This window comes from Bradyrhizobium canariense (genome assembly GCF_019402665.1).
GTDB classification, from domain to species: Bacteria; Pseudomonadota; Alphaproteobacteria; order Rhizobiales; family Xanthobacteraceae; genus Bradyrhizobium; species Bradyrhizobium canariense.
Genome location: NZ_VSST01000081.1, coordinates 1 through 54,198, shown reverse-complemented (window position 1 = coordinate 54,198; position 54,198 = coordinate 1). Strand labels below are relative to the sequence as shown.

Annotated in this window: 59 protein-coding genes (1 of these 59 only partly in view); 27 read left to right on the top strand and 32 right to left on the bottom strand. The window is 64.5% G+C overall.

Annotated features, from left to right (window positions below; translation table 11 throughout):
• From FXB41_RS34330 to FXB41_RS34320, 3 genes are all read left to right on the top strand, one after another.
• Positions 1-587, top strand: the 3' portion of a protein-coding gene (locus FXB41_RS34330; RefSeq protein WP_007593580.1) for a hypothetical protein. Its footprint begins 109 nt before the window's first position; the window shows 587 of its 696 coding nt (coding positions 110-696); the start codon falls outside the window, past its left edge; it ends in the stop codon at positions 585-587.
• 15 nt (positions 588-602) lie between these two features.
• A complete protein-coding gene (locus FXB41_RS34325) occupies positions 603-2,309 on the top strand; it encodes a S8 family serine peptidase (RefSeq protein WP_219684882.1) in 1,707 nt (568 codons plus the stop codon).
• 508 nt (positions 2,310-2,817) lie between these two features.
• On the top strand, positions 2,818-3,459 hold the full coding sequence (locus FXB41_RS34320) for a TIGR03809 family protein (protein WP_219684900.1): 642 nt from the start codon (positions 2,818-2,820) through the stop codon (positions 3,457-3,459).
• Between the two features lie 30 nt (positions 3,460-3,489).
• On the opposite strand, the gene FXB41_RS34315 is transcribed toward FXB41_RS34320, so the two are convergent.
• The 17 genes from FXB41_RS34315 to FXB41_RS34235 all read right to left on the bottom strand — a co-directional run bounded on the left by FXB41_RS34315 (position 3,490) and on the right by FXB41_RS34235 (position 18,996).
• A complete protein-coding gene (locus FXB41_RS34315; RefSeq protein ID WP_219684881.1) occupies positions 3,490-4,860 on the bottom strand; it encodes a TIGR03808 family TAT-translocated repetitive protein in 1,371 nt (456 codons plus the stop codon).
• Positions 4,861-5,060: 200 nt separating this feature from the next.
• Entirely contained in the window at positions 5,061-5,717 is a 657-nt protein-coding gene (locus FXB41_RS34310) for a pyroglutamyl-peptidase I (RefSeq protein WP_007593573.1), read from the bottom strand.
• Positions 5,714-6,700 carry a methylmalonyl Co-A mutase-associated GTPase MeaB gene (gene meaB / locus FXB41_RS34305; protein WP_007593571.1) on the bottom strand — a complete coding sequence of 329 codons (987 nt, stop codon included), beginning with the start codon at positions 6,698-6,700 and terminating at the stop codon, positions 5,714-5,716. The genes FXB41_RS34310 and meaB overlap by 4 nt, the downstream gene beginning before the upstream one ends.
• Positions 6,701-6,721: 21 nt before the next feature.
• On the bottom strand, positions 6,722-7,066 hold the full coding sequence (locus FXB41_RS34300) for a HepT-like ribonuclease domain-containing protein (RefSeq protein WP_219684880.1): 345 nt from the start codon (positions 7,064-7,066) through the stop codon (positions 6,722-6,724).
• Entirely contained in the window at positions 7,067-7,381 is a 315-nt protein-coding gene (locus FXB41_RS34295; RefSeq protein WP_219684879.1) for a nucleotidyltransferase family protein, read from the bottom strand.
• Positions 7,382-7,474: 93 nt separating this feature from the next.
• Positions 7,475-8,989, bottom strand: a complete 1,515-nt coding sequence (locus tag FXB41_RS34290) for a tripartite tricarboxylate transporter permease (RefSeq protein ID WP_219684878.1) — start codon at positions 8,987-8,989, stop codon at positions 7,475-7,477.
• A gap of 4 nt (positions 8,990-8,993) precedes the next feature.
• Complete coding sequence (locus tag FXB41_RS34285) at positions 8,994-9,488, bottom strand: tripartite tricarboxylate transporter TctB family protein (RefSeq protein ID WP_007593565.1); 495 nt, start codon at positions 9,486-9,488, stop codon at positions 8,994-8,996.
• Positions 9,489-9,662: 174 nt separating this feature from the next.
• Positions 9,663-10,655 carry a tripartite tricarboxylate transporter substrate binding protein gene (locus FXB41_RS34280; protein WP_007593564.1) on the bottom strand — a complete coding sequence of 331 codons (993 nt, stop codon included), beginning with the start codon at positions 10,653-10,655 and terminating at the stop codon, positions 9,663-9,665.
• A gap of 131 nt (positions 10,656-10,786) precedes the next feature.
• Positions 10,787-11,557 (bottom strand): RsiV family protein, encoded by a 771-nt coding sequence (locus FXB41_RS34275; RefSeq protein ID WP_219684899.1) that lies wholly within the window; start codon positions 11,555-11,557, stop codon positions 10,787-10,789.
• 53 nt (positions 11,558-11,610) lie between these two features.
• Complete coding sequence (gene scpA, locus FXB41_RS34270) at positions 11,611-13,767, bottom strand: methylmalonyl-CoA mutase (RefSeq protein WP_219684877.1); 2,157 nt, start codon at positions 13,765-13,767, stop codon at positions 11,611-11,613.
• Positions 13,768-13,790: 23 nt separating this feature from the next.
• Positions 13,791-14,255, bottom strand: a complete 465-nt coding sequence (locus FXB41_RS34265; protein ID WP_007593552.1) for a GFA family protein — start codon at positions 14,253-14,255, stop codon at positions 13,791-13,793.
• Positions 14,252-16,123, bottom strand: a complete 1,872-nt coding sequence (locus FXB41_RS34260; RefSeq protein WP_219684876.1) for a methylmalonyl-CoA mutase family protein — start codon at positions 16,121-16,123, stop codon at positions 14,252-14,254. The genes FXB41_RS34265 and FXB41_RS34260 overlap by 4 nt, the downstream gene beginning before the upstream one ends.
• 81 nt (positions 16,124-16,204) lie before the next feature.
• Complete coding sequence (gene folK, locus FXB41_RS34255) at positions 16,205-16,696, bottom strand: 2-amino-4-hydroxy-6-hydroxymethyldihydropteridine diphosphokinase (protein WP_007593548.1); 492 nt, start codon at positions 16,694-16,696, stop codon at positions 16,205-16,207.
• Position 16,697: 1 nt separating this feature from the next.
• Positions 16,698-17,066, bottom strand: a complete 369-nt coding sequence (gene folB / locus FXB41_RS34250) for a dihydroneopterin aldolase (protein WP_007593547.1) — start codon at positions 17,064-17,066, stop codon at positions 16,698-16,700.
• Positions 17,063-17,923 (bottom strand): dihydropteroate synthase, encoded by an 861-nt coding sequence (folP, locus tag FXB41_RS34245; RefSeq protein WP_007593545.1) that lies wholly within the window; start codon positions 17,921-17,923, stop codon positions 17,063-17,065. The genes folB and folP overlap by 4 nt, the downstream gene beginning before the upstream one ends.
• 273 nt (positions 17,924-18,196) lie before the next feature.
• The gene (locus FXB41_RS34240; protein ID WP_007593543.1) at positions 18,197-18,604 is read right to left on the bottom strand and encodes a DUF4332 domain-containing protein; all 408 of its coding nucleotides are present in this window, start codon (positions 18,602-18,604) and stop codon (positions 18,197-18,199) included.
• A gap of 26 nt (positions 18,605-18,630) precedes the next feature.
• On the bottom strand, positions 18,631-18,996 hold the full coding sequence (locus FXB41_RS34235; protein WP_219684875.1) for a DUF2267 domain-containing protein: 366 nt from the start codon (positions 18,994-18,996) through the stop codon (positions 18,631-18,633).
• 347 nt (positions 18,997-19,343) lie between these two features.
• On the opposite strand from FXB41_RS34235, the gene FXB41_RS34230 reads away from it, so the two are divergent.
• The 3 genes from FXB41_RS34230 (at position 19,344) to FXB41_RS34220 (ending at position 23,877) form a co-directional block, all read left to right on the top strand.
• Positions 19,344-20,966, top strand: coding sequence for a helicase HerA-like domain-containing protein (locus FXB41_RS34230; protein ID WP_219684874.1), 1,623 nt, complete (start codon positions 19,344-19,346; stop codon positions 20,964-20,966).
• A 133-nt stretch (positions 20,967-21,099) separates the two neighbouring features.
• On the top strand, positions 21,100-22,428 hold the full coding sequence (locus tag FXB41_RS34225) for a glycosyltransferase family 87 protein (protein WP_219684873.1): 1,329 nt from the start codon (positions 21,100-21,102) through the stop codon (positions 22,426-22,428).
• Positions 22,429-22,482: 54 nt separating this feature from the next.
• On the top strand, positions 22,483-23,877 hold the full coding sequence (locus tag FXB41_RS34220; protein ID WP_219684872.1) for a M20/M25/M40 family metallo-hydrolase: 1,395 nt from the start codon (positions 22,483-22,485) through the stop codon (positions 23,875-23,877).
• Positions 23,878-24,100: 223 nt separating this feature from the next.
• Here FXB41_RS34220 and FXB41_RS34215 read toward each other — a convergent pair whose 3' ends face one another.
• Positions 24,101-24,880, bottom strand: a complete 780-nt coding sequence (locus FXB41_RS34215; protein ID WP_007593534.1) for a class II aldolase/adducin family protein — start codon at positions 24,878-24,880, stop codon at positions 24,101-24,103.
• 180 nt (positions 24,881-25,060) lie between these two features.
• Positions 25,061-26,710, bottom strand: coding sequence for a glycosyltransferase family 39 protein (locus FXB41_RS34210; protein ID WP_219684871.1), 1,650 nt, complete (start codon positions 26,708-26,710; stop codon positions 25,061-25,063).
• Positions 26,711-27,022: 312 nt separating this feature from the next.
• Here FXB41_RS34210 and FXB41_RS34205 point away from each other — a divergent pair, with 312 nt between their 5' ends.
• The gene (locus tag FXB41_RS34205) at positions 27,023-27,895 is read left to right on the top strand and encodes a DUF308 domain-containing protein (protein WP_219684870.1); all 873 of its coding nucleotides are present in this window, start codon (positions 27,023-27,025) and stop codon (positions 27,893-27,895) included.
• A 160-nt stretch (positions 27,896-28,055) separates the two neighbouring features.
• On the top strand, positions 28,056-28,472 hold the full coding sequence (locus FXB41_RS34200; RefSeq protein WP_007593528.1) for a Ros/MucR family transcriptional regulator: 417 nt from the start codon (positions 28,056-28,058) through the stop codon (positions 28,470-28,472).
• Between the two features lie 5 nt (positions 28,473-28,477).
• On the opposite strand, the gene FXB41_RS34195 is transcribed toward FXB41_RS34200, so the two are convergent.
• Positions 28,478-28,909: a SufE family protein gene (locus FXB41_RS34195; protein ID WP_007593527.1), complete on the bottom strand. Its 432-nt coding sequence runs from the start codon at positions 28,907-28,909 to the stop codon at positions 28,478-28,480.
• A gap of 66 nt (positions 28,910-28,975) precedes the next feature.
• Positions 28,976-29,401: a DUF5330 domain-containing protein gene (locus tag FXB41_RS34190; protein ID WP_219684869.1), complete on the bottom strand. Its 426-nt coding sequence runs from the start codon at positions 29,399-29,401 to the stop codon at positions 28,976-28,978.
• 385 nt (positions 29,402-29,786) lie between these two features.
• Here FXB41_RS34190 and FXB41_RS34185 point away from each other — a divergent pair, with 385 nt between their 5' ends.
• Genes FXB41_RS34185 through FXB41_RS34175 form a run of 3 tightly spaced genes read left to right on the top strand, consistent with a single transcriptional unit; the run spans position 29,787 to position 32,838 of the window.
• Positions 29,787-31,733, top strand: coding sequence for a PAS domain-containing sensor histidine kinase (locus tag FXB41_RS34185; protein WP_219684868.1), 1,947 nt, complete (start codon positions 29,787-29,789; stop codon positions 31,731-31,733).
• The gene (locus FXB41_RS34180; RefSeq protein ID WP_219684867.1) at positions 31,726-32,436 is read left to right on the top strand and encodes a peptidoglycan-binding domain-containing protein; all 711 of its coding nucleotides are present in this window, start codon (positions 31,726-31,728) and stop codon (positions 32,434-32,436) included. Before FXB41_RS34185 ends, FXB41_RS34180 begins: the two co-directional genes overlap by 8 nt.
• A gap of 57 nt (positions 32,437-32,493) precedes the next feature.
• Complete coding sequence (locus FXB41_RS34175; protein WP_007593522.1) at positions 32,494-32,838, top strand: DUF1491 family protein; 345 nt, start codon at positions 32,494-32,496, stop codon at positions 32,836-32,838.
• On the opposite strand, the gene FXB41_RS34170 is transcribed toward FXB41_RS34175, so the two are convergent.
• A complete protein-coding gene (locus FXB41_RS34170; RefSeq protein ID WP_219684866.1) occupies positions 32,835-33,821 on the bottom strand; it encodes a DUF2336 domain-containing protein in 987 nt (328 codons plus the stop codon). The two genes, FXB41_RS34175 and FXB41_RS34170, sit on opposite strands and share 4 nt — an antisense overlap.
• A 253-nt stretch (positions 33,822-34,074) precedes the next feature.
• On the opposite strand from FXB41_RS34170, the gene FXB41_RS34165 reads away from it, so the two are divergent.
• On the top strand, positions 34,075-34,263 hold the full coding sequence (locus tag FXB41_RS34165; RefSeq protein ID WP_007593508.1) for a hypothetical protein: 189 nt from the start codon (positions 34,075-34,077) through the stop codon (positions 34,261-34,263).
• 15 nt (positions 34,264-34,278) lie between these two features.
• Positions 34,279-35,040 carry a hypothetical protein gene (locus FXB41_RS34160; protein ID WP_219684865.1) on the top strand — a complete coding sequence of 254 codons (762 nt, stop codon included), beginning with the start codon at positions 34,279-34,281 and terminating at the stop codon, positions 35,038-35,040.
• A 111-nt stretch (positions 35,041-35,151) separates the two neighbouring features.
• Here FXB41_RS34160 and FXB41_RS34155 read toward each other — a convergent pair whose 3' ends face one another.
• From FXB41_RS34155 to FXB41_RS34145, 3 genes are all read right to left on the bottom strand, one after another.
• A complete protein-coding gene (locus tag FXB41_RS34155) occupies positions 35,152-35,772 on the bottom strand; it encodes an amino acid synthesis family protein (protein WP_246649425.1) in 621 nt (206 codons plus the stop codon).
• A gap of 9 nt (positions 35,773-35,781) precedes the next feature.
• Positions 35,782-36,645 carry a fumarylacetoacetate hydrolase family protein gene (locus FXB41_RS34150; RefSeq protein WP_219684864.1) on the bottom strand — a complete coding sequence of 288 codons (864 nt, stop codon included), beginning with the start codon at positions 36,643-36,645 and terminating at the stop codon, positions 35,782-35,784.
• A gap of 94 nt (positions 36,646-36,739) precedes the next feature.
• The gene (locus tag FXB41_RS34145; RefSeq protein WP_219684863.1) at positions 36,740-37,441 is read right to left on the bottom strand and encodes a GntR family transcriptional regulator; all 702 of its coding nucleotides are present in this window, start codon (positions 37,439-37,441) and stop codon (positions 36,740-36,742) included.
• A 108-nt stretch (positions 37,442-37,549) separates the two neighbouring features.
• Here FXB41_RS34145 and FXB41_RS34140 point away from each other — a divergent pair, with 108 nt between their 5' ends.
• The 4 genes from FXB41_RS34140 to FXB41_RS34125 all read left to right on the top strand — a co-directional run bounded on the left by FXB41_RS34140 (position 37,550) and on the right by FXB41_RS34125 (position 42,052).
• Complete coding sequence (locus tag FXB41_RS34140; protein ID WP_219684862.1) at positions 37,550-38,542, top strand: zinc-dependent alcohol dehydrogenase family protein; 993 nt, start codon at positions 37,550-37,552, stop codon at positions 38,540-38,542.
• A gap of 15 nt (positions 38,543-38,557) precedes the next feature.
• Positions 38,558-39,463: a VOC family protein gene (locus FXB41_RS34135; protein WP_219684861.1), complete on the top strand. Its 906-nt coding sequence runs from the start codon at positions 38,558-38,560 to the stop codon at positions 39,461-39,463.
• Between the two features lie 75 nt (positions 39,464-39,538).
• On the top strand, positions 39,539-40,516 hold the full coding sequence (locus FXB41_RS34130; protein ID WP_219684860.1) for a tripartite tricarboxylate transporter substrate binding protein: 978 nt from the start codon (positions 39,539-39,541) through the stop codon (positions 40,514-40,516).
• A gap of 129 nt (positions 40,517-40,645) precedes the next feature.
• Positions 40,646-42,052: a carbohydrate porin gene (locus tag FXB41_RS34125; RefSeq protein WP_376707532.1), complete on the top strand. Its 1,407-nt coding sequence runs from the start codon at positions 40,646-40,648 to the stop codon at positions 42,050-42,052.
• 34 nt (positions 42,053-42,086) lie between these two features.
• On the opposite strand, the gene arsC is transcribed toward FXB41_RS34125, so the two are convergent.
• The 3 genes from arsC to FXB41_RS34110 are packed head-to-tail and all read right to left on the bottom strand — an operon-like array spanning position 42,087 to position 43,544.
• Positions 42,087-42,488, bottom strand: a complete 402-nt coding sequence (gene arsC, locus FXB41_RS34120) for an arsenate reductase (glutaredoxin) (RefSeq protein ID WP_007593493.1) — start codon at positions 42,486-42,488, stop codon at positions 42,087-42,089.
• Complete coding sequence (locus FXB41_RS34115; protein ID WP_219684859.1) at positions 42,485-43,189, bottom strand: aquaporin; 705 nt, start codon at positions 43,187-43,189, stop codon at positions 42,485-42,487. Before FXB41_RS34115 ends, arsC begins: the two co-directional genes overlap by 4 nt.
• Complete coding sequence (locus FXB41_RS34110) at positions 43,182-43,544, bottom strand: ArsR/SmtB family transcription factor (protein WP_219684896.1); 363 nt, start codon at positions 43,542-43,544, stop codon at positions 43,182-43,184. The genes FXB41_RS34115 and FXB41_RS34110 overlap by 8 nt, the downstream gene beginning before the upstream one ends.
• A 130-nt stretch (positions 43,545-43,674) precedes the next feature.
• On the opposite strand from FXB41_RS34110, the gene FXB41_RS34105 reads away from it, so the two are divergent.
• The 3 genes from FXB41_RS34105 to FXB41_RS34095 all read left to right on the top strand — a co-directional run bounded on the left by FXB41_RS34105 (position 43,675) and on the right by FXB41_RS34095 (position 46,705).
• Positions 43,675-43,992 carry an ArsR/SmtB family transcription factor gene (locus FXB41_RS34105; protein WP_007593490.1) on the top strand — a complete coding sequence of 106 codons (318 nt, stop codon included), beginning with the start codon at positions 43,675-43,677 and terminating at the stop codon, positions 43,990-43,992.
• A 51-nt stretch (positions 43,993-44,043) separates the two neighbouring features.
• Positions 44,044-45,411 (top strand): NAD(P)-binding domain-containing protein, encoded by a 1,368-nt coding sequence (locus FXB41_RS34100; protein WP_219684858.1) that lies wholly within the window; start codon positions 44,044-44,046, stop codon positions 45,409-45,411.
• A 112-nt stretch (positions 45,412-45,523) separates the two neighbouring features.
• Positions 45,524-46,705, top strand: coding sequence for an MFS transporter (locus tag FXB41_RS34095; RefSeq protein WP_219684895.1), 1,182 nt, complete (start codon positions 45,524-45,526; stop codon positions 46,703-46,705).
• Between the two features lie 12 nt (positions 46,706-46,717).
• Here the strand turns inward: FXB41_RS34095 and FXB41_RS34090 are convergent, their stop codons facing one another.
• The 3 genes from FXB41_RS34090 to FXB41_RS34080 are packed head-to-tail and all read right to left on the bottom strand — an operon-like array spanning position 46,718 to position 49,149.
• Positions 46,718-47,518 (bottom strand): ABC transporter permease, encoded by an 801-nt coding sequence (locus FXB41_RS34090; protein WP_007593487.1) that lies wholly within the window; start codon positions 47,516-47,518, stop codon positions 46,718-46,720.
• A complete protein-coding gene (locus FXB41_RS34085; RefSeq protein ID WP_007593478.1) occupies positions 47,515-48,111 on the bottom strand; it encodes an ABC transporter ATP-binding protein in 597 nt (198 codons plus the stop codon). The genes FXB41_RS34090 and FXB41_RS34085 overlap by 4 nt, the downstream gene beginning before the upstream one ends.
• 3 nt (positions 48,112-48,114) lie before the next feature.
• Positions 48,115-49,149 carry a Cj0069 family protein gene (locus FXB41_RS34080; RefSeq protein ID WP_219684857.1) on the bottom strand — a complete coding sequence of 345 codons (1,035 nt, stop codon included), beginning with the start codon at positions 49,147-49,149 and terminating at the stop codon, positions 48,115-48,117.
• Positions 49,150-49,628: 479 nt separating this feature from the next.
• Between FXB41_RS34080 and FXB41_RS34075 the strand changes: the two genes are divergently transcribed.
• From FXB41_RS34075 to FXB41_RS34060, 4 genes are read left to right on the top strand one after another with little or no spacing between them, the layout of a single operon-like run.
• Entirely contained in the window at positions 49,629-49,862 is a 234-nt protein-coding gene (locus FXB41_RS34075) for a hypothetical protein (protein WP_007593473.1), read from the top strand.
• A 17-nt stretch (positions 49,863-49,879) separates the two neighbouring features.
• The gene (locus tag FXB41_RS34070) at positions 49,880-50,788 is read left to right on the top strand and encodes a DUF1259 domain-containing protein (RefSeq protein ID WP_007593472.1); all 909 of its coding nucleotides are present in this window, start codon (positions 49,880-49,882) and stop codon (positions 50,786-50,788) included.
• Between the two features lie 15 nt (positions 50,789-50,803).
• Positions 50,804-51,463 (top strand): hypothetical protein, encoded by a 660-nt coding sequence (locus FXB41_RS34065; protein ID WP_157158569.1) that lies wholly within the window; start codon positions 50,804-50,806, stop codon positions 51,461-51,463.
• A 29-nt stretch (positions 51,464-51,492) separates the two neighbouring features.
• Complete coding sequence (locus FXB41_RS34060) at positions 51,493-51,993, top strand: GlcG/HbpS family heme-binding protein (RefSeq protein ID WP_007593468.1); 501 nt, start codon at positions 51,493-51,495, stop codon at positions 51,991-51,993.
• Between the two features lie 130 nt (positions 51,994-52,123).
• On the opposite strand, the gene FXB41_RS34055 is transcribed toward FXB41_RS34060, so the two are convergent.
• The gene (locus FXB41_RS34055; protein ID WP_219684855.1) at positions 52,124-52,363 is read right to left on the bottom strand and encodes a YjiS-like domain-containing protein; all 240 of its coding nucleotides are present in this window, start codon (positions 52,361-52,363) and stop codon (positions 52,124-52,126) included.
• On the opposite strand from FXB41_RS34055, the gene FXB41_RS34050 reads away from it, so the two are divergent.
• The 3 genes from FXB41_RS34050 to FXB41_RS34040 all read left to right on the top strand — a co-directional run bounded on the left by FXB41_RS34050 (position 52,275) and on the right by FXB41_RS34040 (position 54,080).
• Positions 52,275-52,562 (top strand): hypothetical protein, encoded by a 288-nt coding sequence (locus FXB41_RS34050; protein ID WP_219684902.1) that lies wholly within the window; start codon positions 52,275-52,277, stop codon positions 52,560-52,562. The genes FXB41_RS34055 and FXB41_RS34050 overlap by 89 nt on opposite strands.
• Positions 52,549-52,935 (top strand): hypothetical protein, encoded by a 387-nt coding sequence (locus FXB41_RS41220; RefSeq protein WP_245285890.1) that lies wholly within the window; start codon positions 52,549-52,551, stop codon positions 52,933-52,935. Before FXB41_RS34050 ends, FXB41_RS41220 begins: the two co-directional genes overlap by 14 nt.
• 248 nt (positions 52,936-53,183) lie before the next feature.
• Complete coding sequence (locus tag FXB41_RS34040) at positions 53,184-54,080, top strand: dienelactone hydrolase family protein (protein WP_246649424.1); 897 nt, start codon at positions 53,184-53,186, stop codon at positions 54,078-54,080.
• Positions 54,081-54,198 lie beyond the last annotated feature (118 nt).

The following is a 54,198-nucleotide window of genomic DNA, read 5'->3' as shown; positions in this document are numbered from 1 at the left end:
ACGAGGCGCTGGCGCGCGATCCCGAGCTCGCGAAGCAATATGCCGCGATCCGCGGCGAGTATGAAGAGACCATCCATCTGAACGAGAGCCTGGGTGCTCCGTCGGCGCGCGCGATGCAGAAGCTGTTCGCCGCGATCGACGCCGAACCTGCGCGGGCGGCCGGTTCGCTGCCGCTGTCGGCGCGCATCGCAACCTTCTTTGCGAGCCTGTCGCCGCGCACGCTGGCCTGGTCGGCGAGCCTTGGCGCCATGGCGCTCGTGCTGCAAGCCGGAATCATCGGCGCGGTGTTGACGAAGACCCAGACTGCGACCTTCCAGACTGCTTCGCTCTCGACCAGCGCTCCGCTTACACGCGACCTCGGCACGACCGTCCCGCCGGCGCGCGCGCTGGTGCGCTTCACGCCCGAGGCGCGCGTCGCCGACATCACCGCATTGCTCGACGGCTACCAGGCTTCGATCATCGGTGATGCCAAGGGCGGCATGTTCCGCCTCCAGTTCGACAAGGCGATGAGCCAGGACGAACTCGCCTCGCTGCTCGGCAAGATGCAGCGCGAGAAGTTCGTCAACCTCGCCGTCGCGGCGCCGTAAGGCGCTTCCAAGCCGATGATGCGCAAGTCCGAAAGTGGAGTGAGAGCCGGGGCCTGCGCTTCGTCGGTCGGAGCCGCGCTTTTGCTCGCCGCCTGTCTCGGCGTCGAGGTTGCGCAGGCGCAGGCGATCATGCGCACGCCGACGATTAGCGTCCCCTCCCGAATGCCCACGATTTCTCCCGGCGTCGCCGCACGCGTCAGTCCCGGTGTTGCCGCCAGAGCGGTGGCCGTCGGCCGCGGTCCGGGTCCGACCGTGACGACCAGGATTTCGGCGCGGATGGGGCCGACGCCGGTGCTGCCTTATGCGCGCTACTCCCCGAACCTCTATCCCGCCTGTACCGCGCCCGATCGCGACGCCGCCGGCGAATGCCTGGCGCAGCAGAACGCAGGCGGCAATGGCTCGGGCAAATCGGGCAACAAGACCGCCGGAAAGGGGCGCGGCAACAACACGCCGGTCGCTGCGGATCTGCGCATCTTCGCCGGCGAATTCGTCGCCGAGATCGACGGCGGGCTGTCGTTGACCCAGGCCGACGAGCTTGCGCGCCGCCATGGGCTGACCCGCGTTTCTTCCGAGAACTTTCCGCTGATCGGGTCGACGTTCGGACTGTTCCGCATCACCGACGGCCGGCCCTCCGCGACGGTGCGGCGTGAATTCGCGGCGGACGGTAGCGTGCGCTCGGTCCAGCCGAACTTCCGCTATCTGCTCCAGGATCAGAAATCGTCGGTGCCGACCGAGGGAGATCCCGCGCAATATGCGCTGGCCAAGCTCCGCCTGCCGCAGGCACATACGCTGGCGCATGGTGCCAATGTGACGGTAGCCGTGATCGACTCCGGCATCGACGCCCAGCATCCGGAACTTGCCAATTCCATTGCCGACAATTTCGATGCGCTCGGCAGCGCCGAAGGCCCGCACATTCATGGCACCGGCATTGCCGGCGCTATCGTGGCGCATGGCAAGCTGATGGGCAGCGCGCCCGAGGCGCGCCTCATCGCCATCCGCGCCTTCGGCGGCACCACCGGCGGGGCCGAGAGCTCATCCTACATCATCCTGCGCTCGCTGAACTATGCCGCCGAGCATGGGGCGCAGATCGTCAACATGAGCTTTGCCGGTCCGAAGGATGCGGTGATCGAGCGGGCCATCGCCGCGACCGCCGCGCGCGGCCTGGTGCTGATCGCGGCCGCCGGCAACGCCGGCGCGAAGTCGCCGCCGCTCTATCCGGCCGCCAATCCCAACGTGATCGCGGTCAGCGCGACCGACCAGCAGGACAGGCTGTTCACCGCCTCCAATCGTGGCAACTACATCGCGGTCGCGGCCCCCGGCGTCGATATCTTCCTGCCGGCGCCTGACGGCAAATATCAGATGACGTCGGGCACCTCGTTCTCTGCCGCCTATGTCTCCGGCGTCGCGGCGCTGCTGCTCGAGCGCAACTACGCCTTGAAGCCGGAAGCACTGCGCACGACGCTGGCGAAGACGGCGCGCGACCTCGGTTCACCGGGCCGTGATGATCTGTTCGGCGACGGCGAGGCCGACGCGTTTGCCGCGGTCATGGCCGTTCCCGCCGCCGGCGCGACGCCGGTCGCGGCCGCGTCCGGTACAACAAAACGTGAAGATATCGAGAAGCGTCGCGACGAGCCTGGCATCCGCGCATTAGAGCAACCTTCGTTGTCGAGCACTGAGGATAAAGCCACGGTTTCTCAGGCGGATAAGCCGACGACGCGATAGCGGCTGCGACAACTTTGCGCGCAGCGCGAAGGTCGAAAAATCAAACGCTGCATTGAACGTTCGGCCCGCTGCCACGACCAAATTATGTGGGAGCGGTTATCCCTCCCCATAAGTCATATTAGGCGCGAGCGCCCATCCACCCCAAGCGCCCATATGGCTCGACCCGTCCGGTTGTCCCCCCGGACGGGTCTTTTCTTTTTGGACGTCCCATTCCTCGAAGCCCTGCGCGAGATCAGCTTCCGGTTGGAGATCGTGGTTCACCCATCGCCACCGCTCCGCCGGCACGCCGCAAGCGCGCTATGCTTGTGCGAAGCTTGACTCCAAAACGCCTTGAATCTCCGCACGACTACGGAGTTTGGCGACGAAAACATCGTCGTTGCTGGACAAGTCAAAACTTTTCCACAAAATATTCACGTCGCGTCTAAATTGATTCGTGTGCGTTGCGTCGCGTCCGTATTTTCTCCTGACGGGCTGATTTATGACACATCGCCAAGAGGCTATTCGCGACGTGGCTATTGGCCGCGACGTTGCGGCACGCTGGTGCGCTCTCGCCGAGCAGCGGCTGGTGCATCTCTCCGAGATGTTCGAGACCGGACGCTGGCGCCGCTATCACTCCGAGATCGCATTTCTCGAAAACATCCAGGAAGCCAAGCTCGCCGTCCAGACCTGGCGCGCGCTTGCCACCGGCGCCGACGTCGCCACGGCGGCCGCGAGCGTGTCGCCCGCATTCGGCTGGTCGCCGGCGACGATGCCCCGCATGTTTCCGCGCGAGCAGCAGGCGCAGACCGTGCAACCGAAGGCCGTGCACATCGCCCCGGAGAGCGCCGTGCCGGTCAGGCTTGATCCGAAGCCGGGCGTTCTCGCCGAAATCTCCGAAGCCACGGCCGCGCAGGTCGCCGCGCCTGCCCCGATGGCACCGCTCAGAGTGCCGGCTGCCATGGCGCCGCCCACCGCGCCCGTCGCGATGACGGGGCCCAAGGTGCCGGCCGCGACGGCAGCGCCCAAGGCGCTGGCTGCGATGGCAGCGCTTCTGCCGCAGTTCTCTCCGCCGGCAGCCGAAATTGTCGCAGCCCCCGAGCGCTTGGTTGAGTTCACCTTTAACCTCGACGGCCTCGAAGCCAAGTACCCGCTGCTGCGGAACGCGTTCTAGCTTTCGGAAGCCAGAGGCGAGGAACGGCAGCTACCGCCGCACCGCATTCCCGCCGACCATCAATTGCGCAAAGCGCTGGGCGCCGTCCACCGACAGATCGGACGTCACGGCGCGCGCGTGATCGAGCCCGACCACGGCGCCACGCGGGGTTTCCGAGATCATGTTGTTGTTGACGAGCGCGGTGCCTGCGCCGGGCACGACGGACACCCCGACGCCGGCCAGTGCCTTGCGGATCACGTTGCCCGTGATCGCGACGTCGCGGAGATATTTGCCCCAGCCGGCGACGATGCCGTAGGACGGCGCATTCTCGATGACGTTGCCGATGACCGATGAATCCGCCTCGATGTAGATGCCGATGCCGGCATCGTCATCCGGTGCGGTGCCGATCGGCCGCTTCGGGATCAGATTGCGGATGATGTTGCCCTGGACCACGGCGATGCGGCCGCCTTCGTTGAAATTGCAGACGGAGACGCCGACGGCGGCGCCGTCCACAATATTATTGGCGATCACCGCGGCCTCGAACGCGAACTCCGAATACAGCGCGACCTCGCGCACGTCGCTGACGCTGTTGCCGGTGATGTGGATGTTCGAGGCCGAGTTGCCGCGCACGGCGGAGTAATCGCAGTTCTTGATGCGATTGCCGCGCACGATGACGTTGCCGGCGCGGAACGCGTTGATGGCGTTGCCGTACTGGCCGGAGCCGCCGGGGCCGGCCTTGATGTCCTCGATGCGGTTATCAGTGACTAGCGTGCCGTCATCGCCGATAGCCGCGCGCAGGATCTCGATGCCGTTGTCGTTGGTGCCGGTGATGGTGTTGTGGGAGACGCTGAGTCCCCTGGCGTCGAACGACACCACCGCCGTCACCGCGATGTTGGTAAAGATGTTGCCCGAGATGTCGCCGGAGACCTGCTCGAGCCAGATACCGCTGCCGCCGGACCCCGTGATCTCGCAACCGGTGATGCGGACGTCGCGTCCGCCGAGGATCTGGATCAGCCCGCGCCGCGTCGGCAGCGGAATGCCGCCGCCGTCGAAGGTGATGCCGGAAAGGCCGATTGCATCGGAGCCGTCGCTCTGGATCGCCGAGGCTCCGCCGGTGAAGACGAATTTGGTCGCGCCGCGCACGCCGATCAGTTGCGCGCCATTTGGCAAGCGCAGCAGTCCGGTGTGGTAGATGCCGGGTGGCAGCGCCAGCGGCATCTGCGCGCGCGCGGCCTCGTCGATCGCACGCTGGAGCGCGCGGGTCTGATCCTCGCTGCTACCGGGTCGCACGCCATATTGCGTGGCGTCGCGGCCGAGCAGCGACGTCAGCGGCGCCGCACGCGCGGCGTCGGCCGATATCGCGAGCGCGCCGGCGATGCCTGCGGTCGAAGCTCCGATGAGATTGCGGCGATTGAGGTCCATGGATGCGTCCTCCGGCGGACGCGGGGGTCCGCAGCGGTTAGGTAGCGCAGGGCCGCTGGTTGCGTGAGGATTGTTCGCGGTAGGGTTAAATGTTTACCGGAGAGACGGTCCGTAGGGTGGGCAAAGCGAAAGCGTGCCCACCATTCAGCGGCAGATCGGAACAAGTTGGTGGGCACGGCGCAAGCGCGCCTTTGCCCACCCTACGAAGTCGGTGTGTTGCGCCCCTTCCGTGCCAACTGCACCATCTCCATCAGCATCGCTTCCCCGGCGTCCACCAGTTCCTCGAGCGTGATCCGCGGCGCGCCCTTGCGGCGCACGGCGCCACTGCGCGCGAGCAGGGGAATATGGATGAACGCGGCGAGCTTTGGCCCGCCGGCCCTGACGTTTTCGATCGCGCGCCAGCTCAGGTAATTGCAGAGATAGGCGCCGGCGTCGCGCGAGGGGCGCGCGTCGATGCCGGTGAGGCGGGCGGCGCGCAGCAGCCTTGCGGTGTGCGGGCCGAAAATCATCGCGTCCGCATTGCCGGCGATGCCGCGCTTGCTCGAGCGGGTCTTGGCGGCATCAGGCCAGAGCATGGTGACGGCGTTGCGCGCGCGGCTCTCGATGCGCAGATAGGGCGTGCGTGCGGCGAGGCCGAACATCAGCAGCGCATCGGGCTTCTCTTTCGCAAGCACCTCCGGCAATTGCCGGTCCACCGCGGCATAGGTGACCGGGAAGATGTGGCTGGAGATCGCGGCATCGTCGAGTGCGGGACGGCGCAATTGCGCCAGCCGGGCGACCAGCGGCTGGGTCGGATTGTAGGGCGCGCCGGGAAACGGGCCGAAGCCGGTGAGGAGAATGCGGAGCTTGTCGCTCATTGCAGCAACTCCAGGATCTTTTCGGCGGCGAGCGCCGGCGTGAGATGGCCGTCGGCGACCTCAGTCTCGATCTTCCGGACCTTGGTCCGCACCGACGCCTCGCTGCGCAACCGCGCCAGCATGCGCTGCTCCAGCATCGACCACATCCATTTCACCTGCTGCTCGCGCCGCCGTGCGGCGAAGTCGCCGGATGCAATCATCGCCTTGCGGTGATCGAGGACTTTCTGCCAGATCTTCGCGATACCGTCACCAGTCAGCGCCGAATAGGTCTCGACCGGCGGATGCCAGTGCTCGGAGCGCGGCGTCAGGATATGCAGCGCGCCGCGATAATCGGCGGCAGTGATGTTGGCGCGCTTGAGATTGTCGCCGTCGGCCTTGTTGATCGCGATCATGTCGGCGAGCTCGACCAGGCCCTTCTTGATGCCCTGCAATTCGTCGCCGCCGCCCGGCAGCATCAGGGCCAGGAAGAAATCGGTCATGTCGCAGACCGCGGTTTCGGACTGGCCGATGCCGACGGTCTCGACCAGCACGACGTCGAAGCCGGCCGCCTCGCACAGCAGCATCGCCTCGCGTGTCTTGGCCGCGACGCCGCCGAGCGTGCCGGAGGACGGCGAGGGGCGGATGAAGGCGTCGTCAGAGGCCGCGAGCCGGGCCATCCGCGTCTTGTCGCCGAGGATCGAGCCGCCGCTACGCGCCGAGGACGGATCGACCGCGAGCACCGCGACCTTGTGGCCTTGCTCGATGAGATGCGTTCCGAGCGCGTCGATGGTGGTGGATTTGCCGACGCCGGGCGAGCCGGTGATACCGACGCGCACTGCCCTGCCGGTATCGGGCAAGAGCATCTGCACCAGCTCGCGCGCCAGCGCCTGATGGTCGCTGCGCCGGCTCTCGACCAGCGTGATGGCCCGCGCCAGCGCCGCGCGGCTGCCGGCGCGGAGGTCATGGGCGAGGGATTTGATGTCGATGGATTTGCTACTGGTCATGATTGTCTTCGCGTCCGGCCGCTACCGACCCGACCCGCGAATGTGTCCCTCAGCACAGGATTTTAGCGGTGGAAGATGGATTTGGATAATGTCCCAAACGATCTCGGCTTTCGTCATATGGTAGGCGTGGCGCAGCAGATTTCCGAAATCGATCATTTTGCGCCAGTCGATCCCTGGCTCGGCTCGCTTTACGTCATCTGGAATGGATCTCGAAGCCTCACATACGATCTCGAGAAGACGTTCGATTGCCAGGCGAGCGGTTTTTTCAGAGACGAATTGCTCAAATGTGGACCCCTTCACGACACTTTCGATGTCGGTGATGGCTTCCAGGATATCTCGCAGTCGGTCTTCCACGGTCGGCGGCATTCAGAAGACCTCGATCAGATCATCTGCGATGCGTTCGGCGATGCGCGGCTTCAGCAGGTCCCGCATCGATATCTGGGCCTGAAGGCCAAGATGGTCTTCGATCAAGTGCAGGACCTTAAAGTAATCGAACCGTGGCGCTTCCTCACGCGAGGTCGTCTCGACCAGGACGTCGAGATCGCTGTCGGGGCGGGCGTCGCCTCGCGCGCGCGATCCAAACAAGTAAAGGTGCGTGATTCCGGCAGCTCTCAGATCGGGAGCGAGCTCCCTGAGCTTCCCTATGAGTGTCTGGACTGGAATATCTGCGACCTCGGTCATGACCAGATGTTAGCACAGAGCAGCCGCCCGTCCCAGTATCGGGCGGGTCGGCTCAGCCCTCGGTGGGGCAGGCGAGGGCCCGCCCGCCCGATATCACCGGGATGTCGCCGCCACCCCGGTCCGTACCGGTTTCACCTTGCGCCACGCCCAGACCAGCACCGGCCACAGCAGCGCCCCGATCGCCATGGCGGCGAGGATCGCGGCCACGGGGCGCTCGAAAAACGGCAGGATGCTGCCGTCCGACTTGATCAACGAGGTCACAAAAGCCTGCTCGACCATGGTGCCCATGACGATGCCGAGCACCATCGCGGCGACGGGATAGCCGTTGGCTTCCATGACATAGCCGATCACGCCGAAGGCGGCGACGGTGACGATGCCGAACATGTTGTTGCCGATCGCGAACGAGCCGACCGCGCAGCACAGCATGATGATCGGCATGATGGCGGAGCGCGGTGCCAGCAGGATGTAGGCGGCAACCCGGATCATGGCGATGCCGAGCGGGATCATCAGGATGTTCGCGATGATGAACATCAGATAGATCGCGTACATGCTCGACGCTTTCTCGGTGAACAGCGTCGGCCCGGGGTTCAGCCCCTTCATGTAGAGCACGCCGATCGCGATCGCGGCGATGGTGTCGCCGGGGATGCCGAACAGCAGCGACGGCACCCAGCCCGAGGCGATGCTGGCATTGTTGCTGGCGCCGGCCTCGACCAGGCCTTCGACATGGCCGGTGCCGAATTTCTCCGGTTCCTTGGAGAAGCGCTTCGACATTGCATAGGAAACCCAGGCGGCCATGTCGGCGCCGGCCCCGGGCAGCACGCCGATGATGATCCCGACGATGTTTCCGCGCGTCATCTGCCAATGGTATTTCTTGGTCAGCTTCCACTGGCCGGCCATGATGCTCCCGAATTTGCGCCGCGGCAGCGGCGGCGGCTCGGGAGTCAGCATCGCGCGCATGACCTGGGCCACTGCGAATACGCCGACCAGCGCGGGGATCGGCTCGATGCCGCCGAACAGATCGGTGAGGCCGAAGGTGAAGCGCGGCACGCCGCCGGGATTCTCGATGCCGACGCAGGAGACCAGCAGGCCGAGGAACATGCCGGCGATCGCCTTCACCGGCGAGGAGCGCGCCACCAGCGTCGCGCACATCAGGCCGAGCAGCGCCAGCCAGAAATACTCGAAGGTCGAGAACGACAGCGCGATCTCGGCCAGCGGCGGCGCCAGGATCATCAGCGACAGCACGCCGGCGATGCCGCCGACGGCCGAGAACCACACGCCGGCCCCGAGCGCCAGCTCGGCCTGTCCCTTGCGGGTCATGGCGTAAGCCTCGTCGGCATAGGCGGCGGACGCTGGCGTGCCGGGGATGCGCAGCAGCGCCCCGGGGATGTCGCCGGAGAAGATCGCCATCGAGGACGCGGCGACGATGGTCGCGATCGCCGCGATCGGCGAGAGATAGAAGGTGACGGGGACGAGCAAGGCGGTTGCCATCGTCGCCGACAAGCCCGGCAGCGAGCCGATCACGAGCCCGTACACCGAGGCTGCGAACATCGCGATGATGACCTCCCAGGTGGAGATCAGTGCGAACGCTTCAATCAGGGTTTTCAGCATGGGATCACCAAGGCGTCGGCAACAGGCCGGCGGGAAGCGGCACGCGCAGCAGCTTGCCGAAGATCAGGTGGATAGCGAACGGCGACAGCGCTGCGAGCGGCAGCGCCAGCTTCCACTTCGCCCCCAACGCGGTCGAGGTGACGTAGACCATGATCGCCGCGGTTATGATGAAGCCGAGCCGGTCGGCCGCCACCACGTAGAACAGCAGCAGCGCCGGCGGCAGCAGCGCGCGCAGGCCGTACAACTTTCCCTGCGGCGGCGGGGCAGCCGCTAGCTGGCCATCCTCGAGCGGGATCAGCTCTTCCGCGTCCTCGAAGGTGTGGCCGATCCCGAACACGATCGCGAGCCCGCACAGCGCCAGCCCAATGCCGATCACGAGCGGAAATACGTTGGGGCCGACCGGCTGCCCGGGCACCGGCGGCAGCAGCCAGCCGCCATAGGCGGCTGCTGTGCCGAGCACGACGAGAAACGATCCCGTGACGGAGTCGGGAAGGCGCATGGGAGAATCCTATGAGATTTCTTCTCCCTCGCCCCGTTCTTACGGGGAGAGGGGTGGGGTGAGGGGCTGCGTCCACGATGGAGGTGAAAGCCGGACTCGCGGAGCCGCGTCCTCACCCGAATTTGCGCTGCGCTCAAATCGACCTCTCCCCCGCAAGCGGGGAGAGGTGACAAATCACGCCTTGCTCAGACCCGCCGCCTTCATCGCTTCGCCCATCTGGGCGTCGCCCTTGTCCATGAAGCTTGCGAACTGGCCGGCATCGCCCCACACGGTGCCGAAGCCCCGATTGCCCATGAAGTCCTTGAACTCGGCGGAGTCATAAACCTTCTGCAGCGCCGCGGTGAGCTTCGTTGCGATCTCCGGCGGCAGGCTCTTCGGCGCGCCGATGCCGCGCCAGGCGCCGGTCGCGTAGTCGATGCCCATCGCCTCCTTCAGCGTCGGCACGTCCTTGAAGATTGGATTGCGCGCCGGCGCCATGATGGCAAGGCTCCTGGCCTTGCCGGCCTCGATGATGGCGCGGGCTTCCGGCACCGAGCAGGTGGTGAGGTCGAGGCCGCCGGCGGCGAGGTCCTGCATCGCGGGTGCGGCGCCGTTCGACGGAACCCAGGCGACCTGGTTGGCGGGCAGGCCCATCGCCTGCATCCAGCCGACCAGCGCGAGATGCCAGATGCCGCCCTGGCCGGTGCCGGAGGCCTTGAACTTGCCGGGAGGGGCCGCCTTGATGGCTTCCGCGAGTTCCTTCACCGTCTTGTAAGGCGAGGAGGAGGAGACCTGGATGCCCGGGGGATCTTCGTTCATCAGCGCGAGCGGGGTGTAGCTCTTCGGCGCCAGCTCGGTCAGCCCTTGCCAGTGCATCATCGAGATTTCGACCGTGAGCATGCCGATGGTGTAGCCGTCGGGCTGCGCGGTCGCGATCGCGGTATGGCCGACGACGCCGGAGCCGCCGGTGCGATTGACCACGTTGAAGGGCTGGCCGAGATCCTTCTCCAGCAGCGCTGCGACAATGCGCGCAGTCGCGTCGGTGCCGCCGCCCGCGCCCCAGGGCACGATCACGGTGACGGGCCGCGCCGGATAGGCTTGTGCAAGTGCGGGTGTGAGGCCGAATGCGGCGGATGCCGCAACCGCAGCGGAAGAGGCCGCAAAGGTGCGGCGCGTAATCTTGGACATCAATGCCTCCCAGCGGCGCCCATGACGTCAGGCGCTCTTGCCAATGGCGACATTCTAGTCGGCTTTGCAGCGCGGCTGCAAGGCAACGCGACCAGCGCTTAGAGAGCTACGCGGCGTTGCTCACGACGGGATCACTGCGGCTCGTCCGCGTCGCCCTTTGGCCGTGCGCCACCGAAGATGCGGGTGCCTTCCGCGCTGAGATAGGGCTTCAGCGTTTCCCACGGCACGAATGCGACATATTCGCCCTCGGCGTAAGGGCCGACTGCGTAGGGCGGGTAGTGGAAAGTGAGGCCGGAACTCTTGCCCGCGTCGGTTGAAGGCGCGAGCGTCACCGCGCCGATCTTGAGCAGGCTCGGCTCCACGCTCTTGAACCATTCGTCGGTCGCGGTCTCGCTGGTATCGCGCTTCTTCTTCTCGATCTTCAACGATGCGATCACCGCCTTCACCATTGCCTTCATGGCCGCGCCGTTGTCGGCGGTCTCGGCGAAGAACGGGCGGATGGAGATGCGCTTGTTCTCCGCCTTGTCCCACAGGACCGTGTTCACATCGGAATTGGGATGGGCACCGTGGGTGTCCATATAGTCGTTGCGCAGGATGCTGACATAGCGGTCGGCAACGACGGAGCGGACCGCATATTTGCGCTCGAAGTCCCAGCCGCCATCCCTGAAGAATTGCGGATCCTCTTTGCGCGAGGCGGCGGCTTCTGCCGCGTTCTTGTCGATCCACTTCTTGCCTTCAATCAGGCAGTCGGCCGCCAGCGCCGCATCGACCTTGACCTTGTCGTCGAGGAAGACGCGGGCTTCGATGCTCTTGGTCTTGATGACCGCGTCGGGCTTGCGATCGGCGGCATGCGCGGTAGCCAACAACGCGCTGCAGGCTGCGACCAAAGTTAGCGCGCGCATCAACGCTGGCGCGGAAAATATCACGCACTGTCCTTTCGAAGGTCGATAGCGACCTACTCCGCCGCCTCGCTATGCCCGAGCCGGGCGTTCAGCTTGCGGATCAGCTCCTCGGCCGCGTCCGCGATCACGGTGCCCGGCGGGAAGATGGCTTCCGCGCCGGCCGCGTAGAGTGCATCGTAATCCTGTGGCGGCACTACGCCGCCGACAATGATCATGATGTCGTCGCGGCCCTGCTTCTTCAGCGCGGCCTTCAATTCCGGCACCGCGGTGAGGTGGGCGGCGGCAAGCGAGGAGACGCCGAGGATGTGGACGTCGTTCTCGACAGCTTGCCGCGCGGCTTCGTCGGCAGTCGCGAACAGCGGCCCGATGTCGACGTCGAAGCCGATATCGGCGAATGCCGACGCGATCACCTTCTGGCCGCGGTCGTGACCGTCCTGGCCGATCTTTGCGACCAGGATGCGCGGGCGGCGGCCTTCCGCCTCCTCGAAGGCGTCGATCAGTGCCTGAACCTTCTCGACCCGGTTACCCATGCTGGACGCCTCCCGCTTGTAGACGCCGGTGATGGATTTGATCTCGGCGCGGTGCCGGCCGAACACCTTCTCCATCGCGTCCGAGATCTCCCCGACGGTTGCCTTCGCGCGCGCGGCGTCGATCGCCAGCGCCAACAGATTGCCGTTGCCTTCGCCGGCCGAGCGCGTCAGCGCGGCGAGCGCGGCCTCGACGTCCTTCTGGTTGCGTTCGGATTTCAGCCGCGTCAGCTTGTCGATCTGGAGCCGGCGGACATTGGTATTGTCGACCTTGAGAATATCGATCGGAGCTTCGTCGGTCGGCTTGTATTTGTTGACCCCGATCACCGCCTGCTTGCCGGCATCGATGCGGGCCTGGGTCTTGGCCGAGGCTTCCTCGATGCGCAGCTTCGGTACGCCGGCCTCGATCGCCTTGGCCATGCCGCCGAGCTCCTCGACCTCCTGGATGTGGCTCCAGGCCTTGGCGGCGAGGTCGCGCGTGAGACGCTCGACGTAATACGAACCGCCCCAGGGATCGATGATGCGGGTGGTGCCGCTCTCCTGCTGCAGGAAGAGCTGGGTGTTGCGGGCGATACGCGCGGAGAAATCGGTCGGCAGCGCCAGCGCCTCGTCGAGCGCGTTGGTGTGCAGCGACTGGGTGTGACCCTGCGTCGCCGCCATCGCTTCCACCGTCGTGCGCATCACGTTGTTGAAGACGTCCTGCGCGGTCAGCGACCAGCCGGATGTCTGGCAATGCGTGCGCAGTGACAGCGAGCGCGGATCCTTCGGATTGAAAGGCTTGAGCAGTTTCGCCCAGAGCAGCCGCGCGGCGCGCATCTTGGCCACTTCCATGAAGAAGTTCATCCCGGTCGCCCAGAAGAACGACAGCCGCGGCGCGAAGCGGTCGACATCGAGGCCCGCGGCAAGGCCGGCACGAAGATATTCGACGCCGTCAGCCAGCGTATAGGCGAGCTCGAGGTCCTGCGTCGCCCCGGCCTCCTGCATGTGATAGCCGGAGATCGAGATCGAATTGTATTTCGGCATTTTTTGCGAGGTGTACGCGAAAATGTCCGAGATGATCCGCATCGAAGGCGCGGGCGGATAGATGTAGGTATTGCGCACCATGAACTCTTTCAGAATGTCGTTCTGAATGGTCCCTGAGAGCTTCTCCGGCGGCACGCCCTGTTCCTCGGCGGCCGCAACGTAGAGCGCGAGGATCGGCAGCACCGCGCCGTTCATGGTCATGGACACGCTCATCTGGTCGAGCGGAATCCCGGCGAACAGCGTGCGCATGTCGTAGATGGAATCGATGGCAACGCCGGCCATGCCGACGTCGCCGCCGACGCGTGGATGGTCGCTGTCATAGCCGCGATGGGTGGCGAGGTCGAAGGCGACCGAAAGGCCCTTTTGTCCGGCCGCGAGGTTGCGGCGGTAGAACGCGTTGGAGTCCTCCGCCGTGGAGAAGCCGGCATATTGCCGCACAGTCCAGGGCTGGTTGACATACATGGTCGGGTAGGGGCCGCGCAGATAAGGCGCGATACCCGGATAGGTCTCGAGGAAATCGAGCCCGGCCAGATCGGCCTCGCTATAAGCGGGCTTCACCAGAATGCCCTCGGGCGTCAGCCACGGCTCGGCGCTGCCGGTCGGGGCGCCGGTGGCGGCTCGCTCGAAGGCGACGTCGGCGAAATTGGGAATGCGGCTCATGCTTTCAACCATATCATAGGCGCTTAATCATGATCCGGATGCTGATGGCTGACGATGGTCGCCATCTTCTCCGGTCCGTAATTCTGCTGCGTGGTCTGGCTTGGTAGATTGGCGATCCCGACCACCCAGCCGAGACGGGACTCGGTGCCGAACTGCCGCGTCGGCACCACGTGGTCGGGGCGGTCGAACGCGCCGGTCATGATCTCGATGCGGTCGCCGTCGATGCGGCCAAAGCTCAGCGGCGTGCCGCAGGCGGCGCAAAAGCCGCGCTCGGCGATCGAGGAGGAGCGGAAGAACGAGGGCTGCCCCTTGGTCCAGGCAAAGTCCGTCTTGTTGACGTCGGCAAAAGAGGCGAACGGCGCGCCGCTGGCCTTCTGGCACATCCGGCAGTGGCAGATCGAAACCCTGTTCGGCGCCGTCATGACTCCGAAGCGCACTGCCCCGCATTGGCAGCCGCCGGTGAGAACGGGTTTGCCTGCTTCCGTCATGGCTGCTCCATCCGTCGATACGTGTCTTGCAGCGTCGCAAGCGCATCGCCACCGGCAAAGACGAAGCCGGTGACGCCGGCTGCACGCAGCGCCGCCTCGGCATCAGTCGGGCGGCCTGCCAGATAGATAAGTCGGGCCCCGGCGGTTTGCAGGGCCTTCGCCGCGGCTTCGGCGTGTTCCGCATACACCTTGTCGCTGGAACAAAGACAGGCGAGCCCGGCACCGGAGGCTTTAAAGGCTGCAGCTAACTGGGCCGGATCGGCGAAGCCCTCGCTGTCGACGGCCTGGATGCCGCCGGTCTCGAACAAGCTCTTGGCAAAGGTCGCGCGAGCCGTGAAATCGGCGGGCGTGCCGAGATTGGCCAAGAACACTTTCGGCCGCGCGCCGCGGGCCTTCAAGGCCGCATCGGATTTGTCCCGCAGCGCCTCGAACGGTTCCGCTAGCCGGATCGGCGGCAGCGCGTCGAACTTGTATTTTTGCTCGCCATAAGGCGGCAGCGCGATCGGTGTCGCCTTCAACACCGCAGTCTCGTTCTCGTGCAGGTTCGGAAACTCGCTGGCGCCGGTCAGCACGTCGCGGCGTTTTGCGATGTTGGCGTCGCGGGCTTTTCGCGCGGCTGCGACCTTGCTCTGGAACAGGCCCTGCTGAAGCGCAGCGAAGGCGCCGCCGGCTTTCTCGCTCTCCTGGAACAGCGCCCAGGCCGCATCGCAGAGCTGGCCCGTCAGCGTCTCGATGCCGCCTGCGCCTGCCGCGGGATCGCTGACCTTGGCGAGATTGCTCTCTTCCAGCAGCACGGCTTGCGTATTGCGCGCCACGCGCCGCGCGAACGGATCGGGCAGGCCGAGCGCCAGCGTATGCGGCAGCACGGTGATCGCGTTGGCGCCGGCGAGTCCGGCCGCAAACGTCGCCATGGTCGCGCGCAGCATGTTCACATAGGGATCGCGCTGCGTCAGCATGCGCCAGGCGGTATCGGCGACGATGAACAGCGGTTTTGGCGCGAGCCCGCACGCCGTCTCGATACGCGCCCACAGCAGTCGCAAGGCGCGGAATTTTGCCATGGTGAGGAACTGATCTGCATCCGCGGCAAGCCGCGCATAGACCATGCCCTGCGCCTGCTCCAGCGGAACGCCGGCGCCTTCGATCGCGCGCAAATAGGCGATGCCGCAGGCAAGCACGAAGGCGAGCTCCTGCGCCTCCGAGCCGCCGGCATCGTGGATCACGCGTCCGTCGGCCGAAGCGAACGGACCCTTGAAGCCGAGCGCGGCCAGGCCCTTGATGCCGCCGGTGACGGCCGGAACGATCTCATCCCAGGTATAGGGGCTGTGGCCCCACACCGCGGCGGCCGCGAGCGGGTCGAGGCCGAAGCGGATGTCGCAGGCGGCGGGATCGATGCCATTGCTCTTCACATATTCCGCGACGTGGATCGCCGCCATCCGCGATTGCGGACCGATCTCGAGCTCCAGCCCGATGCCGGCATCGAGATGGATGTCCTTCAAGATCTTTGCGACTGCGTCCGCGGTCGGTTCCAGCCCGAAACCGTGAGCGGCATTGCCGCCGGCGAACACCAGCGCAAGCCCTGTCGCGCCATTTTCGAGATCGGTCAGTGCCTGCTCATTCGCCGCACTTGCATCGGGATGGTCGATCCGCTGCATGATCTGCCAGGGCGCCGCCGCCGGCCGCCCCACCACGGGCGCAACACCTTTGGCGCGCGGATAGAGCGGCTCGATCTTGAGTCCGTCATAGGTCTTGCCGACCAGCTTCTCGAACGGCGCGCCCTTCAGCACGCCATCGACCAGCTTGCGCCAGTCTTCGACGGTCGCCTTGGGAAAATCCGCCGCCAGCGGCAGGTCGTCAGTCGCGGAGGTCATGCGGCGAGGGGCTCCCGAAAATCTTGTTGTTCGCAGGCGAAATTGCCACGGCCGGCCGTCCCTGCAAACGGTTGTTTTTGGTTAACCGGTATCCGGAAGCCGCTCAATGCCTTGTGTCGAGACGCTGGCGAGACCGTCATGGACACGAATGCCTGCGATCACGCGGTCGGGCGCGATCTCGGCCAGCGGCACCAGCACAAAGGCGCGCTCGAACAGGCGCGGATGCGGCAGGGTCAGATCGGGTTTCTGCATCGAGACGTCGTCATACGCGATCATGTCGAGATCGAGCGTGCGCGGGCCCCAGCGCCGCTCCTTATCGCGCATGCGGCCGAATTTCTGCTCGACCTTCTGCATCACGAACAGCAGCGCATGCGGATCGAGATCGGTCTCGATCTCAACGCAGGCGTTGATGAAGGGAGCCTGGTCCTCGTCGCCCCAGGGCGGCGTCGCATAGTCCGACGAGCGCGCGATCAACGCCGCCTGCGCCATGCCGCAGATATGGGCGATCGCCTTCTGGAAGGTCGCGCGGACATCGCCGACATTGCCGCCGAGCGCGATCAGGACGCTTGCCATGTCAGGGGTGCCGCGAGCGCGTCAGCATGACGCCGACGTCGTCGAAGATCGCGGCGATCGGCGCATGCGGCTTGTGCACGGTGATCTTGACCGCACGGATGCGCGGAAAGTGCGACAGGATGGCGTCGGCGACCGCGCCGGCCGCGCGCTCCAGCAGCTTGTAGTTGGTGTTCTTGAAGGCCGCGGTGGTGGTCGCCACGACGTCGGCGTAGGACACGGTGTCGGCGAGCCGGTCGCTGCGGGAAGGCTCCGACAGGTCGGTATAGAGCTCGAGGTCGATGACGAAGCGCTGGCCGACTTCCGTTTCGTGCTCCATCACGCCGTGGCGGGCATGGATCGACAGGCCGCTCACGAAGATCGTATCGGTCATGGCTTGCTCTCGATTGCGTGCGCCACTCGCAGGGCCTGCAAGGTCTCGGCGACGTCGTGGGTGCGGATGATTTTCGCGCCGCGCTGCGCGGCGATCAGATGCGCGGCGATCGAGCCGGCGAGCCGCTCTGTCGGCTCCGACGGCGACACCGAGGCGATGAAGCGTTTTCGCGAGGCACCAACGAGGATCGGCAGGCCGAACATGTCGAATTCACGCAGCCGCGCTAGCGCGGTCATGCTCTGTTCGGCCGTCTTGCCGAAGCCGATGCCGGGATCGAGCACGATCTTGTCGCGGGCGATGCCGGCTTGCGTCGCGATATCCAGCGAGCGCTGAAAGAACGCCTTCATATCCGCAATGATGTCGATGGCGGGATCGACGCTGTCGCGGTTGTGCATGACGATGACGGGGACGCCCTTCGCGGCCACCGTCGGCGCCATGCCGGCATCGCGCTGCAGGCCCCAGACGTCGTTGGCGATCGCCGCGCCCTGGGCGAGCGCGAAGGCCACGACTTCCGCCTTCATGCTGTCGATCGAGACCGGCACGCCGAGCGCCACGATGTCCGATAGCACCGGCCTCAGCCGCGCCAGTTCGTCTTCCGCCGTGACCGGCCGGGCGCCCTTGTAGGGCCGGGTGGACTCGGCACCGATATCGATGATGTCGACCCCGGCCTCGATCATCGCCCGTGCCCGCGCGAGCGCCTGCTCGGGCGCGATGAATTCGCCGCCGTCGGAGAATGAATCCGGGGTGACGTTGAGCACGCCCATCACCGCCGGGATCGGCCGCTCCAGCAGCGTCCGCAGCACGTCAGGCCCGACTGAACCGGCCGCCGGGACGGATGGGGAGGGCGAGGCATTCATGCGGCCCGCTTTAGCGGTCGGGGAGGGGGAGTCAAGACGGGAAGGCGTGGGTTGCCAGCGTTGGGCAGGGCGTCGCACACCCTCGCTGTCATTGCCCGCGAAGGCGGGCAATCCAGTATTCCAGTGACAGCACCGCGATACGGAGGAGCCGCGGCGTACTGGATACCCCGCTTTTGCGGGGTATGACGGCGGAGTTGGGGGATGCATTGTTGCCCATCGGGCAAAACGATGCCGAGAGAGTAGCGCCCACTCCGTATGCGGAGAGGGGCAACCCTAATACGAAATCTTAGGCGGCAGCTTCTTCGCTTTGGCGATGATGTCGCCGACCGACTTCTCCGAGGGCAGGATGCGGAGCAGCTTTTTCTTCTCGTTGGCGTCCCGCATGCTCTGGGCGAGCCTTGCCGGATTTCGGTAGGCGAGCTCGCGCACGGTGGTGACGCCGGCGGCGCGGACCAGGCCGACCTTGGCCCTGCCCATGCCGGGAATGCGCATGTAGTCGGAGACGTTGGCCCATTCCAGCAGCAACTGCTCGCTGATGCCGGTCTTGGCGGAGAGCGCCTTGCGGCCCTTTACGGTCGAGGCCGCCTCGAGCAGCGCATCGGTGGTGCGGATACCGTGCGCCTTCAACTTGTTGGCGGCAAAGGCCGACAGGCCCTCAATCTCGGAGATCGGATATGTCATGATACTCGATGTGAAATGCGCAGGCGTCAGGCGAACTGGCTGAGGCCCGGGGTCCCCGCGATGATCTTGCCCATCTGATCCGCTCCGATTTTGTCTCGGCCGAAGCGAAAAAGTTCACGGGCGACGTTCTGAATCTCGGACATGCCGAGTCCCATGCCCATCAGGCGCGTGCTGACCGCCATCAGGCCGCCGCCCATCAGCCGCGACAGTCCTCCGCCGCTGCGGGATGCCTCGATTGCCGCTTCTGCACCTGGAATCTGGTCGATGAGTACCTGGACGCTGTCGGAAGGACCCTCGTTGCGGAGGAAGCCCAGGATAATGCCGACGGTCTTTTCAGCGACAGCACTATCTATGCTGGCGTTTGTCGCCAGCCGCCCGATTAGCTCGTCCATATGGCCGCCCCTCAGCCGGTTCACATGCCGGAGTATTGCTTTCGAAAATGATCTTGAGCCGGTGTGATGTGAAATACAAGCGATGAACGCCACCAACGTTCCGATTCAGTCTCGAACGCGCGAGAAGTGTTGCAGCGATGCAAGAGCGGAGATGAAATCGGCAAAAAAATGCCGCGGTGCGAATGCGTCGTTCCTACTTTCGGCGGGATGTCACCCACATGTTTCCGACGATGTCGCATGCCCGGAGCGCGTTGAATGGTTTCAATCAGCGCGCGATATGCGTTAAACTACGGAACTGGTGCATTCGAGTTTCGATATGCGAAACAGGGCAGAGAGATCAGGGAATAATGACCGCACAGGACAGCAAGCTCGGTGATACCGACGACAAGATCTTCGTCGGTAAAGGAAACGAGCAGGCATGGCTGACGTTGGCATTCGCCAATCGCCATGGCCTCGTCACGGGTGCAACCGGAACCGGCAAGACGGTCTCGCTGCAAGTGATGGCGGAAGGATTTGCGCGCGCCGGTGTTCCGGTCTTCGCGGCCGATATCAAGGGCGACCTCTCGGGCATCTCGGAGGTCGGCGAAGCCAAAGATTTCATCGTCAAGCGCGCCACCGAGATGGGACTGACGTTCGAGCCCGACCAGTTCTCGACGGTGTTCTGGGACGTGTTCGGCGAGCAGGGCCACCCGGTGCGGGCGACCGTCACTGAAATGGGCCCGCTGCTGCTCGCACGTATGCTCGACCTGAACGACGTGCAGGAAGGCGTGCTCAACGTCGCCTTCCGCGTCGCCGACGACAACGGGCTGACGCTGATCGACATGAAGGATCTGCGCGCGCTGCTCGATGCCATCGTGCCCGATGCCGGCAAGAAGGGGGCGGATGCCGAGGAGAGTCCGCTTGCCGAGATCAAGAAGGCGGCGCAGGGTTTTGGCAACGTCACCAGGGCCACGGTCGGCACCATCCAGCGCCAGCTTCTGGTGCTGGAGAACCAGGGCGCCACCAAATTCTTCGGCGAACCGGCGCTGACGCTGAAAGATTTCATGAAGACCGACCGCGACGGCCGCGGCATGGTCAACATCCTCGTCGCCGACAAGCTGCTGCAGAGCCCACGGCTTTACGCGACATTCCTGCTGTGGATGCTGTCGGAATTGTTCGAGGAGCTGCCCGAGGCCGGTGACCTGCCCAAGCCGAAGCTGGTCTTCTTCTTTGACGAGGCGCATCTGTTGTTCAACGACGCGCCCAAGGCGCTGATGGACAAGATCGAGCAGGTGGTGCGCCTGATCCGCTCCAAAGGCGTCGGCGTCTATTTCGTGACGCAAAACCCGGTCGACGTCCCCGACCGCGTGCTCGGACAATTGGGCAACCGGGTGCAGCACGCGCTCCGCGCCTTCACTCCGCGCGACCAGAAGGCGGTCGCCGCCGCGGCCCAGACCTTCCGTCCCAACCCGAAGCTCGACACCGCCCAGGTGATCATGGAGCTCGGCAAGGGCGAGGCGCTGGTGTCCTTTCTCGAAGGCAACGGCACGCCGGCGATGGTCGAGCGGGTGATGATCCGGCCGCCATCGGCCCGGATCGGACCGATCACGTCCGAAGAGCGCAAGGCGATCATGGATGCAAGCCCGGTGAAGGGCAAATACGACACCGCCGTCGATGCAGAGTCCGCCTACGAGATGATCCAGAAGCGCATTGCCGGCACGGCTGCGACTGCGGATGCTTCGGCGGGCGGCGGAGGCGGCGGCATCCTCGGCCAGATCGGCTCGATCGTCGGCACCATCTTTGGCACCAACGTCAAGCGCGGCCGCCTGTCGACGGGCCAGGTCATCGCGCGCGACATGACCCGATCGGTCACCAATCAGGTGATCGGGGGGATGGCCGCCAATATCGGCAAGTCGGTCGCCGGCCAGCTTGGTGGCTCGATCGGCCGCACGCTGGTCCGCGGCGCGCTCGGCGGCTTGCTGCGCAGGTAGGCAGAAAGCCTCGTTTGAGGCAATTCCTCCGCAAACCCGCCGCTTGTGCGCGGTGGGTACAAATTCGGGTGATCAGGACTCTCCAAGCGTCCGTCGGTCTGCTAGGTGCTATGGCCCCTGACTGGACCACACCGTGACCTCACCTGAATCTTTCGTTCGACCCGGCACATTCCGAAGACTGTCGCTACGTGCGCCGCTCGACCTGCTCTTCCTGCTCTGCTGCTTCATCCTGGCTGCCGATGTCCTTGGTCCCGAGATCTTCGGGCACGGCAAAACCAAGGACTACGGCCTGTGGTACTGGGCCGGGCAGCAGGTCTTGAAGGGTGGGCCGCTCTATCCCGGCGACATCCACCAGTACTTCGAGTTCATCTACCCACCGCTGCCGGCGATCCTGCTGGCAGTCCCGAGCTGGTTCGGCAAGATCGCGCTCTACAGCGTGCTGTCGGTCCTGAATATTGCGGCGTGGTGGTACACCGGGATGCTCTCCAATGCCATGACCGGTTCGGGCCGCACGCCTGGCCCCTGGCTGGAGGCACTACCAGCTGCCGTGACCGTGACCTTCGTGTTTGACATGTTCGATCTTGGACAGCCGAACCTCGTCCTGCTGGCGATCATGCTCTACGGCTTCTGGAGCTTGCAGCATCAGCGCTCCTGGCTCGCAGGCTTCATGTTCGCGCTCGCCACCGCGATCAAGGTGTTTCCCATTGCGGTGCTGCCCTATCTGGTCTGGCGGCGAAAGTGGGGAGCCGCCGTCGCTACGGTCGCCTTCACCGGCATACTTCTCTACATCGTGCCGGCTCCCATTCGCGGCTTCGAGCGCAACGCCGCCGAGGTCAAGACCTGGTATCAGGGCATGGTCGGGTCGAGCTCGGAAAAAGGATTTGGCCAACGCGACGAGCAGAACTGGTCGTGGGTGAACCAGTCACTCATTGCTGTCACGCACCGGCTGGTCCGGCCAATCAACTACAATCAGGAGGATCCCAACAAGCCGCCGCGCACGATGAATGTCATCGACGTCGATTACAGGACGGCGAACTGGATCGTGCTGGCGCTGTCGGCGTTGCTCGGACTCGGCTTCGTCGCGGTCATGCCAGGGCGAGCGCGGCGTACGGCGCGCTCGGACGCCGAGGAACTCGGCATCCTGTTCTGCCTGATGACGGTGGCATCGCCGCTGGCGCGACAATACTATTTCATGTGGCTGTTCTTCCCGATGACGGTGCTGATGCATCGTGCCGCCTTCGACGAGCGGGCGAACGTACGCCTGGGAACCTGGCTCGCCCTTGGCGCCGCCGGCATCCTCATGCTGCTGGCGCTGCCGTGGTTTCCCAATGTCTTCCAGGCCTGGGGCAATAACCTCGTCGCCACGGCGATCCTCACAGCTAGTCTCGCATGGCACATCCGGCATCCGCCGGTTGCGGCTGGCCCCGACGCCGCGGCAGCGCTAAAAGCCGATAGTTCTTGAGAAGACATCTTTGAGTCCCGACGTCTTGGGATTCGAACGCAGGGAATACGACCAATGGCAAATGCGCAGCTTCAATCCGTGCTCGACCACATCGACAAGGAGTTCGACAACAGCCTGGAGCGTCTGTTCTCGCTGTTGCGGATCAAGTCGATCTCCGCCGATCCGGCCTTCGCGGCCGATTGCAAGGCGGCGGCCGAGCATCTTGCCAGGGACATCGCGAGCCTCGGCGTTGCGACTGAAGTGAGGCCGACCGCCGGCCATCCCGCGGTCGTCGGCAAGAGCGTCGCGGGCGGCCGGCCGCATGTGCTGTTCTACGGCCACTATGATGTGCAGCCGGTCGATCCGCTCGAACTCTGGCACCGTCCGCCATTCGAGCCTGTTGTCACCGACCATGCCGACGGCCGCAAGATCATCGTGGCGCGCGGCGCCGAGGACGACAAGGGCCAGGTCATGACCTTCGTCGAGGCCTGCCGCGCCTGGAAGAAAGTGACGGGGTCACTGCCGATCGACGTCACGTTCCTGATCGAAGGCGAGGAAGAAGTCGGCTCGAAGAACTTCGTGCCCTTCATCGAAGCCAACAAGGACGAGTTTAGGGCGGACTACGTGCTGGTCTGCGACACGGGCATGTGGGACCGCAACACGCCGGCGATCACGACCTCGCTACGCGGTCTGCTCTATGAGGAGCTCAAGATCACCGCCGCCAATCGCGACCTGCATTCCGGCGTGTTCGGCGGCAGCGCGATGAACCCGATCCGGGTGCTGACCAAAATTCTCGGCGGGCTGTTCGACGATGACAACCGTATCACCATTCCCGGCTTCTATGACGGGGTGAAGGATACGCCGCCGGACATTCTCGCGCAGTGGAAGAAGCTCGACTTCACGCCAGACACGTTCCTCAAGCCGGTTGGGCTATCGATACCGGCCGGCGAGAAGGGCAGGCTCCTGGTCGAGCAGGCTTCCACGCGTCCGACCTGCGACGTCAACGGCATCTGGGGCGGCTATATCGGCGAAGGCTCAAAGACGGTGATCCCGTCGCATGCATCGGCCAAGGTCTCGTTCCGGCTGGTCGAAGGGCAGGATCCGCAAAAGATCCGCAAGGCTTTCCGTGAGTACGTGACGGCGCGCATTCCGGGAGACTGCAAGGTCGAGTTCGGCGATCACTCTGCCGGGCCTGCGATTGCGCTCGACTGGAACATGAAGCCGCTCGCCGCGGCCAAAACCGCGCTGACCGAGGAATGGGGCAAGGAGACCGTGCTGATGGGCTCGGGCGCCTCGATCCCGATCGTCGCCGACTTCAAGCGCGCGCTGGGGCTGGATTCGCTGCTCGTCGGTTTTGGCCTCGACGACGACAACATCCACTCGCCGAACGAGAAGTACGACCTCCGCAGCTTCCAGAAAGGCATCCGTTCCTGGGCGCGCATCCTCGCGGCGCTGGCGGAGGTGAAGTAGGGCGCTCTTTATCCTCGTCGTTGCGAGTGCGTAGGGTGGGCAAAGGCGCAAAGCGCCGTGCCCACCATCTGTCCCGGATCGCGATCGGCAATGGTGGGCACGCTTCGCTTTGCCCACCCTACGAGACCTTACAAATAAAAACGCCGCCCGGAATTGGGCGGCGTTTCATTCCAAAAGGCGTAGAGGTTCGTTAAACGCTACCCTACACCAAATCTCGAAAATTTCAAGACCGGTAGCCCGGCAGCTCGCGGTCCAGCTTGCGCAGCAATGGCGGCCACACCAGGTTGGTGGCGCGCAACTCGGCGCGGTCGCGGTTGGCGAGCAGCTCGGTATTCTTGTCGATCGCGACATCGTCGACCGGATAGACCGGCGTGCCCAGCGCGCGCGTACGTACCTGCATCGAGCAGGCGCGCTCAAGGTGATACATGCGCTCGAAGGCCGAAGCCACCGAACGGCCGACCGTCATCGTGCCGTGGTTGCGCAGCAGCATGTGGTTATGGTCGCCGAGGTCCTTCTGCAGCCGCGGCCGCTCGTCGTGGTCGAGCGCGATGCCTTCGTAGTCGTGATAGGCGAGGTCGTGGGTGACGAGCTGGGCGGTCTGGTTCAGCGGCAGCAGGCCTTCGGCGCTGCTCGAGACCGCGGTGCCGTCGAGGGTGTGGAGATGCAGCACGCAGATGGCGTCCTCGCGCACCTCGTGGATCGCCGAGTGGATGGTGAAGCCGGCGGGGTTGATGCTGTACTCGCTCTCGGAGAGCTGGTTGCCGTGCAGATCGACCTTGACCAGGCTCGACGCCGTGATCTCGTCGAACATCAGCCCGTAGGGGTTGATGAGGAAATGATGGTCAGGGCCGGGCACGCGCGCGGAGATATGGGTGTCGACCAAATCGTCCCAGCCGTAGAGCGAGACGAGACGATAGCATGCGGCGAGATTGACCCGTTGCTGCCACTCGGCCTCCGTCATGTTCGACGGCACTTCCTTCAGGCGCGCTTCCGCTGGCGACATGGTTGATCTCTCCGAACATCGTTGTTGCGGGGAGGGAGCGTAGTCCTGCCGCGAGCTGCCAGCAAGGCACACAAAGCGCGGCAGTCCAGCGTAGCCCGCATGAGCGAAGCGACATGCGGGGCTGCCTGATAGGCCCCGGATGTCGCTGCGCTCATCCGGGCTACGGTCCGGAGGAATTTATTACGGCGCCGGGATCGAGAGCAGGCTCGAAATGCTGCTGCCGCGGATGTCGTAGACGCGGGCGAACACCACGTCGTCGCGCTTGATCTCGACCAGCACGGGCGCGGTGAGGCCCTTGCAGTAGAACTCGCCGAGAGTCATGGCGAAATCGGCGGCATTGGAATCCCAGCCGATGGTGAAGTCGGGCCCGAGCGCGACCTGGGCGGGGCGCTGCGGACCGCACACCGCGACCTTCCATTTGCGGTTTCGCGGCGGCACTTCCTGGCGTTCCACCAGCTGTTCGCGCAATTCGTCCGAGGCCTGCTTCAGCGCCAGACCCCAATAATCCAGCATGAAGCGGTCGTCGGCGCCGCGCACGGTGCCGGCGATGTGGTTGAAGTGGGTGTATTGATAGGGATGCAGGCGGATCATCTCGGCGAGCGAGAGCGCCAAGCCAAAGCAGAAGGTGGCGAGCACGACCGGCTGCCAGGTGCGGTGATTGGCGCGCAGGCGCTCCATGGCCCAGCCAAAGGCGACGCCGCCGAGCACCGCCATCGGCGGGATCACGAAGACGAAATGGCGAATGCCGTTGTACAGCGCCGGGCGCTTCACCATCGCAATCGCGAGCGGCAGCGTCGCGGCGAGCGTGAGCATCAGCAGGATGGTCTTGCGGCGGGCTGGAACCTCGCGGCGCGGCAGCAGTGCGAAGGTGCCGATCACGGCGCCGAACATCAGCACCAGCATCACCTCTGGCAACTGAAGCGCGAACAGCGTCGGCAGATAGGACCAGGGCATGTCGGGCACGGAAACGATCGCGCCGTCGAACATCTCCTTCCAGGGTTTCTCGAAGAAGTGCGAGAAGTAGGTCAGCGCCTCGAAGGGATTGCCGGGCTCCATGATCGACCACGGCCAGATCAGCCCCATCACGAGATAGCCGAGCACGAGGCCGGGCAACAGCACGTAGACGACATAAGCGAAGCGTCGGACCGATTCACGCAGGCCCTCGGTGCGCAGTTCCTCCAGGAACAGCGGCATGAAGCCGATCACGGCATAGACCAGCGCAAGGCCGCCGAGGACGCGGGTGCCGAGCGAGAGGCCGGCGCCAAGGCCGACGATCAGGATCGTGCGCGGCGACGGCTGCGGATATTCCTCGGCAAGGCGGACGAGGCCCAGCATCAGGATGATCATGGCCACCGCGAAGGGCGCATCCTTCGGGTTCATGAACATGTGGCCGTAGAAGATCGGGCAGAGCGCGAGCAGCAAGAGTGAGGCAAGTCCCGCAAGGGGACCACCGACACGGCGGCCAAGCCGCCACGTCACCGCAAGTCCGACCACGCCGACGACGGCGCCGACCAGCCGGCGCGTCTCGAACAGCTCGAGCGGAATCACCTTGTGCAGGAGGGCCGCGACCATGTCGAAGCCGCCGCCATACATGTAGAGGTTGGCAAAGGAGAGGGCCGCGGTGTCCTTGAAACCGGAACCGAACATGCGCAGCAGCAGATCGGCGTATTCGGCGTGGGTGTAGTCGTCCCAGCCGAGCCCGTAGTCGCGGAAGGTCAAGCCTGCAATGACGGCGACCGCAGCCAGCACCAGCATGGCGAGATCGTCGCAAGTCCGTTCAACCGAGCGCCGCAGGGGCGTGTCGATCGCCGAAGTCGTGATGGATGTCATGGCTATTGGTGACCCGGAATCCCCTCTTGGCCCTGCTGGTGCGCGCGGGCCTGCTCCCCGGAATCCCTATAGCGCAGTTCCATTAGCAAGTAATTGGGCATTATGGCTAATTCCTGATGCGACGCAGCAAATCCGGCCAAACTTGAGAGCGGCCTAAAGTAGCGAGCCGTAGCTGAAGGGAATGTGAATAAGTCCCTGATTTCCTTTCCTTAAGGAACGCAGGTTATAATTCGACGTTGGCGTGGAACACCGGATGACGGTATCGTGGCGTGACGAGGGTCGCGTGTGGCTGCGCGGCCAGGGGTGAGTTCGATGGCGTTGGCATTGTTGATCGCGGGGATTTTCGCCGTTTTGGCGGGCCTCCTTGCGATCCTGTTCGGCTTCACCGTCAGGGAATTCAGTCTCGGCAGTACCCTCATAATCGCCGGTACCATCGGCGTCTGCTCCGGAATGTTACTGGCCGGCCTCTACGTCGTGGTCGCGGAATTGAAAGGCATGGCCCGCCGGCTGGCTGGATCCATCGCACCATCCGACGTTCGGGTCAGGCCCGTGCTGCCGGGTCTCGGGATGGCTGGAACGCCTGGCCCCGCGCCTGAGCCGGGCGCAGAGAAGATCGAGCCGGCGCCGCCATTGCCGGCCGCAGGACCGCCGCCCTGGCAGAACGAAGCAGCCGCGCGCGAGCGTCCGCGCGCCGAGCCTCCGCCACCGCCGGAAGCTCCGAGCCCGCCGGAGGTTCCGGAACCGCCGCGCCGGCGCAACCTGATGTTCGCCTCGACCTCCCGCAAGGAGCGCGAGCGCGCCGAGGCGAAGACCAGCGAGGGCTTGCCGCCGCTGCCGCATGCCGAGCCGTCGGCGGAGCCTGCCGCCCCGGAGACGCCGCCTGCGAGCTTTGACGACGCCTGGCCGAAGCCGGACCGTATGAGGCCTGCCGAGCCGCCGGCCGCCTCGCGGCGCCCGCCCCCGCGCTCGCCGTCGACCTTCGCTGAGACTGCTCCGCCGCCCGCACCGGAGCCGGCGGCCGCGGCCGAACAGGCGCCCGTGACCGTGCTCAAATCCGGCATCGTCGACGGCATGGCCTATTCGCTCTACTCCGATGGCTCGATCGAAGCCCAGATGCCGGAAGGGATGATGCGCTTTGCCTCGATCGACGAGCTGCGCGCCCACCTCGACCAGCGTGGGGCTTGAGAGAGCTGGCGCAGGCAAGTAAAGCGCTGGCGTTCTTGTTGCTTCGTCAGTAAATCAGCCCATACTCCTCAGTCATTCCATTCAGTCGAACGTATTGTTGACACGGAATACTCTGACGTCGTCTCTCCCGTGAGACGCAAGGTGGAGAAAGGCGGGGCCGATGTCGGATGCCGGGGCTAAGAATTTCATTGAGCTGACGGCGGGCATCGTGTCGGCCTATCTCAGCAACAATCCGACGCCTGCAACTGAGATTCCGAACCTGATCAGCCAGGTGCATGGCGCGCTTGTGCGCGTTTCATCGGGTCGCACCGAGACGGTGCCGCTCGAGCCCGCGAAGCCGGCGGTCTCGCTGAAGAAGTCGATCGCGCCTGATTATCTGGTCTGTCTGGAAGACGGCAAGCGCTTCAAGTCGCTGAAGCGCCATCTGCACACCCGGTACAACATGACGCCGGAGCAATATCGCGAGAAATGGGGCCTGCCGGCCGACTATCCCATGGTCGCGCCGAACTATGCGGTGGCCCGCTCGCAGCTTGCGAAGCAGATGGGACTGGGACAGCAGCAGCGCAAGCGGAAGTAGGATTTCTACGACGCTTCCGCGAGCGCCTCTTTCGCGTCGGTCTTGATGCGCTCGACCATCGAGCGCAGGCCGTTGGAACGCTGCGGCGTCAGATGGTCGCGAAAACCGAACTCGTCGAATACGGCAATGGCGTCGGTCGCAAGAATCTCCTGAGGCGTGCGGCCGGAGTAAAGCGACAGCACGATCGCGACCAGCCCGCGCACGATGTGGGCGTCACTGTCGCCGCGATATGTCAGGACCGGCGGCCCGCCATCGCGACGATCGATCAGCTTCTGAAGCCAGACCTGGCTGACGCAGCCATTCACCTTGTTCTCGGCCGAATGCTCGGCCTCGGACATCGGTTCCAGGGTGCGGCCGAGCTCGATGACGTACCGATAGCGGTCGTCCCATTCGTCCAGAATCTCGAAATTATCCCTGATTTCGTCGATCGTCGTCATGCTGGCCCAAGTTCCCGTTCAGGCCAATATAGGGACGCAAAGCGCCGAAATCGATAGGGTTTGGGGCTAATTCGCCGTTGCGGGCGCCGGGCCGCGCCATTCCAGCGCGAGGTCGTCCTGTGACAGGGTGTCGCGCGGCGCCTCGCTGGTTGCGGTGTCGCCTTCACCGGCCAGCGCGATCGAGCCGGTGTGGTCGGGAGCCTTCTTGTCAGGCTTCTCGAGCTGCTCTTTTTTGTCGTTGATGATCTGGTAGATCTTCTTCGCGCCGTCCTGCGCGCGCTGGCCGATGATGGTCGCGGCCTGTCCGCCGACCTCGCAAGCCGCCGGCTGGCGCTTGCAGAACTGGGTCATGTCGGAAACAGCCGCGGTCGCAGCCTGCACCGCGTCGGCAGCGCCGATCTGCGGCAGCTTGTCCGATTCGGGCGTCTTGTCTCGCGGCAGGAGCACCAGCACCAGCCCGAGCCAGAATGTGATGCGAAGCAGAAAGCGCATCTTGCGACCTGTATGTTAGATCCCGCCGCGGCGATCTCCACGGATGTCGGGCCTAGCAACTCTCGATAAATCGCAAGTGATTGCCTTCCGCTTAATTCGCGGAAAATTGACGCAAGAATCTTCGCAATCGACGGTCTCGTAAATTTTCGATTGACGTCCACGCGCCGTGATTCTGCCGCCGCGCCCGTCCACCATTTCGAAACCATGCGGATCGCAGTGAAACCCTGTGTTCACCATCCTCGCCGATGACGTCGTCAAATCGCCTAAAAAGCCCTGCGATGACACCGCGTCCGGCGGCGCGCCGCGCTGCCTTAGTGTTCGTTTAAGGTCGCTCTGACACGGTGGCTCAACGATAAGGAGGCGTTCCGGCGCGTCTTCCCGACGAATGAGCCGAAGCGCGAGACCCGTGACAGTTTTGAGTATCATCCGCGATTGTCTCGATGCGCTGCTGCATCCCTCCGCGCGTTACGACGCGCTGACGCGAGCGCGCCATCGTGCCTTCATGGCCCCGCGGCTGCTCGGCAGCCTGGCCGCCTTTGCCGCATTCCCGGTCTATCTCGCCATGCGCGGCGCGCCGAGCGCGATCGAGGTCGCGGCCTTCGCCTGGCTGATTGCGCCGATCCTGTTGTCCTGGTTCCTGTCGCGCACCGGCCGTTACGAAGGCGCGCATGTGCTGTCGTCGCTGGCGCTGTCGGGCCTGATCATGGCGGTGGCGGTGACGACCGGCGGCATCGAATCGTTCGCCGCGATCTGGCTGGTCGTGGTTCCCCTCGAAGCTGCGCTGTCGGCCTCGCGCCGCGTCGCGGCCTTTGCCTCGCTGCTGGCGCTGTCCTGCGCCGGCATTCTCATCCTCGTCAGCCAGCTCGGCTGGCTGTCGATTGGCGACACCAGCGCTGCGGAACGCGGCGTGCTGATGGCGTTCGGCGTCGCCTCGGCGACGCTCTATGCGGCAGGTCTGGCCTTCGGTGCGGAATCGCTCGCGCGCACCAGCGTTGCGCTGCTGTCGCGTGAGGAAGAGCGTTACCGTCTCCTGGCGCGGAATATGAGCGACGTCATCTCGCGGCATCAGCGCAACGGCGCGGTGCAGTTCATTTCACCGGCGGTGGAAGCCATGCTCGGCGTGCCCGTCGCGCAACTGCTCGGCCACGGCCTGTTCGATCGCGTCCATGTCGCCGATCGCCCGGCGTATCTGACGGCACTGTCCGATGCCGCGCGCGGCGACGTGCGCAGCGTCGAGTTCCGATTGCGCCGGGAGCGTGCCGGCTCGGAGCGCGGCCAGGTTGATTTCATCTGGGTCGAGATGCGCTGCCGCCCGCTCGATCAGGATATGGGCCGTGATGCCACGCGCGAGGCCGATGTTGTCGCCGTGATGCGCGATGTCACCGACCGCAAGCTCGGGGAGCAGGCGTTCGATCAGGCGCGCAGCGCTGCTGAGGCGGCCGACGCCGCCAAGACGCGCTTCCTCGCCACCATGAGCCATGAGCTGCGCACGCCGCTCAACGCCATCATCGGCTTCTCCGAGATGATCACGCAGGAGCAGACCTTGATGCTGGGCGCAGCCCAGCGGAGGGAATACGCCCAGCTCATCAACGATTCCGGCAAGCATCTGCTCTCGGTCGTCAACGGCATCCTGGACATGTCCAAGATGGAATCGGGTAATTTCGAGATGGCGTCGGAACCGTTCGCGCCGCGTGCATCATTGATGCACTGCTGCAATCTGCTGGCGCTGAAGGCGCGGGAGAACGGCGTCGATCTCGTCACCGATGCGCCGCAGGATCTGCCTGTGATGACCGGCGATCCGCGCGCTTTCAAGCAGATCGTGCTCAACCTCGTCGCCAACGCCGTCAAGTTCACCGAGCGCGGCGGTCAGGTCACTGTAACAGCGGCGGTCTCGGGCTCGCAGCTTGCGCTGCGCGTCAGCGACACCGGAATCGGCATCGCACCTGACGATCTCAAGCGCATCGGCGCGCCATTCTTCCAGGCCGGCAAAACCTATCAGCGCCGCCACGAAGGCACCGGCCTCGGACTTTCGATCGTGAAGAGCCTGGTGGCGTTGCATCTCGGCGAATTGACGGTACAAAGCAGGCTCGGCGAGGGCACTGCCGTCACCGTCAAGCTGCCGCTCGTCTACACGCCGCAGGCCAAGATTTCTGATGCCAAAACTTCTGATACCAAGATTTCTGAGGCCAAGATGTCCGACAGCAAGGCGAGCGAGAGCAAGATCGCGACCTTGACGCCGGTGCTGCGCCAGGAACTTCAGCACCAGGAACTGCAGGACCATCCTCACGACCAAGTTCAGGACCAACCCGCTCTGGTGAAGAAAAGTGCCTAAGAAGTCTGCCAAGGACCAAGCCGCTCCGCGCCGCCGTGGCGCCAAGGCCGCAGTCATCGATGTCGAGACCGAGCGCAATCTCGTGCTGCGCGTGCTGCTGCATAGCCCCAAGGATACGCTCGCCGGTTTCGTCGCCGTGGCCGCTATCGGCGCGATCGTTGCCAACGCGCTGTTCCTCCAGACCGGGCGGCATCCGGCGCCGATGTTCGGCACCGTGATCAATCTTCCCGCGCCCTCGTCCCTGCCGCTGTCGAACCCCTTGCCCCGTTCGCGTCCGGTCGGGGCCGATACCTCGCCGCTCGAGCCGAGAGCGACGGAGTTTCGTGCCGAGCCCAGACCTGCCGAGCCCAGACCTGCGGACAAGCCGCCGGAGAGGCCTGTCGAGGCGACCGCATCGACGCCGCGCTCAGGCGATCCCATGACCAATCTGGTCAAGCAAACGATTTCGGCGCCGCCCTCCGTTGCGCGTCCGCCGGCGCCGATCCCCGTGCAGCAGAGCGCGGCGGCGCGGCGCATCGCCGGCGTGCAGCGCGCGCTGTCCGAATATGGCTACGGCAATTTGAAGATCACGGGCGCGATGGGCGGCGAGACCCAGTCCGCGATCCAGAAATTCGAGCGCGAGCACAAGATGCAGGTCACCGGCCAGCTGTCCGACCGCCTGCTCCGCGAGCTCGGCGCCGCGATCGGCCACCCCGTCGAATAGTCGTTGCTGTTGTGCGAAGGCTGGTGCTGATTGCAGCGCTGTCCTATCGTGGCCACCATGCGTTTGAAATCGAACATCTGGGTCTCAGCCTATCTGCGCCGGTGCCAGACCGAGGGCGTGTACGGCGCGGTGCGTCGTCGCGGTGCGGAGGAGGCGGGTGCGGTGTTCGTGAAGATCTCGCTGCTTGACGGCAATGCGATGCTCTATGTGCCGGCGCCGCAGACCTCTTATGACGACGGCCGGCCGGTCGATCGCTTCTTCGTGCCGTTTGCGCCGCAGCCGATGCCGGAGCCCGCGGTGGAGGAGCGCCTGACCAAAGAGATCCGCTTCGATTCCGACATCTGGATCGTCGAGACCGAAGACCGCGCCGGGCGGCATTTCCTCGAATTGGCGAAGACCTAACGATCCGATCCGTCAGTCCCCGTCCGCACCGCGGGCGCGGAGCCGGGCTGCACGCCCGGGCGTGTCTGGCTTGCGCCCGCACGCGCGCGCTGGCGCTCGCTGTCATGCAGCGACGGCTGGTACTTTGCGCGGGTGACGGCGAGCGTCGAGCCGCGCCAGGCGGCCAGCATCACCAGCGCCGCGCGGTCGCTGAGGCGATCGTAAAGACGCGACAGCCGGTACACGTCGGTCACGGAGTTGCCGATCTCCGGCTTGAAGAACAGCAGGATGCGCTGAAACACCGGGCTCGGCATGTCGAGCGCGCGCGCGGCGACCGCGAGCGCTTCGCCGCTTGCATCGTCGACGATCTGGGCTGCGACGCGCGAGGGCAGGATCAGGCTGTCGCCGAGCTCGAAGGCGAAATTCTCGACATCGCCCGCGATCGCCGCCATCTCGAGGATCTGGATCGCGCGCTTGGCGCGCACGGTCGGAATCCGCGGCGCGGCCTTCAGCGGGGTCTCCGCCAGATTGTGCAGGATCAGCGCGCGCTCGGCGGTGCCGGCGCGGAAGAACATGTCGTAGATATCGGCCGCGTCCTTTGGCTGCATCGCCATGTTCGAGGCCATGCGCAGCTCGGCGTCGGTTGGCGTGCGAACCGGCAAGGGGGCAGGAGGGGGGGCAGGGGCGGGCGCCGGGATTTCGCGCGCGAGCGGAACCCTGCGTCCCTCCTGCGCGGCTGACAGTCCGAGCTTCTGCATGATCGGGGCGGGCGTCGACGGATAGATCGCAAGCCGGGCCTTGACCGCCGCGCGCGTCGCGTCGTCGACCTGGTCGATCAGTCGTGTGGCGAGCTCGACGAACTGGCGCTGCTCGTCGTCGCTGTGGGTGCTCGACTGGACATAGAGGTCGGTCAGCACGCGCAGCAGCGTCGGACGAACATCGACGCCTTCGCGACGGGAGAGGGTCATCAGCCCGTCGAATCCTGGAAACAACGACTTGGTCATGGAGAGATACGCGACCTGGAAGAGATACTCGCCGCCAGCCTATCGCGGGCTCCTTTAAAGGCTCGTTAAGGAAAACGAGGCGTGAAGCCGAACGCTTGCTTTGAAGCGTTCTCGTGCCGCAACGGGACGGCGGGTCGCGCCCGTGCGGTTACGGTCCCGCCGGCACGTTTACACCCCGTTAACCATGAACTGATCTTAATGAATGCATGTTGCAGAGGCGCGCCGGGTCGCGCGGCAATTGAAGAGAGCTGATATGGGGACCATCATCGAATTTCCGGCCGGTCGCCGGGTGAGCGCGTCGGGGGACGTGGCTCCGCGCGCGGACATGGGCACGATTTTGATCCTTCCCGTGATCCGCATCGAGCGCGAGAGCGACGAGCCAAGCGGCGATCACGGGCCGGAGCAGGGCACAGCGCCGGGGCGCCGTCGTCGTCGCCGTTAGCCTTCGGCCTTTGCAATGCCGGAGAACCTCCGCCAGATCCGGCCCGTCGTAACGGCCATCATGCTCGCAGTGCTGGGTGCGACGCTTGCCGCCTGTAGCGGCGGCGATTTCGGCCGCACCCGCGCCGACATGCGCAGCGACGACATGCATCGCTGGCTGGGCGCGGAAGTCACCTCCAGCGTTGGCCTGAAGCCATCCCAATTCCAGCTCACTGACGAGGAGCGCCAGCTTCGCGACCTCGCCTATCCCCTGATAGAGCCGCCATTGTCGCGGCCCGCCTGGAAGAGCGTGTTCGGCGACTACAAGGCGCTGCCCTCGCCCTGGCGGCAAAAGATCGTGTTCGACCGCACCATGTACGGTCGCACGCTGATCGACGAGCCGCACCGTTCGCATTCTTCGCGCTATACGCAGCTGATGGAGGACGTGCGCAACGACATCACCCGCTTCGAGCCGTTCTTCGCCTCCGCGATCCGCGTCATCGACCTCGACAAGAAGCGCAATGCCAGCATGGCGCGTGTCTCTTCCCTCTCGCCGCAGGAGAAAGAGGACGCGATCGAGCGCATGCAGGAGAATTCGCTGATCATCCAGTGGGTGCAGCAGTGCCTCGAGCAGCGCGTCTCGTCCTATCGCTGGGGTCTGGAGCGGCTGGTGATCCAGGCGCCCGACGGCATGGCCGCCGATGCCGACCGCCTCATCGGCGAACTCGCCGCCCAAACCGCCAACCCGCCGGTCGCGGGCCAGCCGCCCTACGGCCGCGCGGTCGTCTCCAAGGGCTGATCGTTTCAAGGGTCGATCATTTTACGGCAGCGCGCCGGCGCTTGATTGCGTCGGTCAAGCGCGCTGCTTCGGCAGGTTCCCGACAAAATCCTTCAGCGCATCGTGCGCCCGTCAGCGCTGTCCGTCGTGCACGGAGATCGCGGATGCCGCAAGGCCGCCGATGCGCGCGTGAGGCCGGCCGCCGGTCGCCATCACGAGCCCGAAGGCGATCTCGTCGCGCCGTGGTGAATCCCACAGCGTCATCTCCGCGGTGCCGAAATGGCTGCGGACATAGGCGGCGTGAATGTGCCCGAGCGGAACCATGAGCCGCGTGCCCGGACCGCCGATGGTCTTCGCCGCCGGAACGATCGCCTTGGGCTGACCGAGCACCTCGCGCATGCCCTGGCCGCCGGCCTCGTGCCAGACCGCGCCGTGCTCGAGCTCGCCATCCTCGCCGACGATGATGCCCTTGCCATAGGCTTCGATCTGCGCGGCACCGCCGAGCTGCGCGATCAGCCGTGTCGCGAGCTCGCGCCCGAGCTCGCGCAAGGATGCCTGAAACGGCATCAGGTCGGGTTCGAAGCGGCCCGAAAACGGATTGCGGATGACCGCGATGGCCGTTCCGACCAGCAGCGGCTTCTCCAGGCGGGGGCCGCGCTCGTGCCAGATCGTCTCGACGCTGAGCGCGGTCTTGCGGATGTCATGGGAGATGTCTTGGGACGCGTCTTGAGGCGACAAATCTTGGGACGACATGCGCTGGCTCTATGCTTCGTCGACGACGGGATTGCGCAGCACGCCGATGTTCTCGACCTCGACCTCGACCACGTCGCCGGGCTTGAGGAAGACCGGCGGCTTGCGGGTGAAGCCGACGCCGGCCGGCGTGCCGGTGGCAATGACGTCGCCGGGCACGAGGTCGAAGATGGTCGAGCTGTACTCGATCAGCCGCGGGATCGAGAAGATCAGCATCGAGGTGTCGGAGGATTGCACCACCGCACCGTTGACGCGCGTCTCGAGCTTCAATTTGGTGGGATCGCCGATCTCGTCCGGCGTGACCAGCCACGGTCCGAACGGGCCGGTGCCGACGAAGTTCTTGCCGGAGGCGATCTGCTGGGCGTGACGCTGCCAGTCACGCACGCTGACGTCGTTGTAGATCGAATAGCCCGCCACGTGATCCCAGGCGTCGGCCTGGCTGATGTGACGGCCACCCTTGCCGATGACGACGGCCAGCTCGCCCTCCCAGTCGAAATTGTCCGAGACTTTTGGCCGGACTACCGGCGCGTTGTGCGCGACCTGGGAGCGCCAGACCCGGAGGAAGATCGGCGGAAACTCCGTGATCTCACGCTTCATCCCGAACGCCACGGCTTCATTGTGGTGGTCGAGATAATTGCGCACGGCGCAGACGATCTTCTCCGGACGCGGGATCACCGGCAGATATTTGACGTCACTGAGCGCCATCGTGGGCTTGTGCCCGGCGACGATGGCCTCGCGCCGCGCATAATCATCGCTGCCGAGGAAGTCCGCGAGAACAGGGTATTGGGGCAGGGCGCGGCCGAGATCCACGACGCCATTTTCGACAACGGCGCCCCAGCTTTCCCGATTTCCGTCCAGAAATGACAGTAGTTTCATGGTTTCGCCCCAAAGGTTGGCATTTTCGATCTTATCTATTATTTTCGAAAATACGTCGTGACGCAAGCCCAGGGCGATAAAAAGCCGGTGCAGCCTATTCGGTATCGAGCAGGTGCGCGGCGTACGTCGCGACGTTGTCGGCGGTCGAGCGGATATGTGCCTCGATCAGTTGCACCGCGAGATCCGGATTGCGCGAGATGGCGGCCTGCATGATCGCCTGGTGCTCGCCGGCCTTGTCACGTGGGCGCGGCCGAAAATTGGCCGACAGATGCCGATAGCGCTCGGCGCGATCGAACAGATCGGCGCGAATGGCGAGCAGTGTCGCGGAGCCGCAGGCGGACACCAGCGCCTGGTGGAATTGGCGATGGGCGATCTTCCATTCGGGATCGCGCAACGGATGCTCGGGATCGCGCTGCTCGATGCGCTTCAATCTGTGCAGGGTCGAGATGACGGCGATTTCCCAATCGTCGTCGCCCCGCTCGATGGCGCGGCGGATCAATTCCACCTCGATCAGCACCCGCGCATCGGTGACCTCCACCAGATCCTGGCGGCTGACGGGGGCCACGCGAAATCCACGCTGCTCCTGCGCGTCGACCAGACCTTCGGCGGTAAGCGCCGTCAGTGCCTCGCGCAGCGTCGTGAAACTGACGCCGAATCGTTCGCGCAGGACGTCGAATCGCAGCGGCTCGCCCGGCGCCAGGCCGCAGGCAATGATCTCCTCGCGCAGCCGATGGGTGATGTCGGCGGCAACGGTCTTGCCGAATTCCTTGCGGGGGCGAATGGCGCTTTCGGACATGGTTTCTGTCATTGAATCGATGGCTCAACATGCCGCGCCAACGACCATCTTGCAATAATTTTCGTAAACGGTATTATTTTCGAAAATACGAGCTGGGGAGGTGAAATCATGAAGGCGGTGCTGGTGCGTCAGCCGGGTGGGCCGGATGCACTCGAACTGGTCGAGCTCCCGGTGCCTGTGCCCGGAGCCGGCCAGGTGCAAATCCGGGCCGAAGCGTTCGGCGTGGGGCAGCCCGATGTGCTGATCCGGCGTGGCGTCTACAAATGGATGCCGCCGCTGCCGGCTAATCCCGGCAACGACGTCGCCGGCCGCATTGCCGCGCTCGGGTCTGGCGTCGAGGGGGTTGCGGTCGGCCAGAAGGTGCTGCTGAGCGCGCGCGACCTGTCGCAGCGCGGCGGCTGCTACGCCGACTATGTGGTCGCGCCCGCCGACGCCATTCATGCGCTGCCCGACAATGTCGATCTGCAAGCGGCCGTGTGCCTGTCGAACTACCAGGTCGCCTACGCGCTGCTGCACGAGTGCCGCCATCCGCGCGCACCGGCGAGCGTGCTGGTGATCGGGGCGGCGGGTGGTGTCGGCACCGCGCTGGTGCAGCTCGCCAAGCTCGCGCAGATGAAAGTCATCGGCACGGTCTCCACCGAAGAGAAGGCCGCATTTGCGCGGGGCAACGGGGCCGATCATGTCATCTACTACCGCCGCGAAGACGTGGTGGCGCGGACCCGCGAGCTGACCAATGGCGAGGGCGTTGGCCTCGTGCTCGATCACGTCTGTGGGCCCGAGTTCACCGGCTATCTCGGCGCGCTCGGCAAATGGGGGACGCTGCTGTCGTACAACGCCTTCGCCGGATTGCCGGAGGAAAACCTGATGGCGGCGATGCGCGACCATCTCGACATCTGCCCGGCGATACGCTGCTTCTCCTTCCACATCTACGACCACGATCGCGACGAGCGTCGCGCGCTCATGCGCAACGTGATCGACGCGCTGAGCCGCAATGCGATCAAGCCGGCGGTCTCGGCGGTCCTGAAACTCGACGAGGTCAGGCAGGCCCACACGCTGCTCGAGCAGGGCTCGGCGCTCGGCAAGATCATCATGACGCCATGAGGGGTGGATTGCACGATGACGACACAAGCACCCATTGCACGCTTCACCCGGCTCCGGCACGCGAGCTTTGCCTCGCCCGATCCCGAGCGGCTGCTCGACTATTACCGCGCCGTGATCGGTCTTGGCCTCGTCGGCCGCGACGGCAGCCGCATCTTCCTCGCCAACGATTCCGAGCAGCTTTCGCTGGTGATCGAACCCGGCGACGCGGCGCTGACGAGCATCGCCTTCGAGATATCGCCTGATGTCCAGATCGAGGCGCTCGGCGCCGCGCTGAAGCAGGCCGATCTGCGGCCCGAACTTCAGAGCGATCCACTGCCTGGCGTTTCGAGGCGGCTATCGTTCAGCGATCCCGAAGGCACGCGCTTCGAGTTGATCCAGGGCTGGACGCCGACGCCCGCGCAGGAGCGGATCGGTGCGCTTGCCGTCACCAAGCTCGGCCATGTCGCCCTTCGCACGCCCGATCCGCGCGCCGCCTCGGAGTTCTACGCGAACATGATGGGCCTGCGGGTCTCCGACTGGATCGAGGACCGCTTCGTCTTCATGCGCAGCGGCTATGAACATCACACGCTGAACTTCGCGCGCGCGCCCGGCCGCGGCCTGCATCATGTCGCGTTCGAGCTGCGGGGGCCGACCCACATGCAGCAGGCGTGCGACCATCTCGCCCGACATAAGCTCCCGGTGCTCTGGGGACCGGTACGTCACGGCCCCGGCCACAACACGGCGATCTATCACCGCAATCCCGACGGGCATCTGGTCGAGCTGTTCTTCGACCTCGACCGCATGACCGACGAGGCGCTCGGCTATTTCGAGCCGCGTCCCTGGCATCGCGATCGACCGCAGCGGCCAAAAGTCTGGGTCGGTCTGCCGCGCGACGTTTGGGGCATGCCGCCATCGCCTGAATGCACGGAGTTCGCCCGCTAGCAGATTCAAACTCGACTTGAAGAACGCCGCCTCGCTGCGGCCAACGATAGAACAATCAAAAGGGAGGACGCATCCATGCGAAGGATGAAGCGGCTTGCTGCGGCGATTTTTCTGTTTGGCGGTTTTTTAGCAATCACTTCGGCGTCGGCGGACAATTATCCGTCGCGCCCGATCCGGCTGCTGCATGGATTTGCCGCCGGCGGCGCGGCCGACACGCTGTCGCGCATCATCGCCGACGGGCTCTCGAAGAAGCTCGGACAACCGATCATCGTCGAGGCCAAGCCCGGTGCCGGCGGCAACATCGCCGCGGATGCCATCGCGAAAGCGGCGCCCGACGGCTACACGCTCGGGCTCGTCACCGGCGCCCACGCGATTTCCGCGGCGACCTACAAGAGCCTCGCCTACCAGCCGGCCGAGAGCTTCGAGATGATCTCGACGCTGGTCTATTACGCGCTCGTCATTGCCGTGCGTAGCGATTATCCGGCAAAATCGCTGGGCGAGCTCGTCGCCATGGCAAAGCAGAAGCCGGGCGCGCTCTCCTTCGGATCGGTCGGTTTCGGCAGCACGCATCATCTGGCAGGAGAGCTGTTGAACGCAGCCGCCGGCGTCGAGATCGTGCACGTGCCCTATCGCGGCGATTCTCAAGCGGTCACCGCGCTGCTCGGCGGAGAGGTTCCGGTGATCGTCGGCACCCCGGTCCTGCTCGCCGCGCAGATCCAGGGCGGTGCGATCCGCGGCCTGGCGGTGACCTCGCCGACGCGCACCGCATTGCTGCCCGACGTGCCGACGGTTCAGGAAGCCGGGATCAAGGGATATGACGTGCGCACCTGGGCCGGCCTGCTGGCGCCGAAGGGAACGCCGACTGCCATCATGGCCGCACTCAATGCGGCGACGTTGGACGCTCTTAGGGATCCCGACCTCAAGCAACGTCTGGAGACCGCCGTCGGCGGCGAGGTTCGCGGCAGCTCGCCGCAGGAGATGAAGACGCTGATCGAGACCGAGATCAGCAAATGGACCGGCGTGGTGGAGCGGGCGAAGATCCCGAAGATCTGACGATCGAAAGTATAGAAGTGAACATAGTGCCGCGCGCGGGAACAGGATTGCCGCGCCGGCTCACATTGGTCGACGACCGGCTTGAATGTCGGGCTGCGGCGTGCGTCATTGATCGCTCGGGAGGTGAGCGTGGCCGCCAGAGCAATCAGGCATTCGATGCGGGCGTTGATCGTTGCGGCTTGCCTGGTTGCGGCTGCCCAGTCCGTGGCTCAGGAAGACAAGAAAACCGACGACGACAAGCCTGCCGATCCCGACACCGGCGAGAGCACGGTCGCGGAGAAAACGCTCGGGCTGCTGCCGAACCCCTGGCAAAAGTACGGGGTGAAGTTTGCGGCCACCTATATCGGCGAGGTGCTCGGAAATCCGACCGGCGGTCTGAAGAAAGGTGCGGTCTACGAAGGCAGGCTCAATCTCGCCGTCGATCTGGATTTCGAAAAGCTCGTCGGCATCGACAAGCTGACCTTTCACGCCAACATGTTTCAGATCCACGGCGACGGCCTCTCGCGCTCGAATCTGCAGAATTTCTTCGTCGTCAGCGGGATCGAAGCGTTGCCCTCGACGCGACTCTACGAGGCCTATTTCGAGAAGCAATGGGGCGACAAGAAACTATCGCTCAAGCTCGGACAGCTGGCGGCCGACAGCGAGTTCTTCAATACCAAGTACACGGATGTTTTCACCAACGCCTCGATGGGCTGGCCGGCAATCACGTCGCTTGCTTTGCCAAGCGGCGGGCCGTCGCCGCCTTTGGCGGCCATGGGCGCGCGCCTCCTGTGGAACGTGACAGAGCAGTTGTCCATCCTTGGCGCGATTTTCGACGGCGACCAGGCCGGTCCCGGTCCCGGCGATCCGCAGGAGCGTAACCGGTATGGCGTCAATTTCCGGGTCAACGATCCGCCGCTTCTGCTCGGCCAGGTTCAATATGCCTGGAACAACAGGAAGGGTGACCCGAACTTGACCGGCCAGTTCAAGGTCGGTGGCTGGCGTCATTTCGGATCGTTCGGGGATCAGCGCTTCGCATCCAACGGCGTCTCGCTGGCCGCGCCAACGAGCAGCGGGGAACCACGGCTCTTGTCGGGCGATATTGGAGCCTGGGCGGTCTTCGAGCAGCAGATTTATCGGGTGCCGAACAGCGACGATCGGGGCATCGGCATTTTCGCACGCGTGTCGGGCGCGCCGGCTGACCGTAATCTGGTCGATGTCTATGCAGATGGCGGCGTCGAGCTGATCGGGCTTAGCAATGCGCGCCCCGACGACAAGTTCGGCATTGCCGCCGGATATGCGCATGTCTCAAAGCGGGCCCAGACGCTCGACGCCGATTATGCCAGGTTGGTCGACCCGCGCTGGCCGGTGCGAAGCTTCGAGGGGCTGCTCACGGCCGTCTATCAATACCAGATCAAGGATGGCTGGACCGTTCAGCCGAACTTTCAATACATCGTCCATCCCGGTGGCGGCGCGACGGCTCCGGCGAGTCCGCTGCCGGGAAGGGCATTGCGAAATGCCTCGGTTTTCGGATTGCGCACGACCCTGAAATTTTAAGTCGAGGCAAACGCGAGCGAGGCCATGTCGGCAATCATCGCGCTTCGACCACCTCGCCATCCTCCTTCACGAACCGGCCGACGGGGTTGTCCAGGAGATCGATGACGGCTTCCGAGGGACGACACAGGCGTGTGCCCTTGGGCGTCACCACGATCGGACGGTTGATCAGGATGGGATGCGCGAGCATCTGGTCGATCAGCTCGTCGTCGGACCATTTGGGGTCGTCGAGGCCGAGCTCCTTGTAGGGCGTGCCTTTCTCGCGCAGCAGCGCGCGAGCGGAGATGCCCAGGGCCTTGATGAGCTCGACAAGCGTTTGGCGGGATGGTGGCGTCTTCAGATATTCGATCACGACGGGTTCGACGCCGCTCTGCCGGATCATCGCCAACGTGTTGCGCGAGGTGCCGCAGGCGGGGTTGTGATAGATCGTGACGCTCATGAGGTAGTCTCCGCGATTGGGATGGGGCCTTGCGCCTGGGGCCGTCCGAGCAACCAATTCATCAACAGCATGCCGGCAAAGGCTCCGCACAGCTCCGCGAGAATGAATCCGGGCAGGTCGGTGGGACGTATGCCCGAGAACGTGTTTGTCAGCGACCTCGCAATGGCCACTGCCGGATTGGCGAACGAGGTCGAGGCCGTGAACCAATACGCCGCCGTAATGTACAGGCCGACCAGCCAGGGGACGGCGGTCCGCTGGAAACGGATCGCCGCGAGGATCGTCGCGACCAGGCCGAAAGCGGCGACGGCTTCGGCGAACCATTGCGGTCCTCCGGTTCGGATTTTCGTCGAGAGATCGATCAGCGGCAGTCCGAACATCAGATGCGCCGCCATCGTTCCCGCGATGCCGCCGGCGATCTGCGCGACGACGTAAAGTGCGGCCTCGTTGACCGGCAGCTCGCGCTTGCCGGTGAAGACCAGCGTGACCGCCGGATTGAAATGCGCGCCGGAGATCGGTCCGAGCACGGTGATCAGGACAACCAGAATGGCTCCCGTCGGCAGCGTGTTGCAGAGAAGCGCAAGCGCGACATCCTTGGTCAGCGTCTCCGCCATGATGCCGGAGCCGACCACCGTGGCGACGAGAATGCCCGTACCGAGCGCCTCGGCCGCGAGGCGGCGCGGAAGATCGAATTGATCAGGCACGGCTTCGCTCCTTGCGTCTTGGCTTGCAGCAGGCTTGCAGGGTTTCGACGACCGGCTCGCAAACTTCCGGCCGCCCGCCGCAGCAATCCCGCAGCAGGAAGACCGCGACGTCCCGGAATTCGGTGAGGTTGGCGCGGTAGACGATCGAACGGCTGTGCCGCTCCGAGGTGACGAGGCGCGCGCGCGTCAGGATCGACAAATGCGCCGAGAGCGTGTTCTGAGGGACCTCCAACAGCCGTGCGAGATCGCCCGCAGCGAGACCATCAGGCTCGTGCCTGACCAGTGCGCGGAAGGCCTCCAGACGGGTCGACTGGGCCAGGGCGGCGAGCGCGAGGACAGCTTCTTCCGTTTCCATATATCCAGACTTATGGAAGTAATTGAAGCGCGTCAATCCGGAATTCCCCCCTGGGCGACCCAGCCCATATTTCGAACATTCTAGAAATATGGTTTGACAGTTTGGCATCCGCCGGCACATTGTGGCACGCATGAAGATCGATGACGCAGCAGCACGCCTTGAAGCCCTGGGCAACCGGACGCGACTCCAGATTTATCGTGCCCTGGTCCGGGCCGGACACTCCGGCATGCCCGTCGGTCGGTTGCAGGACAAGCTGAAGATCCCGGCATCGACGCTGTCGCATCACATCAAGACCCTGGTCTCGGTCGGGCTCGTCAGTCAGGTCCGGGAATCGACCACGCTGATCTGCCACGCAAATTTCGACGCGATGCGGGGTCTGGTCGATTTCCTGGCGGCGGAGTGCTGCGCAGACGAAGTCGGATGCAAGACGACGCAAACCGCGGCGTGATCCTTTTTGGTTGATATTGTTCGATGATTCTAGAAATATGGGAGAAGCCGAATGAACGCTAAGAGGGTCGCCATCGTCGGGGCAGGGCCTGTCGGCCTCGCAGCAGCTGCGCACGTCCTGGAGCGTGGCATGTCACCCCTCGTGCTGGAGGCAGGATCCGAAGCGGGGCACGCGGTGCGCCAGTGGCAGCAGGTCCAGCTCTTCTCACCGTGGGAATATAACATCGACAAGGCCGCGGCGCGCCTGCTGGCGCCGACGGGATGGAATTCGCCGGACCCGGGCTCCTATCCGACGGGTGGCGAACTGCTCGATCGATATCTGACGCCGCTTGCGACGCGAACGCCACTGCGCGAGGTGATCCGGACGTCCAGCCGCGTCTCGGCCATCAGCCGCGTCGGCTTCGATAAGGCGAAGACGAAGGGGCGTGAGCAGGCGCCTTTCGAAATCCGCTACCAGAACGGCAAAGGTCCTGAAGTGCTGCGCGCGGATGCCGTGATTGATACGTCAGGCACATGGTTCTCGCCCAATCCCGCCGGAGCTAATGGTCTGCCCGCGATCGGCGAGCGTGAATGCGCCGGCCACATCGCCTATGGCATGCCCGATGTCCGTGGTGCCGGCCGCGCCAGATATGCCGGCAAGACCGTTGCGGTGCTCGGCGCCGGCCATTCCGCGGTGGGCACGCTGATCGATCTCGCGCATCTCGCGGGCGAAGTGCCGGGGACGCAAGCTATCTGGCTGTTGCGCGGCGCCGATCCCGCCAAGGCTTTTGGCGGCGGCCGGAATGACAAGCTCGCTGCACGCGGAGAGCTCGGCTCCACCTTCGCCGCGCTCGTGGCCGCCGGGAAGATCAGGGTCGAAACCGAATTCAGCGTCACGCAACTGTCGGACTCCGAAGGCCGCCTCGAGATCGCGGCCGGCTCGGGTTGTGGTGCGCGAAGTGTGATCGCTGACGACCTGATCGTCTCGACGGGCTTTCGTCCCGACTTTTCGTTCCTGTCCGAATTGCGCCTGCGGCTCGATCCCGCCATCGAGGCGCCGGTCGCGCTCGCGCCGCTCATCGATCCCAACGAGCACAGCTGCGGCACGGTGCGCCCGCACGGCGCGCGCGAGCTCGCGCACGATGAGCCGGGCTTCTACATCGCGGGCATGAAGTCGTATGGCCGCGCGCCGACCTTTCTCATGATGACAGGATATGAGCAGGTGCGCTCGATTGCGGCCGATCTCGCCGGCGACAAGAAAGCCGCCGCGAGGTTGGAGCTCGTGCTGCCGGAGACCGGCGTTTGCACGCGCGGTGGCCTCGAAGCCGCCGGGGCCGCATCAGGATGTTGCGGTGGGCCGGCGAAGCAGGAACCAACGGCGTGTTGCGCCGCCGACGAAGCGGCGAAGAAGGCCGGCGCTTCGGGCTGCGGTTGTTCATGAATTTGGGTCTTGCAGGAGAAGCCGGAGAGTTGCCCATTGTGGTTGGTACGCCGTGTCGAGCTGGGGGGAGGACAGCATTCGTAACTTGAGCGGCCGGTCCCTGATCGCGGTGATGTGCATCGGCCAGGTCGGCAATCTGCTGCCGCATGTGACGCTCTCCGCGAACTTGGCGCAGCATCTGATGCCGGCGTGGGGCCTGTCGGCGGCCGAAGGCGGCTTGATGGCGAGCGGTTACGCGTTCGGCTACATGCTCGCCGTGCCCGTGCTGACGACGTTGACCGACCGGATCGACGCACGGCTCGTCCTGCTCTGGGGCTCGATCGTCAGCGGGCTGGCGACCGCAGCGTTCGGACTCTTCGCGCAAGGATTCTGGTCCGCGACCGCGATCTGGTCGCTTGCAGGGCTTGGATTTGCCGGCGCCTACATGCCGGGCCTGAAGGCGCTGACAGACCGGCTTCCGGCTGGCGACACCTCGCGCGCCGTCACGCTGTACACGTCGAGCTTCTCGGTCGGTGTCGGCCTCTCGTTCCTGGTCGCGCAAGTGATCGCCGACCGTTGGGGATGGCGGACCGCTTTCCTTGTCACCGGCTTCGGTCCTATCGCAATGGTCGTCGCGTGCCTTCTGATGCAGGCGCAGCGGCCCGCGCCGAAGGCGGGACGTCTGTTGAACTTCGCGCCTGTCTTCGCCAACCGCGAGGCGCTCGGATACATCTTCGGCTACGGCGCCCATTGCTTCGAGCTCTACGGCATCCGCACCTGGCTGGTCGGGTTCTGGACCTTCGTCGTCGCGCATCAAGGTGCGCCGTCGTGGTTGAGCCCCGTCGTGCTGAGCTTCTGCTTTGCGGTGATCTCGATGCCGGCCAGCATCCTCGGCAACGAGGCCGCGCTGAAGTTCGGCCGCCATCGCGCGATCACGGTCGTGATGATCGCGTCGGCCTGCGTCGCACTGATCATCGGCCTCAACGCGACGGCGCCGGCTTGGGTGCTCGCACTGCTGCTGCTCGTCTATGGCCTGACCGTGCCGGCGGATTCCGGCGCGTTGACCGCCGGCATGTCGGCCGCGGCCGTAACCGAACATCGCGGCGCGACCCTGGCCCTGCATTCGACGGTCGGCTTCGGCCTGTCGGCGGTCGGCGCCTGGGGCACCGGCGCCGCCCTCGACGCAGCCGGCGGCCCGCAGAGCGCCACCGGCTGGCTGCTGGCGTTCGTTGTCCTTGCGGCTGGTATCGCGTTGGGTCCATTCGCGCTGCTGTGGGCGCGGAAGGGCCAGTCTGTTCGGGCGCAATCGGCGTGAGGTCGCGCAATTCTACTCGGCAGTGAGAATTCGATCGAGGCGCAATCGATGTCGATGATCGGTGAGAAGGCGAGCGCCTCCCGTCACGGCGGCGAGAGTTCCCAATCCCGTTCCGCCGGCGATCAAGAACATGATCAAGAGCTGATACTTGACGGCGTCGATCGGTTCGACGCCTGCAAGGATTTGACCGGTCATCATCCCCGGCAAAGAGACAAGGCCGATCGCGGCCATGCTGTTCATGATTGGCGTGAAGCCGCTTCTCAATGCGTCCCGCAGGACCGGCAGCAACGCCTGATACCGGGTGCCGCCAAGAGCAAGACAAGCTTCGACGGCGGCCCGTTCGCGCACCAGGCTATTTGTCAGCACGTCCAGGCCCAGGCTTATTCCAGTCATGGTGTTGCCCAGGATCATGCCCAGCAAAGGCAACGCATAGCGCGGATGATACCACGGATCCGGGCGTAGCTCCGTCAGCAGCGCGAACATCGTGACGGTCCCGGCCGCGAGCAACATGCATCCCGCCCCTAAGCCATAGCTCCAGATACCCGGCAGGCGTCGCTTTTGCCGAGCGACGATTTCCCGTGATGCGAAGAGAACCATGGCGACGGCGGCGAGGGCGGTCCAGAGCGGCGAGACCACGGCAAACAGGAACGTCAATACGTATCCGACGAGTATCAGCTGAAGCACCATCCGCACGGTGGCGATGGCCAGCTGCTTTTCAAGCTTGAGGCGGAGAGCAAGCGAGAGCGCGCCATCCATGACGACAAGGAGCGCGGGCAGAACCAAATCGCCGTATGCCAAGTGAATGTAACTCACGGCCGATTTTCCTCGATTCCACCGTCGGCATTCATCACAAAGACCCGCGACCCGACGCGGCGGGCCTGAGCGTTGTCGTGAGTGCTCCAAACGACACTCGTTCCATTCGAAATGCGTTCCGCGATCAAGGATTCAACGGCCGCCGTCGATGCCGAATCGAGGGCCGATGTCGGCTCGTCCAGGAGAAGAACCCGCGACCTCAGCATCAGCGCTCGCACCAGCCCCAGCCGTTGTCGCTCGCCGGTCGAAAGTCTTTGGATCGGCCAGGGACCGCAACTGCGCGGCAACCCCAGTCTCGTGACCAACGGTAAGGCATCATCCCAGCCGCTGAAGTGGTCTTGCACGATGTCGGACCACCAGCCCGGTTCGGCGGCGAGATAGGTCACTCGCTTGCGCCAGGCCGGGGCAGGCATCGCCTCCCTGAGCGTTCCGTCCAGTTTGACCATTCCTTCGTTGGGATCGAGATCCGCGATCGAGCGAAGGAGTTGGGTCTTCCCTACGCCAGAGGGCCCTTGCAGGGCGACGCATTCGCCGTCCTGCAAGTCGAATGAAACGGAGATGTGCAAGCGCTTGAGCGCGCGGACCGTGAGCATGTGTCAAAGCTTGCGCCGGAGCCGATCGGCAACCCGCACTGCAATTTCCGCCGGCGCCTCGTCCGGATAAGGATGCACCGAGCTGACATTGATCTCGCCCAGGACATAGCTGTCGGTCCCGTCGGGACGGACCGGGCCAAGCATGAAGTCGGCGTCCCAAATCACAGGCAGGTCAAGTTGCGCAATATCCAGCAACGACGTCAGCTGCGGCGTCCACTCGTCCTCCATCAACCGACGCAGCCGCTGGAAGCGCGGGTCTGCGTTGGACGCATAGAGCCGTGGTCCGGCCTCGGAACGGGCGGCCGGCGAGTCCACCAGGGCCTTGACCTTGTGATAGCCGAAGCCGGCACAGCGATCGCCCGCCATGTAGCAACGCAACACGCCTTCGCTCAAGCGAGGCTGGAATGGTTGGTCGATCACGCTGCCATTTTCGAAATACTCCGCGCAGCGACGGACAAAATCATCCAGCGTCAGTTCCTCGGAGCCATCCCTGGTTGCGTCCAGCACCTTTATCATTGGAGAAGCCGGCAGCTTCTCGACCTTCCAGACGCCTTGGCCGCCATTGCCCCGGTTGCGCTTGATCACGCGCGGACCGGCGGCGAGCCGCGTCGGTAACTCGGCGCGCATCGCCGCAGCGGTTTGATATAGAGTGGTGTCGCTTCCCCAGCCCATCGAGCGGGTACGATACAGAACCTCCTTGGTGCCCATCTTGAGGATGACATCGGGATGAGCGCTGACCCACACGCCGCGTGCGGCGACGTCGCGCAGCAATGCGTCGAGACCAGCGCGATCTCGACCGTCTTGAATGGGGTTGACCCAGACGAGCACGCCGTCCACCCCGAGCAATTGTTCACGGACGTCCTCGGCGAAACTTTCATCATAGATCGCCGGGCGCGCCGCGATACCGACGGCGGCGAGGGCTTCGAAAAGCTGCGCGAAGCGGCTGTTTTGTGCCGTCGCGTCGCGGCGCGCGGCAGCGTCTCCGCGTGAGAGGATGGCGACGGTGTGTTGGTGAGAAGGGTGTCGTTCGGTGTCCATGCGCAAGCTCCACGAATGGCGTGCTGCGCAGAGCTTGGACCGAGGCCTCACGGGGAGTCTGCTTTGTCCCCACGCAAAGGACACTAGCGGGGCCGTCCGCGAGTTTCAAGATGTGGCTGGCGCGGTTCCGCGGAGCAGTGAATTCTTCGTGACGTTCGCCGGCGGCTTTGGTGGGCAGCCCGAAGCTCCCGCCGGTTGACAGCTCCCGCCCGGGGGCTTTTACTTGGGGCTCGGGGATATGCGATCTCCCCGTGAGGCGACATGCCCAAGCATCGCGTCCTGATCACCAAGGGCGCAGCATGTCATCATATACCCCCGATTTCATCCGTCAGACCGGCTCGACTTTTCGGCACGGCGTCCGCGCCGGTCGCATCGCTGTGCGCATCGATGCCCGCCGCCTCTTGCGCCGTGTGGGTATCGCGTAGGGCAAGATCGCGAAACGGACTTCACCTGGGGCAGGACAAACCAGGAGAATGGTCATGCGAACACGAACAATCTTCCGCACGGTTCTGCTGCTTGCGGTCGCGGGCGGGCTGTCGAGCGTGCACGCTCTGACGCAGGAGGAACTCGTCGCCAGGATCCAGGCGGCCGGCTACGCGCAAGTCAGCGACATCAAGTCGACGGCCGAGGGTATCACCGCAAAGGCGGTGAAGAACGGCAAGGCGGTGACGCTGGTCGTCGACAGCAGCGGTCAGGTCAAAGAGCGAAACTAAGCCTAGGGAGCAGCACGATGAAAAGAATCATCTGGGCCGTGGTCGGCATTGGCATCTGTCTTCTTGCATTTCGCTTCGGTCCATTCGTCCCGGCATATGCCCAAGATGCCGACTGGCAGAAGGTGGACGAGACCCTGGGCCGCAAGCCCGCCGTCTCGGACGACGTCCGCCGTTACGGCTTTCCCCGCAGCGATCTCTCCGTGACGTTGGACGGGGTTGCGATCAAGCCGGCGTTGGCTCTTGGCGGCTGGATCGCGTTCAAGCCTGCGCATGGCGGCGCAATGATCATGGGCGACCTCGTGCTGCTCGAGACCGAGATCAATCCCGTGATGGCGAAAATGATTGCGAGCGGGCTCGAGATCACAGCCGTGCACAATCATCTGCTGCGCGCGAGCCCGGCCACGTTCTACATGCACGTCGCCGGACACGGCGATCCCGTCAAACTGGCCTCGGCGCTCCATGATGCCCTGGCCGAAAGCAAAACCCCGCTGACGGTCACGGCGCCGGCGAACCCGCCGCCCGCCATCGACCTCGACACGGCGAAACTTGACCAGATCATCGGAGTGAACGGGAAAGCGAATGGCGGCGTCTACCAGTTCAACGTGAAGCGGCGCGACCCCGTCACGGAAGACGGCATGTTGCTGACCCCCGTCGCCGCGATGGGCGTCGCGATCGCCATCAATTTCCAACCGACGGGCACGGGCAGGGCGGCCATCACCGGCGACTTCGTGCTGACCAGCGACGAGGTGAACCCGGTCATCCTGGCGCTTCGAACGCACGGAATCGAGGTAACCGCGCTGCACAGCCACATGCTGGACGAACAGCCGCGGCTCTTCTTCATGCACTTCTGGGCCAACGACGATGCCCTCAAGCTCGCAGAGGGCCTCCGTGCGGCGCTCGACAAGACGGCGAGCACGAAGGGCTGATGCATGGACACGCACATGAACAAGCTCATGGGCAAGCTTGCGCTGGCATCCATGCTGGTTTTATTCGTGGGAGGGAACGCCATGGCCGAGACCCTGAATTTCGACAACGCTGCTGCCGGAACGTCGCCCGACGGATGGACCTTGACGATGACCGGCAAAGGACAGCCGAAATGGACCGTGGAGGCCGAGGCGACGGCGCCCAGCAAGCCGAACGTTCTCAAGCAATCGGGACGGGCGACGTTTCCCCTCGCCATCAAGCGCGATACGGCCATCCGCGACGGCTTTGTCGAGGTGAAATTCAAGGCCGTCGCCGGCTCCGAGGATCGCGCCGCGGGAGTTATCTGGCGTGCGAAGGATGCCGATAATTACTACGTGGTCCGGGCTAACGCGCTGGAGGACAATGTCGTGCTGTACAAGACGATCAAGGGCGTTCGAATGTCGCTTGAGATCGTGGGTCGCAAAGGCGGCTATGGCGTCAGCGCGCCGGTGTCATCCGGGCAATGGCACGTGCTGCGCTGCGACTTCGCAGGACGTCGGTTCAAGGTGAGCTATGACGGAAAGCAATTGTTCGAGGTGGAAGACGCCACCATTCCGGACGCCGGCATGATCGGCCTGTGGACCAAGGCAGATAGCGTGACCCTGTTCGATGATCTGACATATGGTGAGACCAAATAGGCGTTTGGTCACCTATGCCGGAGATTGCCATGAACGTTCGATGCCTGTCGGTCGCGACGGCCCTGCTGATTGTGTCCATCTGCCCACTGCGGGCGGAGGAAGGTCTGGTCGCCTACAAATCGCTCGGTCCGGAACTGGCGCTCGATCTTGCGCGCGCTGCGTTGGCGAACTGCCGCACCCGTGGATACCAGGTTGCAGTTGCCGTCGTCGATCGCTTCGGCGTCACGCAAGTGATGTTGCGCGACCGCTTTGCAGGTCCTCACACGCCCTCGACGGCAGCAGGCAAGGCGTGGACAGCCGCCTCGTTCAAGACCAGCACGACCGAGCTGAACGCGATCAGCCAGCCGGGCATGATGCAGGCGGGCATTCGCAACCTTCCCGGAGCGGTCGTCATCGCCGGAGGACTGATCGTCGAAGCCGGCGGCTCCCTGGTCGGCGCGATCGGCGTGTCCGGCGCTCCGGGCGGCGACGCGGACGAAGCGTGCGCGAAAGCCGGAATTGACGCCGTACGCGACAAGCTGGACTTCTGAGGCGTAAAGATCGCGGTCAAAAAGTCCTTCAGCCTTTTCGCGAGCCTGGCGGCCGTCTGATCCGCAGGGATAAGCAGACGCGCCGCCTTCGCACGCTCAGGTGTGGCCGCTCATTGACAGGATTTGACGATCACCCATCGTCGCGCCAACCTGAGAAGTAACACCGTCGAGCCTCGCCAACGATTGTTCTCGATAAGCCGATGTCCGCGAGAAGCCGGTCGTCCAGTTCGAGAAGCTCGTCGTATTGGCGGCGCCGTGTGATGCCGTCCAGCAGTGCGAGCGTGAGTTTCCAGAACCATCCAGGGTTTGGAGAAGGAACGAAGGCTGAGCTGGATGTGCCGATTGAGCCAGTGGTGCTGTCGCAAGACATGTTTCACCTCCATAATGGAGCGAAACAACGCTTGGCTCGAAAGCTGGTCGGGCGGTTGTGTTTGACCCGATGGCCTTTGCTATCATGCTCGTCCTTGCCGCACAAGCGATCCGCTGATCTGGAAGCTGAAGGTGTCGCTGAAGTGCCGGTCATGCCAAAAGCGACGATCGGCGCCGCCCGTCCACATGATTCAAGCTGACGGCGATGCAAAGCATCGCACCCTGCAAATGAGTGCATCCGATCGAGGAGCGCTGATCGGAGCGCCGCCTGATGGTAGAGATCCTCGCTCCCTCAGTGGTACAACTGAGATGGGTATGCTGCCATTTGCAAGGCAGACCCTGTTCCCGCGAGATGGTTCTATGGACGCGAAATCAGCCGCACGATTTAAATGGCACATAGAGCGGGTCATTGAGGAGTTATCCTTGGCGCTCACGCTCGCTAAAGAGGCCTCTCCAGCAGATGAGTTTCTGAGCTTGAGGATGTCGGTGGGCGATATCATCTCTCAGATAGACGCCGTGCTTCAGGACAACATTTACAAAGATCATCCCGGTCTGGATGGCATGAAAGACTGACCGTTAACGTCCGCTTCGGGGCAAATGCGAAGAACTCAACCTGATCAAACCTGGTCCGCTATGCATCGCTTAGTGGACCTGAACGAGGTGCGCCGCTACTTCGCTGATGGGCCATTCGCGTCGATTTGGCCGCGCGTCGACCACTTCCGGTCCACCTCTGAAAACCGATGTGAGGACAGACGTTCCTTCGTTTACGCCGGCCATAAGTGTCCGTGCAGTTCTTAGACTTACGGTGTGGATGGGAGGACATGAGCCTGCTACGCTGGCTCCGTTCGGAAGCCGAGGGTAGGAAAATGGTTACACGAGCCAAAGCATGTCTCGGTGTAGCAGTGTTCGTTGCATACCTTTCCACCAACGCCGCCACCTTGGCGGGAGAATTGGTCAGGTTCGAAAGTGCTCCCGTTCACGTCGGCCAACTCCAGCAGCGCCTGGCGCGCGAACGTGGCGAAACGCCGAAAGCAGCGTCTGAAAGGATTGAGGGTTACCTGTCGAAACCTGAGGGCGACGGCCCATTTTCCGCCATTGTGTATCTCCACGGATGCGATGGACTTTCGGAAGGCGCCCGAACGTACAACGCGCGGGGCTATGTGTCGCTTATGCTGGATAGCTTTGCGACCCGTGGCATCAAGAACGCCTGCACGCAGGTGACGCCGGGCCTGCTGCTTACCCGCCAAGGTGATGCTTTAGGCGCGCTATCCTATCTTTCCAATCTTCCCTTCGTCGATTCTCAACGTATCGCAGTGATTGGATATTCGCAGGGTGCAATGGTTGCACTGCAGTTGGCGTCGAACCATCAGGCGGAAATCTTTGACGTCCCCCGGGATCGAAAGTTCAAGGCCGCCGTGGCCTACTACCCGCTTTGCGGCGTTGCCTCCGAGGAACTCATCGTTCCTGCATTGATCATGATCGGCGAACTCGATGACTGGACGCCCGCGACGGACTGCGAGCGTTGGATGAAGCGCCGGGCCGACAGGGGAGCACCCGTAAAATTGATCGTTTATCCCGGTGCCTATCACGCCTTTAATTCCCCCGCCTTCGCCGACGGCAGGGAATATCTCGGACATTGGCTCAAATATGATCCCACCGCGGCCGCCCAGTCAGTCCAGGAGATGCGGAGTTTCCTCGCTGCTCAATTTTCCCATTGAGTGATGGCGAAGCGAGTGCGCGGCATCGGCATCACACATCGTCCGCTAATGGAATGGTCCGGCCGTGCTCCGGCCCTGCCAGTACGAGAAGCTGGCAAGGCGCCCAAGACAAGGAGCA

Excerpts from the sequence above, each read along its gene's own strand:
- FXB41_RS34295 (WP_219684879.1), bottom strand. The coding sequence starts at position 7,381 with ATGACCGAGGTCGCAGATATTCCAGTCCAGACACTCATAGGGAAGCTC.
- FXB41_RS34080 (WP_219684857.1), bottom strand. The coding sequence starts at position 49,149 with ATGGACACCGAACGACACCCTTCTCACCAACACACCGTCGCCATCCTC.
- FXB41_RS34145 (WP_219684863.1), bottom strand. The coding sequence starts at position 37,441 with ATGTCCGAAAGCGCCATTCGCCCCCGCAAGGAATTCGGCAAGACCGTT.
- FXB41_RS34135 (WP_219684861.1), top strand. The coding sequence starts at position 38,558 with ATGACGACACAAGCACCCATTGCACGCTTCACCCGGCTCCGGCACGCG.
- FXB41_RS34095 (WP_219684895.1), top strand. The coding sequence starts at position 45,524 with ATGTGCATCGGCCAGGTCGGCAATCTGCTGCCGCATGTGACGCTCTCC.
- FXB41_RS34290 (WP_219684878.1), bottom strand. The coding sequence starts at position 8,989 with ATGCTGAAAACCCTGATTGAAGCGTTCGCACTGATCTCCACCTGGGAG.
- scpA (WP_219684877.1), bottom strand. The coding sequence starts at position 13,767 with ATGAGCCGCATTCCCAATTTCGCCGACGTCGCCTTCGAGCGAGCCGCC.
- FXB41_RS34205 (WP_219684870.1), top strand. The coding sequence starts at position 27,023 with ATGGCGTTGGCATTGTTGATCGCGGGGATTTTCGCCGTTTTGGCGGGC.
- arsC (WP_007593493.1), bottom strand. The coding sequence starts at position 42,488 with ATGAGCGTCACGATCTATCACAACCCCGCCTGCGGCACCTCGCGCAAC.
- FXB41_RS34300 (WP_219684880.1), bottom strand. The coding sequence starts at position 7,066 with ATGCCGCCGACCGTGGAAGACCGACTGCGAGATATCCTGGAAGCCATC.
- FXB41_RS34325 (WP_219684882.1), top strand. The coding sequence starts at position 603 with ATGATGCGCAAGTCCGAAAGTGGAGTGAGAGCCGGGGCCTGCGCTTCG.
- FXB41_RS34240 (WP_007593543.1), bottom strand. The coding sequence starts at position 18,604 with ATGACATATCCGATCTCCGAGATTGAGGGCCTGTCGGCCTTTGCCGCC.
- FXB41_RS34280 (WP_007593564.1), bottom strand. The coding sequence starts at position 10,655 with ATGTCCAAGATTACGCGCCGCACCTTTGCGGCCTCTTCCGCTGCGGTT.
- FXB41_RS34100 (WP_219684858.1), top strand. The coding sequence starts at position 44,044 with ATGAACGCTAAGAGGGTCGCCATCGTCGGGGCAGGGCCTGTCGGCCTC.
- FXB41_RS34170 (WP_219684866.1), bottom strand. The coding sequence starts at position 33,821 with ATGACCAAGTCGTTGTTTCCAGGATTCGACGGGCTGATGACCCTCTCC.
- FXB41_RS34235 (WP_219684875.1), bottom strand. The coding sequence starts at position 18,996 with ATGGACGAGCTAATCGGGCGGCTGGCGACAAACGCCAGCATAGATAGT.
- FXB41_RS34140 (WP_219684862.1), top strand. The coding sequence starts at position 37,550 with ATGAAGGCGGTGCTGGTGCGTCAGCCGGGTGGGCCGGATGCACTCGAA.
- FXB41_RS34070 (WP_007593472.1), top strand. The coding sequence starts at position 49,880 with ATGAAAAGAATCATCTGGGCCGTGGTCGGCATTGGCATCTGTCTTCTT.
- FXB41_RS41220 (WP_245285890.1), top strand. The coding sequence starts at position 52,549 with ATGATTCAAGCTGACGGCGATGCAAAGCATCGCACCCTGCAAATGAGT.
- folB (WP_007593547.1), bottom strand. The coding sequence starts at position 17,066 with ATGACCGATACGATCTTCGTGAGCGGCCTGTCGATCCATGCCCGCCAC.
- FXB41_RS34215 (WP_007593534.1), bottom strand. The coding sequence starts at position 24,880 with ATGTCGCCAGCGGAAGCGCGCCTGAAGGAAGTGCCGTCGAACATGACG.
- FXB41_RS34165 (WP_007593508.1), top strand. The coding sequence starts at position 34,075 with ATGGGGACCATCATCGAATTTCCGGCCGGTCGCCGGGTGAGCGCGTCG.
- FXB41_RS34185 (WP_219684868.1), top strand. The coding sequence starts at position 29,787 with ATGAGCCGAAGCGCGAGACCCGTGACAGTTTTGAGTATCATCCGCGAT.
- FXB41_RS34310 (WP_007593573.1), bottom strand. The coding sequence starts at position 5,717 with ATGAGCGACAAGCTCCGCATTCTCCTCACCGGCTTCGGCCCGTTTCCC.
- FXB41_RS34075 (WP_007593473.1), top strand. The coding sequence starts at position 49,629 with ATGCGAACACGAACAATCTTCCGCACGGTTCTGCTGCTTGCGGTCGCG.
- FXB41_RS34150 (WP_219684864.1), bottom strand. The coding sequence starts at position 36,645 with ATGAAACTACTGTCATTTCTGGACGGAAATCGGGAAAGCTGGGGCGCC.
- FXB41_RS34110 (WP_219684896.1), bottom strand. The coding sequence starts at position 43,544 with ATGGAAACGGAAGAAGCTGTCCTCGCGCTCGCCGCCCTGGCCCAGTCG.
- FXB41_RS34040 (WP_246649424.1), top strand. The coding sequence starts at position 53,184 with ATGAGCCTGCTACGCTGGCTCCGTTCGGAAGCCGAGGGTAGGAAAATG.
- FXB41_RS34105 (WP_007593490.1), top strand. The coding sequence starts at position 43,675 with ATGAAGATCGATGACGCAGCAGCACGCCTTGAAGCCCTGGGCAACCGG.
- folK (WP_007593548.1), bottom strand. The coding sequence starts at position 16,696 with ATGGCAAGCGTCCTGATCGCGCTCGGCGGCAATGTCGGCGATGTCCGC.
- FXB41_RS34055 (WP_219684855.1), bottom strand. The coding sequence starts at position 52,363 with ATGTCTTGCGACAGCACCACTGGCTCAATCGGCACATCCAGCTCAGCC.
- FXB41_RS34060 (WP_007593468.1), top strand. The coding sequence starts at position 51,493 with ATGAACGTTCGATGCCTGTCGGTCGCGACGGCCCTGCTGATTGTGTCC.
- folP (WP_007593545.1), bottom strand. The coding sequence starts at position 17,923 with ATGAATGCCTCGCCCTCCCCATCCGTCCCGGCGGCCGGTTCAGTCGGG.
- FXB41_RS34285 (WP_007593565.1), bottom strand. The coding sequence starts at position 9,488 with ATGCGCCTTCCCGACTCCGTCACGGGATCGTTTCTCGTCGTGCTCGGC.
- FXB41_RS34230 (WP_219684874.1), top strand. The coding sequence starts at position 19,344 with ATGACCGCACAGGACAGCAAGCTCGGTGATACCGACGACAAGATCTTC.
- FXB41_RS34175 (WP_007593522.1), top strand. The coding sequence starts at position 32,494 with ATGCGTTTGAAATCGAACATCTGGGTCTCAGCCTATCTGCGCCGGTGC.
- meaB (WP_007593571.1), bottom strand. The coding sequence starts at position 6,700 with ATGACCAGTAGCAAATCCATCGACATCAAATCCCTCGCCCATGACCTC.
- FXB41_RS34085 (WP_007593478.1), bottom strand. The coding sequence starts at position 48,111 with ATGCTCACGGTCCGCGCGCTCAAGCGCTTGCACATCTCCGTTTCATTC.
- FXB41_RS34275 (WP_219684899.1), bottom strand. The coding sequence starts at position 11,557 with ATGCGCGCGCTAACTTTGGTCGCAGCCTGCAGCGCGTTGTTGGCTACC.
- FXB41_RS34130 (WP_219684860.1), top strand. The coding sequence starts at position 39,539 with ATGCGAAGGATGAAGCGGCTTGCTGCGGCGATTTTTCTGTTTGGCGGT.
- FXB41_RS34210 (WP_219684871.1), bottom strand. The coding sequence starts at position 26,710 with ATGACATCCATCACGACTTCGGCGATCGACACGCCCCTGCGGCGCTCG.
- FXB41_RS34260 (WP_219684876.1), bottom strand. The coding sequence starts at position 16,123 with ATGACCTCCGCGACTGACGACCTGCCGCTGGCGGCGGATTTTCCCAAG.
- FXB41_RS34065 (WP_157158569.1), top strand. The coding sequence starts at position 50,804 with ATGAACAAGCTCATGGGCAAGCTTGCGCTGGCATCCATGCTGGTTTTA.
- FXB41_RS34265 (WP_007593552.1), bottom strand. The coding sequence starts at position 14,255 with ATGACGGAAGCAGGCAAACCCGTTCTCACCGGCGGCTGCCAATGCGGG.
- FXB41_RS34220 (WP_219684872.1), top strand. The coding sequence starts at position 22,483 with ATGGCAAATGCGCAGCTTCAATCCGTGCTCGACCACATCGACAAGGAG.
- FXB41_RS34200 (WP_007593528.1), top strand. The coding sequence starts at position 28,056 with ATGTCGGATGCCGGGGCTAAGAATTTCATTGAGCTGACGGCGGGCATC.
- FXB41_RS34160 (WP_219684865.1), top strand. The coding sequence starts at position 34,279 with ATGCCGGAGAACCTCCGCCAGATCCGGCCCGTCGTAACGGCCATCATG.
- FXB41_RS34315 (WP_219684881.1), bottom strand. The coding sequence starts at position 4,860 with ATGGACCTCAATCGCCGCAATCTCATCGGAGCTTCGACCGCAGGCATC.
- FXB41_RS34195 (WP_007593527.1), bottom strand. The coding sequence starts at position 28,909 with ATGACGACGATCGACGAAATCAGGGATAATTTCGAGATTCTGGACGAA.
- FXB41_RS34155 (WP_246649425.1), bottom strand. The coding sequence starts at position 35,772 with ATGTCGTCCCAAGATTTGTCGCCTCAAGACGCGTCCCAAGACATCTCC.
- FXB41_RS34190 (WP_219684869.1), bottom strand. The coding sequence starts at position 29,401 with ATGCGCTTTCTGCTTCGCATCACATTCTGGCTCGGGCTGGTGCTGGTG.